49 protein-coding genes (2 of these 49 only partly in view) are annotated in these 57671 nt (G+C 41.9%); 24 read left to right on the top strand and 25 right to left on the bottom strand.

Annotated features, from left to right (window positions below; all coding sequences use genetic code 11):
• From LH29_RS16600 to LH29_RS24660, 16 genes are all read left to right on the top strand, one after another.
• A protein-coding gene (locus LH29_RS16600; RefSeq protein WP_045031807.1) for an asparagine synthetase B family protein crosses the window boundary here: on the top strand, positions 1-621 show its 3' portion. The gene continues 930 nt to the left of window position 1, outside the view; only the last 621 of its 1551 coding nucleotides appear in the window; the start codon falls outside the window, past its left edge; its stop codon occupies positions 619-621.
• A 52-nt stretch (positions 622-673) separates the two neighbouring features.
• Positions 674-1804: an AI-2E family transporter gene (locus LH29_RS16595; protein ID WP_045031806.1), complete on the top strand. Its 1131-nt coding sequence runs from the start codon at positions 674-676 to the stop codon at positions 1802-1804.
• A 189-nt stretch (positions 1805-1993) separates the two neighbouring features.
• Positions 1994-3154 carry a cytochrome c3 family protein gene (locus LH29_RS23985; RefSeq protein WP_082063789.1) on the top strand — a complete coding sequence of 387 codons (1161 nt, stop codon included), beginning with the start codon at positions 1994-1996 and terminating at the stop codon, positions 3152-3154.
• 32 nt (positions 3155-3186) lie between these two features.
• Complete coding sequence (locus LH29_RS16585) at positions 3187-6126, top strand: TAT-variant-translocated molybdopterin oxidoreductase (protein WP_052671032.1); 2940 nt, start codon at positions 3187-3189, stop codon at positions 6124-6126.
• A 6-nt stretch (positions 6127-6132) separates the two neighbouring features.
• The gene (gene nrfD, locus LH29_RS16580) at positions 6133-7518 is read left to right on the top strand and encodes an NrfD/PsrC family molybdoenzyme membrane anchor subunit (protein ID WP_045031802.1); all 1386 of its coding nucleotides are present in this window, start codon (positions 6133-6135) and stop codon (positions 7516-7518) included.
• Complete coding sequence (locus LH29_RS16575; protein ID WP_045031800.1) at positions 7511-8008, top strand: DUF3341 domain-containing protein; 498 nt, start codon at positions 7511-7513, stop codon at positions 8006-8008. Before nrfD ends, LH29_RS16575 begins: the two co-directional genes overlap by 8 nt.
• 2 nt (positions 8009-8010) lie before the next feature.
• A complete protein-coding gene (locus LH29_RS16570; RefSeq protein WP_052671031.1) occupies positions 8011-8727 on the top strand; it encodes a c-type cytochrome in 717 nt (238 codons plus the stop codon).
• Positions 8728-8929: 202 nt separating this feature from the next.
• The gene (locus LH29_RS16565) at positions 8930-10090 is read left to right on the top strand and encodes a hypothetical protein (RefSeq protein ID WP_045031798.1); all 1161 of its coding nucleotides are present in this window, start codon (positions 8930-8932) and stop codon (positions 10088-10090) included.
• 678 nt (positions 10091-10768) lie between these two features.
• On the top strand, positions 10769-11368 hold the full coding sequence (locus tag LH29_RS16560; protein ID WP_045031797.1) for a hypothetical protein: 600 nt from the start codon (positions 10769-10771) through the stop codon (positions 11366-11368).
• 21 nt (positions 11369-11389) lie between these two features.
• Positions 11390-12838, top strand: coding sequence for a flotillin family protein (locus LH29_RS16555; RefSeq protein WP_045031795.1), 1449 nt, complete (start codon positions 11390-11392; stop codon positions 12836-12838).
• Positions 12839-12968: 130 nt separating this feature from the next.
• The gene (locus LH29_RS16550) at positions 12969-13892 is read left to right on the top strand and encodes an ABC transporter ATP-binding protein (protein WP_045031793.1); all 924 of its coding nucleotides are present in this window, start codon (positions 12969-12971) and stop codon (positions 13890-13892) included.
• A gap of 10 nt (positions 13893-13902) precedes the next feature.
• Entirely contained in the window at positions 13903-15246 is a 1344-nt protein-coding gene (locus tag LH29_RS16545) for an ABC transporter permease (RefSeq protein WP_045031791.1), read from the top strand.
• Between the two features lie 276 nt (positions 15247-15522).
• Positions 15523-16434 (top strand): cysteine synthase A, encoded by a 912-nt coding sequence (gene cysK, locus LH29_RS16540; RefSeq protein WP_045031790.1) that lies wholly within the window; start codon positions 15523-15525, stop codon positions 16432-16434.
• 159 nt (positions 16435-16593) lie between these two features.
• Positions 16594-17064 (top strand): DUF302 domain-containing protein, encoded by a 471-nt coding sequence (locus LH29_RS16535; RefSeq protein WP_045031788.1) that lies wholly within the window; start codon positions 16594-16596, stop codon positions 17062-17064.
• Positions 17065-17091: 27 nt separating this feature from the next.
• Positions 17092-17400 carry a heavy-metal-associated domain-containing protein gene (locus LH29_RS16530; RefSeq protein WP_052671030.1) on the top strand — a complete coding sequence of 103 codons (309 nt, stop codon included), beginning with the start codon at positions 17092-17094 and terminating at the stop codon, positions 17398-17400.
• Between the two features lie 112 nt (positions 17401-17512).
• A complete protein-coding gene (locus LH29_RS24660) occupies positions 17513-17665 on the top strand; it encodes a hypothetical protein (RefSeq protein ID WP_157493734.1) in 153 nt (50 codons plus the stop codon).
• Between the two features lie 96 nt (positions 17666-17761).
• On the opposite strand, the gene LH29_RS16525 is transcribed toward LH29_RS24660, so the two are convergent.
• The 11 genes from LH29_RS16525 to LH29_RS16480 all read right to left on the bottom strand — a co-directional run bounded on the left by LH29_RS16525 (position 17762) and on the right by LH29_RS16480 (position 32749).
• Complete coding sequence (locus LH29_RS16525; protein ID WP_052671029.1) at positions 17762-18700, bottom strand: sugar phosphate isomerase/epimerase family protein; 939 nt, start codon at positions 18698-18700, stop codon at positions 17762-17764.
• Positions 18701-19104: 404 nt separating this feature from the next.
• A complete protein-coding gene (locus LH29_RS16520) occupies positions 19105-21390 on the bottom strand; it encodes a patatin-like phospholipase family protein (protein WP_082063781.1) in 2286 nt (761 codons plus the stop codon).
• A gap of 89 nt (positions 21391-21479) precedes the next feature.
• Positions 21480-21656, bottom strand: coding sequence for a hypothetical protein (locus LH29_RS24655; RefSeq protein ID WP_157493733.1), 177 nt, complete (start codon positions 21654-21656; stop codon positions 21480-21482).
• A 60-nt stretch (positions 21657-21716) separates the two neighbouring features.
• Positions 21717-22487: a LytR/AlgR family response regulator transcription factor gene (locus LH29_RS16515; protein WP_045031784.1), complete on the bottom strand. Its 771-nt coding sequence runs from the start codon at positions 22485-22487 to the stop codon at positions 21717-21719.
• A gap of 94 nt (positions 22488-22581) precedes the next feature.
• The gene (locus LH29_RS16510) at positions 22582-23652 is read right to left on the bottom strand and encodes a sensor histidine kinase (protein ID WP_082063776.1); all 1071 of its coding nucleotides are present in this window, start codon (positions 23650-23652) and stop codon (positions 22582-22584) included.
• An 18-nt stretch (positions 23653-23670) separates the two neighbouring features.
• Complete coding sequence (locus LH29_RS16505; RefSeq protein WP_082063768.1) at positions 23671-25065, bottom strand: TolC family protein; 1395 nt, start codon at positions 25063-25065, stop codon at positions 23671-23673.
• 156 nt (positions 25066-25221) lie between these two features.
• Positions 25222-28269: an efflux RND transporter permease subunit gene (locus LH29_RS16500; protein ID WP_045031781.1), complete on the bottom strand. Its 3048-nt coding sequence runs from the start codon at positions 28267-28269 to the stop codon at positions 25222-25224.
• Entirely contained in the window at positions 28269-29342 is a 1074-nt protein-coding gene (locus tag LH29_RS16495; RefSeq protein WP_045031780.1) for an efflux RND transporter periplasmic adaptor subunit, read from the bottom strand. Before LH29_RS16495 ends, LH29_RS16500 begins: the two co-directional genes overlap by 1 nt.
• Before the next feature lie 241 nt (positions 29343-29583).
• A complete protein-coding gene (locus tag LH29_RS23980; protein WP_198152482.1) occupies positions 29584-30354 on the bottom strand; it encodes a glycosyltransferase family 2 protein in 771 nt (256 codons plus the stop codon).
• Between the two features lie 99 nt (positions 30355-30453).
• Positions 30454-31575 (bottom strand): adenylate/guanylate cyclase domain-containing protein, encoded by a 1122-nt coding sequence (locus tag LH29_RS16485; RefSeq protein WP_045031779.1) that lies wholly within the window; start codon positions 31573-31575, stop codon positions 30454-30456.
• A gap of 10 nt (positions 31576-31585) precedes the next feature.
• The gene (locus LH29_RS16480) at positions 31586-32749 is read right to left on the bottom strand and encodes a Pycsar system effector family protein (RefSeq protein ID WP_045031777.1); all 1164 of its coding nucleotides are present in this window, start codon (positions 32747-32749) and stop codon (positions 31586-31588) included.
• 222 nt (positions 32750-32971) lie between these two features.
• On the opposite strand from LH29_RS16480, the gene LH29_RS16475 reads away from it, so the two are divergent.
• Genes LH29_RS16475 through LH29_RS16465 form a run of 3 tightly spaced genes read left to right on the top strand, consistent with a single transcriptional unit; the run spans position 32972 to position 38274 of the window.
• A complete protein-coding gene (locus LH29_RS16475; protein WP_045031775.1) occupies positions 32972-36580 on the top strand; it encodes a BamA/TamA family outer membrane protein in 3609 nt (1202 codons plus the stop codon).
• Complete coding sequence (locus tag LH29_RS23975) at positions 36577-37203, top strand: phosphoglycerate mutase family protein (RefSeq protein ID WP_052671025.1); 627 nt, start codon at positions 36577-36579, stop codon at positions 37201-37203. Before LH29_RS16475 ends, LH29_RS23975 begins: the two co-directional genes overlap by 4 nt.
• A gap of 60 nt (positions 37204-37263) precedes the next feature.
• Positions 37264-38274, top strand: a complete 1011-nt coding sequence (locus LH29_RS16465) for a DUF6268 family outer membrane beta-barrel protein (RefSeq protein WP_045031773.1) — start codon at positions 37264-37266, stop codon at positions 38272-38274.
• An 18-nt stretch (positions 38275-38292) separates the two neighbouring features.
• Here the strand turns inward: LH29_RS16465 and LH29_RS16460 are convergent, their stop codons facing one another.
• Genes LH29_RS16460 through rlmH form a run of 4 tightly spaced genes read right to left on the bottom strand, consistent with a single transcriptional unit; the run spans position 38293 to position 43350 of the window.
• Complete coding sequence (locus tag LH29_RS16460) at positions 38293-38763, bottom strand: DUF6565 domain-containing protein (protein ID WP_157493732.1); 471 nt, start codon at positions 38761-38763, stop codon at positions 38293-38295.
• Between the two features lie 23 nt (positions 38764-38786).
• Positions 38787-39185, bottom strand: a complete 399-nt coding sequence (locus tag LH29_RS16455) for a phosphoribosyltransferase (protein ID WP_045031771.1) — start codon at positions 39183-39185, stop codon at positions 38787-38789.
• A 4-nt stretch (positions 39186-39189) separates the two neighbouring features.
• Complete coding sequence (locus LH29_RS16450; RefSeq protein WP_045031770.1) at positions 39190-42873, bottom strand: ATP-binding protein; 3684 nt, start codon at positions 42871-42873, stop codon at positions 39190-39192.
• Between the two features lie 3 nt (positions 42874-42876).
• A complete protein-coding gene (rlmH, locus tag LH29_RS16445) occupies positions 42877-43350 on the bottom strand; it encodes a 23S rRNA (pseudouridine(1915)-N(3))-methyltransferase RlmH (protein WP_045031768.1) in 474 nt (157 codons plus the stop codon).
• Between the two features lie 244 nt (positions 43351-43594).
• Here rlmH and LH29_RS16440 point away from each other — a divergent pair, with 244 nt between their 5' ends.
• Positions 43595-44011, top strand: a complete 417-nt coding sequence (locus LH29_RS16440) for a DUF4783 domain-containing protein (protein WP_045031766.1) — start codon at positions 43595-43597, stop codon at positions 44009-44011.
• Positions 44012-44019: 8 nt separating this feature from the next.
• Positions 44020-44943: a YihY/virulence factor BrkB family protein gene (locus LH29_RS16435; protein ID WP_045031765.1), complete on the top strand. Its 924-nt coding sequence runs from the start codon at positions 44020-44022 to the stop codon at positions 44941-44943.
• A 104-nt stretch (positions 44944-45047) separates the two neighbouring features.
• Here the strand turns inward: LH29_RS16435 and LH29_RS16430 are convergent, their stop codons facing one another.
• The 6 genes from LH29_RS16430 to LH29_RS16405 form a co-directional block, all read right to left on the bottom strand.
• On the bottom strand, positions 45048-45929 hold the full coding sequence (locus LH29_RS16430; protein ID WP_045031763.1) for a rhomboid family protein: 882 nt from the start codon (positions 45927-45929) through the stop codon (positions 45048-45050).
• Positions 45930-45948: 19 nt separating this feature from the next.
• Positions 45949-46689: a rhomboid family intramembrane serine protease gene (locus tag LH29_RS16425; RefSeq protein WP_232302856.1), complete on the bottom strand. Its 741-nt coding sequence runs from the start codon at positions 46687-46689 to the stop codon at positions 45949-45951.
• A 133-nt stretch (positions 46690-46822) separates the two neighbouring features.
• Positions 46823-48718: a DNA mismatch repair endonuclease MutL gene (gene mutL, locus LH29_RS16420; RefSeq protein WP_045031761.1), complete on the bottom strand. Its 1896-nt coding sequence runs from the start codon at positions 48716-48718 to the stop codon at positions 46823-46825.
• Between the two features lie 39 nt (positions 48719-48757).
• A complete protein-coding gene (locus LH29_RS23970) occupies positions 48758-49066 on the bottom strand; it encodes a hypothetical protein (protein WP_052671023.1) in 309 nt (102 codons plus the stop codon).
• 67 nt (positions 49067-49133) lie between these two features.
• A complete protein-coding gene (locus LH29_RS16410; protein ID WP_045031759.1) occupies positions 49134-50282 on the bottom strand; it encodes an iron-containing alcohol dehydrogenase in 1149 nt (382 codons plus the stop codon).
• A gap of 10 nt (positions 50283-50292) precedes the next feature.
• On the bottom strand, positions 50293-50601 hold the full coding sequence (locus LH29_RS16405) for a putative quinol monooxygenase (RefSeq protein ID WP_045031757.1): 309 nt from the start codon (positions 50599-50601) through the stop codon (positions 50293-50295).
• Positions 50602-50744: 143 nt separating this feature from the next.
• Here LH29_RS16405 and LH29_RS16400 point away from each other — a divergent pair, with 143 nt between their 5' ends.
• From LH29_RS16400 to LH29_RS16390, 3 genes are read left to right on the top strand one after another with little or no spacing between them, the layout of a single operon-like run.
• Entirely contained in the window at positions 50745-51326 is a 582-nt protein-coding gene (locus tag LH29_RS16400; protein ID WP_045031756.1) for an RNA polymerase sigma factor, read from the top strand.
• On the top strand, positions 51277-51810 hold the full coding sequence (locus LH29_RS16395) for a hypothetical protein (RefSeq protein WP_045031754.1): 534 nt from the start codon (positions 51277-51279) through the stop codon (positions 51808-51810). The genes LH29_RS16400 and LH29_RS16395 overlap by 50 nt, the downstream gene beginning before the upstream one ends.
• Entirely contained in the window at positions 51788-53077 is a 1290-nt protein-coding gene (locus tag LH29_RS16390) for a hypothetical protein (RefSeq protein ID WP_045031753.1), read from the top strand. The genes LH29_RS16395 and LH29_RS16390 overlap by 23 nt, the downstream gene beginning before the upstream one ends.
• A gap of 72 nt (positions 53078-53149) precedes the next feature.
• Here LH29_RS16390 and LH29_RS16385 read toward each other — a convergent pair whose 3' ends face one another.
• The 4 genes from LH29_RS16385 to era form a co-directional block, all read right to left on the bottom strand.
• A complete protein-coding gene (locus LH29_RS16385; protein ID WP_045031751.1) occupies positions 53150-54673 on the bottom strand; it encodes a carbon-nitrogen hydrolase family protein in 1524 nt (507 codons plus the stop codon).
• 125 nt (positions 54674-54798) lie between these two features.
• Positions 54799-55863: a magnesium/cobalt transporter CorA gene (gene corA, locus LH29_RS16380; protein WP_045031750.1), complete on the bottom strand. Its 1065-nt coding sequence runs from the start codon at positions 55861-55863 to the stop codon at positions 54799-54801.
• 223 nt (positions 55864-56086) lie between these two features.
• Entirely contained in the window at positions 56087-57397 is a 1311-nt protein-coding gene (gene der, locus LH29_RS16375) for a ribosome biogenesis GTPase Der (RefSeq protein ID WP_045031748.1), read from the bottom strand.
• A 129-nt stretch (positions 57398-57526) separates the two neighbouring features.
• Positions 57527-57671, bottom strand: partial view of a GTPase Era gene (gene era, locus LH29_RS16370; protein WP_045031746.1) — the 3' portion only. The gene runs 740 nt beyond the window's last position; 145 of the gene's 885 nt are visible here — the last part of the coding sequence; the start codon falls outside the window, past its right edge; it ends in the stop codon at positions 57527-57529.

Below are 57671 nucleotides of genomic sequence, written 5' to 3'. Positions count from 1 at the left end.
CATCTTAATAATTTAATTCTTGATCTTACGGCATCAGAGTTGGGAGCAACGCTTATAAAAACACTGGGAACTTCACTGCCGGCAAATCCGGATTTTAGAGCTGCATTGCAAAAATACCTCGAAGAGAACCTTTTAATACAGAAAAGTCTGTCACCGGATGAAGCATACGAAATCTGGGATTTACGCGAAAGGCAATGTAAATTTATCAGCAACTCGAACCACGTTTATGTCTATTTCGGAGTTAATGTTTTAATGCCACTTTTCGATAAACAAAACCTTCAGTTTTTTGCCGGAATTGATGCCCGAAACAAAAACAGGGAGCAGCTATACAACAAAACGCTAGAAGATTATTTTTTCAAAAAACACGGGGTTGATTTTGATTTGAAACAAATCTCAGATCAGAAAGACTCAAAATTTCAAAACCTAAAAACCCGGCTTATAAAAGCAGCTCCTCATCACTTAAAAACCTTGTACTACCCCATGAACGACGGAATATTTTACCACGAAATAACTGGCCAACTTCGGCGAGATATAAAAATGAAACATCCGCTAAAACCCCATTCGTTTAATGCCTACATCGTTCAGTGGTATTTGCATTTTTTGACTTCTCAATCTAAGTAGTAACTATTCCGTTCATCCCAAATTTGGTTATATTTGTTAAAAACGAACAAAAATGATTCAACTTAAAGGCTGGACACGCAATACACTATTTATTGTCGGACTTCTTTTTATCATTTTTCTGTTGTGGTATTTTAGTGCCATCGTCACCTACATTCTTATTTCGGTGGTGCTGTCGTTTGTTGGCCGCCCTCTAACCCGCTGGCTAACAAAAATTAAATACCAACGTTTTAAAATTCCTAAAGGACTGGCGGCTTTTGCAACCCTGGTAAGTTTATGGATTGTTTTTATTTCCTTTTTCAGATTCATTATCCCGCTCTTGCTAAGCGAGGTTGAAACCCTGTCGCAAATTGACTTTACGCTCGTTCTCGACTCCATTGAAGAACCCTTACTGAACCTGATGCACTTCTTCAGTAAGGACACCGTGAGTATCGAATCGAAGAATTTTATGGATATTGTTACAGAAAGCCTGGGGGCTGAAATCGATTTTTCACAAGTGTCGAATTGGTTCGGGCTGGTTGCCGGAACCATTGGAGAATTGCTGATCGGTTTCTTTTCTGTTTCGTTTATCACCTTTTTCTTTTTAAAAGAAGAAACCATGTTTAGCACCTTCATTATACTCTTGGTTCCTACTCATTTAGAAGAAAAAGTTGCCCACATACTCAATTCTATTTCCTACCTGTTACGACGCTACTTTATTGGTTTACTTTTAGAAGTTTTTATGGTAATGCTGCTCGATACCATTGGCCTTACCATCGTTGGAATCGAATTCAACCATGCGGTTGTAATTGGGTTGTTTTGCGGGATGTTTAACGTTATTCCGTATCTGGGCCCTTGGATGGGGGCTGCACTTGGTTTGCTTATCGGCGCTGCTTTACATATTAATCTCGATTTTATGAATGAAGTTTTGCCAACTTTAGGCTGGATGACAGTGGTTTTCCTTTCTGTTCAGGTAATTGACAATGTTCTTTTTCAGCCACTTATTTATTCCAGCAGCGTAAAAGCACACCCACTCGAAATTTTCCTGGTAATTATAGCTGCCGGAAGTATGGCCGGAATTATCGGAATGATCCTGGCTATTCCGGTATACACCATTCTCAGGGTGATAGCTGCCGAGTTTTTCGAGAACATGAAACTGGTGAAAAAGCTTACCGAACATCTCGAAAAAGAGAAAACTGAAGGCTGAAAATCCCGCCTCTAATCGATATTAGGAATCGAAATTTCATTTCTCATAAATGTAACCAATCATATTTTTAAAACATTCTCAGCTATTTAACGTAAAAAATTTAATTCTTTCAGAACCTTAAGGTCTTTTTATTGTTAATAGGATAAGTCTGGATAAAAAGGCCTTTAATTTAATACTAAACTTAACAGAATGAGAGAACACTTCTTTTGGGGAGGTTTCATGAAAAAAACGCAAATTTTCATATCCCTGTTCGCATTTGTTACCTGTATTTTGCTTTCAACTAATCTGTATGCCGATTCATCCGAATCTGTTGTAACCGAAGGACATTCGCACGAAGATGTAAAACGTGGTGAACGTTTCTTCAAAGGATTATTACCCTTCGATCGGGAGTATTCGTCATGTGTTTCCTGTCACAATTTAAACCGGGTTGACACACTCAACTGGAATCCTTCGGCAATGGATATTGCAATTAAATATGTTGACAAGGATTTTGAATCGTTTCAAGCCTCGGTAATGAATCCGGTAGGTGTAAAAATGGAAGCTTCGCATGTTAATTTCGATATTTCGGAAGAAGATCTGAAAACAGTAAAAATTTATTTAGACAATTTCGCGCACACCGGAGTTCCTCCGGCAAAACCGACACATTACAACCTCATTCTATTCCTGTTTTTAGGTTTATTAATTACCTGGGCGGTTGTTGAATTGATTTTTATCCGAAAAATTAAACTAAAATTCATTCCATTAATAATATTGCTTGGCGCTTTTGGCTGGCAGGTAAAAATGATTGTTACCGATGCCATTAAATTAGGCCGCCAGGAAAATTATGCGCCCGATCAACCCATAAAATTCTCGCATAAAGTACACGCCGGTGAAAACGGTATTGATTGTATATATTGCCACACAACGGCAGAACAAAGTAAATCGGCAGGAATACCGGCAACCAACCTTTGTATGAATTGCCATATTCTGATTCGTGAAGGAACAAACAGCGGCAAGTTTGAAATTGCCAAAGTGGTGGATGCCGCAGAAAACGGGCACTCAATTGAGTGGAAACGAATTCATAACCTGCCCGACCATGTTTATTTCAGCCATGCCGTGCACGTTGGATCAGGCAAACTCGACTGTATGCAATGTCACGGTCCGGTTGAGGAAATGGATATAATGGAACAACACAGCGACCTGTCGATGGGCTGGTGCGTTAACTGCCACCGCGATACCGAAGTTGACTTTGGCAATAATGGCTATTACGAACATTACGTGAAGTTGCACGAAGAAATGAAATCGGGAGCGATCGACTCGGTAAAAGCAGCTGACATTGGCGCCAATGATTGTATGCGCTGCCACTATTAATCATTCAAGTTTAAAGCAGAATCAAACAAACTATGACAAAATATTGGAGAAGTTTAGACGAGTTGAATAATCCGGTTGAGTTTAAACAAAACGAAATTAAACTGGAACTGGATGCTAAGCGCGCCGTAATGAAAAAGGCCTCCGGCTCATCAAGACGCGATTTTCTTAAGACTTTTGGATTTAGCGTTGCAGCGGCGGCAGTTGTTGCCAGTTGTAAAAGGCCGGTAGATAAGGCGATTCCTTACCTGGTAAAACCGGAAGAAGTTACACCCGGGATGGCCAACTATTACGCCTCGAGCTATTTTGAAGCCAACGAATATTGCAGTGTTTTAGTGAAAGTGCGTGACGGCCGCCCCATAAAAATTGAAGGCAACGATCTTTCATCAGTTTCACAGAAAGGTACATCTGCAAGGGTTCAGGCATCGGTTCTTGATCTTTATGATGACGCCCGTTTTAAAACTCCGTTGAAAAGAGGTGAGGCAACCAACTGGGAAGAAATAGACAGCTACATCACAAAAAAGTTAGAGCAATTAAATAACGACCAGAAAAAAGTTGTTCTGCTCACCTCAAGCATAATTTCGCCAACTACAAAAAAAGTAATTGCGAGCTTTCAGGAAAAATACCCAAATGTTGAGTGGGTAAAATACGATGCTGTTTCGGCAAGTGGAATTTTGGAAGCCAACCAACAGAGTTTTGGAACAGCATTGATTCCCGACTACCGTTTCGAGCGGGCAAAAGTAATTGCCAGTTTTGGCGCCGATTTTTTGGGGACCTGGCTCTCGTCAACTGAATATACCAAAGGTTATGCAGCCGGAAGACGCGTGCTGGATAAAGGCGATGAAATGAGTCGTCATTATCAGTTTGAGTCGGGAATGACTTTAACAGGATCAAATGCCGATGTTCGCGTACCGATAAAACCTTCGGAAGAAAAGACGATTTTAACAGCGCTGTATTACCAGTTGATGCAGGCAAAAGGATTTATGACCATTGCCGCTCCCGACAGTCCGGTTGATGTAAAAGGATTGGCTGAAGACCTTCTGGCAAACGAAGGAAAATCACTGGTGGTATCAGGAAGCAACGATGTAAATACCCAACTGATCGTAAATGCTATTAATAATCTTTTGGGAAATTACGGATCAACGATTTTATTCGACAGACCATTAAATACACATCAGGCGATTGATGCCGATTTTGAAAAAGTAATCAGCGGATTAAAAAATAAAGAAATTGCCGGAGTGCTTTGCTGGGGTGTAAACCCGGTGTACAATCATCCAAATGGTGAGGAAATAAAGGCACTGATCTCTGGCGCTGAACTCTCAGTTTCGTTCTCCGACCGGAAAGACGAAACAACAGCAGCCTGCCATTGGGTGTGCCCTGCCCCACACTACCTTGAAGCGTGGAACGATGCAAAACCTAAAAAGGGAGTATTCAGTTTGTCGCAGCCAACTATTTCAAAACTGTTCGACAGTCGACAGGTTCAGGAAACGCTGCTAAAATGGGCCGGCGAAGAACAGCCCAATTATTATGAGATTTTAAAAGCAAACTGGGAAGAGAATTTTTCCGGCTTACAATCAAAATATTCCGATTCCCGCTTATTCTGGAACGATACCTTGCAAAAGGGTGTATTCGAAGCTGAACCAACAGCTGAGGTACCGGTTTACAGCGAAAACGGATTAGAAAATGCGCTGCAACTTGGCAATTCAGAATCACAGGGATGGGAAATTGTTCTCTACCAGAGTGTGGCTTTGAAAGACGGAAGTTCTGCCAACAACCCGTGGTTACAGGAATTACCCGATCCCATTGCGAAGATCAGCTGGGACAACTTTGCTGCAGTTCCTGTAAAATGGGCCGAAGAAAATGGGGTGCAGAATGAATCGGTGATTACCATTAATGGTATTGAAATGCCGGTTTTTGTGCAGCCCGGCCAAGCTCCTGACACCATTTCGGTAGCATTGGGTTACGGCCGCGAAACAGCCGGAAAAGTTGGCGACGGTATTGGTAAAAATATGTACGCGCTGGCATCCATTAAAAACAATGCCAAACAACTTTGGTTAAGTGGTGCCGATGTAAAGACTACTGACAAAACTTACGAGCTGGCACTGTCGCAAACGCATCATTCAATGGAAGGCCGGCCAATTGTTCGTGAAACCAATTTCGATAAATGGCAACTTGATCCGGCTTCGGGGAATGAAATCCGCAAGGAGCATTTGGAACACCACGTTTCCTTATATCCTGAGCAGGAATTTAAAGGTCACCATTGGGCAATGGCCGTCGACCTGGGAAGTTGTGTGGGATGTGGAAACTGCTCCATCTCGTGCCAGGCCGAAAACAATGTGCAGGTAATCGGTAAAGAGCAAGTTCGCAATCGCCGGATTATGCACTGGATTCGTGTTGACCGCTATTTCTCGAACGATGCAGAAAACCCGGATGTGTATCATCAGCCGGTAATGTGTCAGCACTGTGACAATGCTCCGTGTGAGAATGTTTGTCCGGTTTCGGCAACACCACACAGCGAGGAAGGTTTGAACCAAATGGCCTACAACCGCTGCGTGGGAACAAAATATTGTGTGAACAACTGCCCGTACAAAGTGCGCCGTTTTAACTGGTTCCAATATGTGCAAAATCCGGAATTCGATTACGCATCAAACAGCGATTTGGGACGTATGGTACTTAACCCTGACGTTACGGTTCGCTCGCGTGGGGTGGTAGAAAAATGCTCGTTCTGTGTACAACGTATTCAGGAGAAAAAAGCTGAAGCTAAAGTTGCCGGAAGAATGCTGGAAGACGGAGAAGTGCAACCTGCATGTGTTCAGTCGTGCCCGGCCAACGCGCTGGTTTTTGGCGACCTGAACGATGAGAACAGCAAAATAAACAAGCTGTTTAAAAACGAGCGCAATTACCATTTACTGGAAGAATTGCACACCCTGCCATCGGTAGGATATTTAACTAAAGTAAGAAACAAAAAAGCATAAACGCCTATGTTTAATTCAGCCGTAAGGGGAAAGCTAATTGATGGCGATAAGTCGTTCAGTCAGATATCGAAAGAGATATTAGCACCCATCCACGCCAAAACACCGCTGTGGTGGTACGCAGCCATGCTGGTAAGTTTAGGCATGTTCGGATTTGGTTTGTATTGCAAATACATTACTATTTCAACCGGAATTGGTACCTGGGGAGTAAACAACTCGGTAGCCTGGGGTTGGGCCATCATCAACTTTGTTTGGTGGATTGGTATCGGACATGCCGGAACCGCATTTTCCATTTTCCTGCTCATTTTACGGCAGAAATGGAGAACCGCCATTAACCGCGCCGCCGAGGCAATGACCGTGGTTGCCGTGTTCTGTGCCAGCCTTTTCCCGCTGTTGCACATGGGACGTCCGTGGTTGTTTTTCTTTATTTTCCCGTATCCGAATACGCGTGGCCCACTTTGGGTGAACTTTAACTCACCGCTTTTCTGGGACTTCGTAGCGATTTCTGCCTACCTGCTTATATCAGCAAGTTTCTGGTATTTCGGTATGGTGCCTGATTTTGCAACCATTCGCGACACAGCAAAATCGAAGATTAAAAAGGCTGTTTACGGATTTTTTGCCTTTGGCTGGACAGGATCAAGCCGTGAGTGGCTGCGTTTTGAAGGCCTGAGTTTTGTGCTGGGTGGAATTGCCGCAGTATTAGTAGTTTCGGTACACTCGATTGTATCGACCGACTTTGCGGTTTCGGTACAAGCCGGTTGGCACACCACCATTTTCCCGCCTTACTTTGTTATCGGAGCAATTTTCTCGGGATTTGCCATGGTACTTACTTTGGTAATTACGATGCGCGGTTTATACAATATGAATGATTTTATTACCGACCGGCACGTTGATGCGGTTTGCCGGATCCTGATATTTATTTCGCTGATAATGGGAACTGCCTATATGACCGAAATCTTTATCGCCTGGTATTCGGCTTCGGAGTACGAAACCTATATGTTCTTTAAAAACCGTTTGTTTGGAGATTATGCTTTCCAGTTCTGGGCCATGTTTACGGCCAACGCGGTTATTCCGCAGTTGTTCTGGTTTAAGGGCGTACGCAAACGCATGTGGATCGTATTCATCATTTCCATCATTATCAATATCGGTATGTGGTTCGAGCGTTTTAACATTGTGGTTACTACGCTAAGCCGCGATTACCTGCCTGCAGCCTGGGCCAATTACTCGCCCACCTATGTTGAGGTAGGATTCTTTATCGGTACACTCGGAATGTTTTTGGCCGGAGTTCTGTTGTTCTTCCGCTACATTCCAATGATTGCCATTTCTGAATTAAAAAGTGTGGCAAAATTCGACAAACCAAATAACGGACAACTAAAAGCAAAAAGTCATGAGTAAAAAATATATCCTTGGCGTTTTTGACGACGAAGCAACTTTAGTTGATGCCTTTGAAAAACTAAAAGACAAAGGAGTAATGCCGGTTGAGGTTTACACGCCCTACCCGGTACACGAAATACTGGAAGGAATGCCCATAAAAACACGCATTACACATGCAGCATTCTTTTACGGATTGTTTGCAGCGCTGGGTATCCTCGGATTCCTGACTTATGCAGCAGTAATCGACTGGCCCTTACGTTACGGAGGAAAACCGTTTAATGCTTTCCCGTCGTTTATTGTGGTAACTATTGTGGCAACTATCCTCTCAATAACCTTGCTTACGCTCTTTACCTTTTCGGCGCGGGCGAAAGTTTTTCCCGGAAAAAAAGCTGAGATCTTTCACGAACGGGCCACCGACGATAAATTCGTTATGGTTTTCGACAAAGACGGTATTGCAAACGACAGCGAGTCGTTAAAAGCAATTCTAACTGAACATGGTAAAATTGAATAATTATGAACTCGATAAAATCCATTAGAAAATATTTTGCACCGTCCTTTAGGGCGGTGAACAAGCATGGACAGCAGCTTATTGAAACTTTGAAAATTATTATTTTACAAGTTAACAATTTTCAAAGTTTCAATACCAAGAAGCCAAGCACTGTCCACACCGCCCTAAAGGACGGTGCAAAATTTGCCTTTTTACTTTTAACTTTTGCCTTGATCTCGTCCTGCGACTACAACCGCCGAACAACAGGCTGGCAGTATTTCGATGATATGGTTACCTCGCCGGCTTACGAGAGCTACACGCCTAACCCGAATTTTGCCGACGGAAAAACCATGCAACCGCCTGTTCCGGGAACAATCCCTCGTGGAACGGTTCCTTATGCTTATCAAAAAACCGATGAAGACCGGGCACTGGCAGCAGCCACACTGGTAAACAATTTGGAGCCCAGCAAAGAGAACCTGCAACGCGGCGAAAAACTGTATGGTATTTACTGTATGCAATGCCATGGCGAAAAAGGCGACGGACAAGGATCGTTGTATGTAAGCAAAAAATACACCTACCCGCCGGCCAGTTTGTTGAGCGAAAAAATGATGGCCAATCCTGAAGCCGATATTTACCATGTAATTACAGTAGGCTTTGGAATTATGGGCGAGCACGGTTCGATGATAAAACCAGACGACCGCTGGAAAATTTCGATGTACGTAAAAGAGGTATTACAGAATTGAAAAGTTTAAAATGAGAAATACTATACCATACCCTATTGGCTGTAGCCATTTCCCCTCACGAGGGGAAACATCTTTGAAGCAGGACAGAGCGTAACATGTTTCGCACCGGCTCAATTTAAAACATGCTCCCCTTTTGAGGGGAGCTCCCGACAGGGAGAGGGGTAAACTAGTAACAGATTGAAAAGAACAAAAAGAAACAGATATGGAAGACCGATTAATACTTTCCAATAAGTTTAAAATGCTCACCTACGCACTAATGGGTGTTGGTGTAGTTTCGTTTGCACTGGGTTTTGTTTTTGATGCCGAGCGCACCTGGGCAAACTACCTTTTAAACAACTACTACTTTGTGTCGCTGGCCATTGGTGCTGCCTTTTTTGCCGCCATCCAGTACATTACACAATCGGGCTGGTCGGCCATGTTTAAACGTGTGCCCGAAGCAATGGTAGCTTATCTTCCCTTTGCAGCGGTGTTCTTCCTGATCCTATATTTTGGAATGCATTCGGTTTTTGAGTGGACCCACCATGAGGTTGTTTCGCATGATCATATTTTGCAGCACAAATCTCCTTATCTGAACGTGCCGTTCTTTTTTGCACGCGTTGTTGTATTTTTTGCTGCGTGGATTATCCTGTCGAAAGTATTACGCAAATTATCGCTAAAAGAAGATGAAGTTGGCGGCATGTATTATTTCCAAAAATCGGAGCTCTATTCCAAGATTTTCATTTTTGTGCTCGCGTTTTCATTCAGCCTGTTTTCGGTTGATATGCTAATGTCTCTCGAACCGCACTGGTTCAGCACCATGTTTGCCGGAAAAAGTTTTATGGCCGGAGTTCTGCACGCCTCATCAATAATTGCACTGATTGTAATTATACTATCAAAACAAGGTAAATTCCCGCTACTCAACCACAGTCACCTGCACGATTTTACCCGCTATATTTTTATGTCGAGTATTGTTTGGGGTTACTTCAACTTTGCCGAATTCATGCTCATCTGGTACGGAAATATCCCGGAAGAAACATCGTGGTTTGTTCACCGCTGGCATGGTGCGTACAAAATTCTTTTCTTTGCCAATATCGTTATCAACTGGGCCATTCCATTCCTGGTACTAATGCCACGCAAAAGCTCAAGAAGTAAATTGTTTATGATCCCGGTTATCCTGCTTCTGATTATCGGACAATACACCGAACTTTACTATATCATTTGGCCGGCAACGGTTCACGAAGCGAAGTTTGGCTTGCTCGAGATCGGTACTTTCCTGGGTTATGCCGGATTATTTTCGTGGGTAGTTGGCACAACACTCACCAAAGCCAGTCTGGTTCCGAAAAATCACCCTTATATGGAAGAAAGTATTCAGCACCATTTCTAAAATGCCTGTATCGCGCGTAGTTTAAGGCCTCCCTCGAATTACCGCTGCCCAATCCAAGGACTTTTCCTTTGATTTAAGGAAGATTTCTGCCCTATAACTGAAGCCGGAATATAATACTGTTTCCAATTCTGACCTTACAACATCAACTTTAAGAGATAAAGAAATCGAATTTGACCTTACATATTGGTTTCCTTTTGTATTCTGTGTGTGCGAATAAGTTATGCATTGTTTTCCAAATGCCCTTGTGCACGACAAAAGCTTTTGGAATTCATTTCCTGGTTTATTTCGATACCTAAAATATATTTTGAATAATGTAAATAACCCTTTCTTACTATTGAAATAGACTTTGCTAACACAAAACAGGGTCTGTAAAACAGTAAATAAAGGAAAAGCTGTATATTATTAGAGCACTTTAACTTAGCGATCGGTTGTAAATGCGGCATAAAAGGTCAGATTGCAACATTAATACACCGCTAAAGAGAAACAACAGGGCAGTAAGATTGGAAAAACATGCAGAAACAAGATCGGCCGGCGATAATCAGCAGAATAAGCGTTCCTGGAAACGATCACATTTAGAAATCGTCGTTTTGCCTATAAAAATCCCCCAGTCCCAAAATATTAACTTGGAATAATTGAGTTTATGTTTACTTTTAGAACAGAAAACCAATAATTATTCCCATGTTACTAAATTCAATTCTCCCTAATTGGTCGGAAATCAGCGTATTCGAACAAGCTTTCTGGATCATTGCCATTCCGGCTACCGTTTTTTTTCTGCTGCTACTAGTTTTAACCGTCTTCGGCGGAGATGCCGATGCAGACGTTGATGTTGATACGGATGTTGACGGTGACATAGCTGGCGATTCAATTCCATTCCAATTTATTTCATTAAAAAACATTGTTGCTTTTTTTACCGTATTCGGCTGGTCGGGCATTGGCTTTATCAGTATGGGCTTACCCCCCGGACAAGTTATCCTTTTCTCAACCTTATGTGGCCTTACAATGATGTTCCTAATGGCCTCACTGTTCTATTTTATGTCGAAACTGGCTGAAAACGGAACACTACGTATGGGGAATGCCATCGGCAAATTAGGTGAAGTCTACCTGGTAATTCCGGCCAAACGAGGAGGAATGGGAAAAGTGCAACTGAATGTTCAGGGATCGATGCGTACACTCGATGCCATTACCGATGATGAAGAAACTATCCCTACTTCTTCAATAGTTCAGGTACTAAATGTAATTGATGATCATATTCTCCTTGTTCAAAAACAAGGCAATTAATAACCCTTTTAATTAAATTTTATGAACGATTATTTTGTTATTCTTCTAAGCATTGCTGCTCTTTTTGTATTCATCATCATCGTAGCAATGATGCGGCGTTACAAACGCTGTCCTTCCGACCGTATTTTGGTTGTTTATGGTAAAGTTGGCAAAGGAGCAAACAGCGAAAGCCGCTCTGCCAAGTGTATTCACGGTGGTGCAGCCTTTATCTGGCCAATTATTCACTCTTATGCGTTTCTGGATTTAACACCAATTTCTATTGAAATCAATCTTAAAAATGCGCTAAGTAAACAAAACATCCGTGTTGACGTGCCCTCTCGTTTTACAGTAGGTATTTCTACCGAACCAAACATTATGAACAATGCCGCTGAACGACTGCTCGGACTTACGCAGGAGTCGATCAGTAACCTTGCAAAAGACATTATTTTTGGTCAGTTGCGTTTGGTTGTTGCCACAATGGATATTGAGGAAATTAACAGCAACCGCGACAAATTTCTTGCGGCTGTGTCATCGAATGTTGAGGCAGAACTCAAGAAAATTGGTTTGAAACTGATCAACGTGAATGTTACCGACATCAACGATGAATCGGGATATATTGAAGCTCTTGGTAAAGAAGCGGCAGCAAAAGCGATCAACGACGCTAAAAAGAGCGTAGCCGAGAAAAACCGCGATGGAGAGATCGGTCAGGCAGAAGCTCTGCAAGACCAGCGTGTACAAGTTGCAAGTGCTGATGCAACGGCTGTTGAAGGAGAAAACATTGCAAAAGTTACTATTGCAAATTCAGATGCCGACAGACGAGAAAAAGAGGCTGAGGCAAACCGACGCGCCGTAGCTGCCGAAAAAGTAACTGACGCAAAGGCATTGGAAGAAGCCTATGCAGCCGAAAAACTGGCAGAACAAGTTCGTGCCGAAAGGGACAAAGCTACCCAAATTGCCAACATTGTAATTCCTGCCGAGATTGATAAGGAAAAAGTTCAGATAGAAGCAGAAGCAGTGGCTGAACAAACGCGCAGAATTGCAAAAGGTGAAGCCGATGCCATTTATATGAAGATGGCTGCGGAAGGTAAAGGTATCTTTGAAATCCTGAGTAAACAAGCTGAAGGTTTCGAACAACTGGTGAAAGCCGCCGGCAACGATGCACAAAAAGCAGTACTTATGATGATTGCTGACAAATTACCGGAATTAGTTGCAACACAGGTTGAAGCCATTAAGAACATTAAAATTGACAAAGTTACTGTTTGGGAAACCGGAAACGGCAAAGACGGAAAAACATCAACGGCTAACTTTATGCAAGGAATGCTTGGCTCTATCCCTCCTCTCGACGATATTTTTAAATCGGCAGGAATGGAACTTCCCAACTATTTAAAAGGCGAAAGTAAAACTGAGGAATCGGTTGCCGAGGAATCCGAAGTTTCAGCAAACAACGACGCTGATTTTGACGAACCGGAAGTAATCGACCCTGAAAAATAGACATTCATGTAAAGAATAGTTTGATTCACCGGTTTTCTTTGGGAAACCGGTTTTTTTATGCCTTTATTTATTATTTAAAACCAAACCCGTAATTTGCAAGGGTTAAATCTTACTATTCAATAAAAACAATATGGAATTATTCGAAGCGCGCAATGTAAACAAAGTTTTTGCCAGCACTCAGGCATTAACCGATGTTAGCATTTCGGTGAAAGAACAAAGTATTTTTGGTTTGCTTGGCCCCAATGGAGCGGGCAAAACCACTCTCATCCGAATTATTAACCAGATTACGGCCCCCGACAGCGGTGAGATATTTCTGAACGGGAGAAAGATGAACCGGACAGATATCTCCCACATTGGCTACCTGCCTGAGGAACGCGGACTGTACAAAAAAATGAAGATTGGCGAGCAGGCAATTTACCTGGCTCAGCTAAAAGGCATGTCGTATCGCGATGCGTCGAACAACCTGAAAAAGTGGTTCGAGAAGTTCGACATTATGCCATGGTGGAACAAAAAAGTGGAAGAGCTTTCGAAAGGGATGCAGCAAAAAGTACAGTTTATAACCACTGTTGTTCATCAACCTAAACTGTTGATTTTTGATGAGCCTTTTAGCGGTTTCGACCCCATTAATGCCAATCTGCTGAAAAAGGAAATTCTTAACCTGAAAGCGGAAGGTGCAACCATTATTTTCTCGACTCACAATATGGGATCGGTTGAAGAACTGTGCGACCACATTGCGCTGATCAATAAATCGAAAAAGATTGAAGACGGGCCAACCGACGAAATCCGAATGAAATACAAAACCAACATTTTCGACATAAAATACAGGGGCGAGTTCCGAGAAATCGATTTGGCTTTGGGAACGGATTACAAAATCATCAGTCACGATGAGTCGGATAAGGCAAACACCTTGAAAGTGCAATACATGAACGGAAAATCGAATAACGAATTGTTGTCGTCCATTATGCCGGCAGCCGAAATCCTGGCATTTGAAGAGCTTATTCCGAGTATGAACGATGTATTTATTAAAGCCGTTGAAGAGTCGAACAAAAACTAAACAAACCGTCATGAACAACACATTGCTAATATTAAAACAAGAGTACCTGAAACGGGTAAAAAAGAAATCGTTCATCATATTAACCATCCTGATGCCGTTTTTAATTGCCGGCGTTTACGGACTTGTCATCTATTTCTCGATAAAAGACGATACTGAAGAACGCACCATCGCGGTGTACGATGCCACCAATTTATTTCTTGGCGAATTCAGCGAGGAAGGCACAACAAGCTACCATTTTATCCCGAAAAATGAATATGAAACATTAAAAACCAATCTGAAAGGCAGTGGTTACTACGGCCTTCTGTTTATTCCATCAGATATTTATTCGAATAACCAGGCGCAACTTTTCTCTGAGAAACAGTTGCCGTTTGAATTGACCGAACAAATTGAGCGTAAACTCAGCCGTTTTATCGAAAATGACAAGCGCCAAAAAGTAATCGAAGAATCGGGAATCCCCGATCTGGAAGAGCGCCTGAGCAAAACACGAACCAGTGTAAACCTGAGTACACTTAAGGTATCGCAATCTGGCGAAACCAAAAAAAGTTCGTCGGTGGTGGCTTTTATTGCCAGTTATGCCATGGGGCTTCTCATTTATTTCTTTGTGTTTATGTACGGCGCCATGGTTATGCGCAGTGTAATGGAAGAAAAGAAAAGCCGTATTATCGAGGTGATCATCTCATCGGTAAAACCCAGTCAGCTGATGGCCGGTAAAATTATCGGAACCGCATTGGTTGGTCTCACGCAGGTTGCTATCTGGCTTGTTTTGGGAGGCATTGGTTTGGTAGTGGTGCAGAGTTTCTTTTTCACGCCCGAGTCGGCACAGCAAATGGGACAAAGTATTATGGAATCGCAGGGGCAAATGAATCCGGCAGCCATGCAGGCCGCACAACCGAACCAGGTTAAGGAGGTTATGGAAATGATTGGCAACCTGAATCTGCCACTTATTTTGTTCGCTTTTGTGTTCTATTTCCTTGCAGGTTATTTATTATACAGTGCTTTATTGGGTGCTGTTGGTGCTGCTGTCGACAACGACGAAGATTCGCAACAAATGGTATTTCCGGTAACTTTTCCGCTGATTCTTTCGATTATGCTGCTGTTTCCCATTGCAAAAAACCCGGAAGGCCCGCTGGCGTTTTGGTGTTCCATAATTCCGTTCACTTCACCTGTGGCTATGATGGCGCGTGTTCCTTACGAAATACCTGTCTGGGAACTATTACTTTCGATGGGCCTATTGGTGCTGACAACCATTGTATGCATTATGGCAGCTGCCAAAATTTACCGAATTGGGTTACTGATGTATGGAAAAAAGGTAAATATTAAAGAGCTGATTAAGTGGCTTCGGTATAAAGGCTAGCTACAGAGATAGTAGGTTTTCTTAACAAAGAAGTGAAAAACATGATTTTTTTCATATTTATTATTTAGAATAAATAAAAATTACATATATTGCACCCATTATGAAGAACACCGGTAACAATATGATGATGTGTTGTTGTTTCCTGAAAAACGGGAAAGGTGTTGTAGTGTTTTAACTTGAGCTAAATTGCAAGATTATACGAGGCCTTTCCGTGAACGGAAAGGCTTTTTTTTTTGTTAAAAGAATATTTACCGAAATAACTCAATAATTAAAAAAATGAAAGCTAAGAACATTTTAGAGACCATTGGCAACACGCCACATGTGAAAATTAACCGCCTCTATCCTGAGGACTACGAAGTTTGGGTGAAAGTTGAAAAAACAAACCCGGGAGGAAGTATAAAAGACCGTATTGCACTAGCGATGGTAGAGGATGCGGAAAAGAAAGGAATATTAAAAGAAGGTTCGGTGATTATTGAACCTACATCAGGAAATACCGGAATCGGATTGGCATTGGTGGCAGCCGTAAAAGGTTACCGACTAATTCTCACCATGCCTGAATCAATGTCGTTGGAGAGAAGAAGAGCTTTGAAAGTATTTGGTGCCGAATTGGAACTAACACCAAAAGAAAAAGGAATGAAAGGTGCCATTGCCAGAGCTGAAGAACTGGCCAGTGAACTTGAAAATGCCTGGATTCCTCAACAGTTTAACAATCCGGCAAACGTAGCAGTCCACCACAACTTTACGGCACAGGAAATTTTAAACGATTTCCCTGAAGGTTTTGATTACCTGATTACTGGTGTTGGAACCGGAGGTCACATTACCGGTGTTGCTGAAGTTTTAAAAGAGAAATTTCCGAACCTGAAAGTTTTTGCCGTTGAACCGGATTCAAGCCCGGTAATTGGCGGTAAAGATCCCGGTCCTCACGGAATTCAGGGAATTGGTGCAGGTTTTATTCCGAACAACCTGAATACCGAACTTCTTGATGGAACAGTAGAAATCAGTAAAGACGAAGCTTTCGAGTATGCACAAAAAGCAGCACGAGAAGAAGGTTTGTTTGTTGGTATTTCGTCGGGAGCGTCGTTGGCCGCCGTTGCCAAAAAGATGAAAGAACTTCCGAAAGGATCGCGAATTCTTACTTTCTCGTACGACCACGGCGAGCGCTACTTATCAATTGAAGGTTTGTATTAACCTGAATTAGAATTAAAACTAACGTCAATATACAGGAAGGGAATTATTCGAATGAGTGGTTCCCTTTTTCTTTTCCTTCATTCTAAGCACCATCAAGCAAATCTATCAAACAAAAGTTTACTGTGTGTTGTTTCTTTGTGTAAATTAGAAAAACTAATAATGAAAGGATTAACTATGTTTTTAACCGGACTTATTGCAGGCATACTTTTAACTGTAATTGTATTGATTGTTGTAATGCCAAAACAAATGTTTGTGGTGAACGAGAGTAAGCTGGGTTTTGACGAAACCGTTGCTGCCATTGAACAATCGGCAAAAGACAATAACTGGAGCATGCCGCATTTATACGATTTGCAGGCAACCATGAAAAAACACGGTTTCGAGGTTAAACCGGTGAAAGTATTTTCGTTATGTAAGCCCGATCATGCTTATCAGATATTAAGCAGCGACCAGGAACGTGTAGTTTCGGCACTTATGCCTTGCCGTGTCGCGGTTTACGAACGGAATGGGAAAACGTATGTTTCGATGCTAAACTCAGGCCTTTTCTCGAAATTTATGGGAAATAAAGTAAAAACCGTAATGGGAGCAGCCAGCGAAGAGAATAAACAAATACTTGCCCCCGTTATCAAGTAAGTAAAAACTAAAAAAATAAAAACAACCATGAAAAAACTAATGTATTTATTCATCCTGATTGGATTTGTTGCGTGCAACTCCGGAGCACAAAAAAACACTGAAGCAGCACAACCGGAGCAAATTATTGAAGCCACCATTGATATTGGCGGATTACATTGTGATGCCTGTGTGGCTTCGGTAGAAAAAGGCGTAAATTCCCTGAGCGGGATTGAATCGGTAAAAGTGACACTTGCGGATTCAACTGCCATTGTAACATACAACGCATCGACAGTGTCGATCGACGAAATTGAAAAAAGCATTGAAAAGCGCGGATACACTATAAAGGCCGTAAATTAAGTCACCGAAGTGGTTAAACAACTACTGTTCACAATGTTCTGGTGATAACTACGTAGGGTTTTCGGCATAATATTTGTAAAATTCCGTACATTGCAGAAAAGCCATATAAACAATGAAAGACAATTTTAAAAACGGAAAACCGGAATTAAAGGAAACAGGGCCCGTATGGAGCGTTAAAGTTGACATTCCATCTGCCGTTTCTGAAGATTCCATCCGACTTTACAAAAAAGCCAGGGAATTGAAACTGAAAGTAATTTTGAATTAAATAAAAAGCTTTGACCGCGATTGGATCAAAGCTTTTTTTTTGACAAAAAAAACAGGCCGCTTAAATAAACGACCTGTCACATGCTTTCAGTATCGTTTAGATTAAAATCTTTGCATTAATATTATCAATACTTGCTTTCACACCTTCAAAAGGTTTACCATTACCCTGGTTGTCGTCTTCCACAAAGAAGTATTTCATACCTGCAGTTTCGCGTGCATCTAAAATACTCTTATAATCAGCAACGCCGGCACCAACAGAAACAATATCGTCTTTGTCAACAGTGTAAAATGGTTCAACAACCTCTTCACCCATACCTTTAAAGTGAAGCAGTTGGAAACGTCCCGGATATTTGTTAAACATTTCAACAGGATCCTGGCCAGCTTTCAACGCCCAGTAACAATCCAGCTCCATAGTAATCAGGTCAGCATCCATTTCTTTCAGGAACACATCGTAGTAAGGTACCATTCCATCGGTTGGTTTAAACTCGAAGTTATGGTTGTGGTAACCAAACTGAATACCTACGTTTTTCATGATCTCGCCAACTTTATTCCACTCGGCAATCATCTTTTTGTAGCTTTCGATATTACGGTCTTTTTCTTCAATCCACGGCTGAACGCAATATTCAACACCAATTTCGGCATGTGCATCGGCCATTATCTGGGCACTTGCAGTAGTAATTCCTTCGGCTTCAACACTGGTATGGCTACTTACTACTTTCATTCCGTTGTCTTCCACCATTTTTTGGAATTCTTTTGGTGCTACACCATAAAATTTGCCATCGGCATACGAAGCCATTTCAACAAACTTATAGCCCATATCGCCAATTTTCTTCAATGTACCTGCCGCATCTGCAGCCATTGCGTCGCGGATACTATACAATTGCAAGCCAACTCCCATTCCGGTTGCTGCCTTAACGGCTTCTGCTGCCTGCTCAACAGGTTTTTTACCACCCGAGCCGCATGCATAGGTTCCCAGTGCCAAAACACCAACCGTACCTGCCGTAGAAATCCTCAGAAACTCTCTTCTATTCTTCATGATTTTTTGTTTTTAGTTAGTTATACTGATATTAATATTTATTCAAATCGAACGCTCAACATAGTGAGTTAATTTTTGAAAGGGACTAAAATTATAAAGATTTTGCAGAAAATAACAAAATCGGTTAAATATGTCGCTTTAACACAAAAGCAATTTAATACAGATCAGCGTACCTGTTTTGCGTTTATACTTTGGAAAAACAAGTTGAGCAAATAAAGAAAATTCTTGAAGTTGACTATCCCCGTAACAGAGCCAAGGGGCATTACGCCAACATCATTTCAGCTAAATGGCTAAAACCCGAATTTTCTTTATTTCACCCCTCTGTCAGCCATAAAGGCAGACATCTCCCCCATTGAGGGGAGAAAAAGCGGAACCCCAAGGCAAAGCCATGGGGAAATATTAAATTAAAACGGAAATCCGAGGCTAAAATGAAAACGCGATTCGTTATCCTGGTTATTACCCGATATTAATAACTGCATGGGGCCCATAAGTGAATCGTATTTAAATCCGAAACTATACCCCCAGATATTATCGCCAAATGGCTGCGTGGTAAGGTGATCGAACAAATCTTCGTAAGTACTGCCAGTGGCAGCTACATTAACTTTTGTTGTTACATAAAGTCCCGAAGCAATTTCCCAGCTTAACGATGACTTCGCAACCGCATAGTTGTAGGTGTAAATTTCGGCAAAATTAAAACCTGCCAAATCTTTAAACTGTAATTTGTCGGCGCCAAATTGCGATCCGCCCAACATATAGATTCCGTTTACTCCCGAATCTTCGGTACTAAAACCAGCACCCACCTCGAAATTATAAGTTAGCTTACCGGCAAATGTTTTGTACCAGTTATGATCGATGCTTAAAGTCGCATATGGTTCATTAATCTCGCCAATCAGATAATCTCTTGGTTCTGCAGTATTTAAGTCCATTTCGCTGTTGGCCGACAGAATGTGTTGAAAGCCAATATTCAGTTTTATACCTCTTTTCGGGAAGTAAAGATCGTCGGTGGTATTTACCTTGTAGTACAACTGATACCCCCAGTCGTGTGATTTCAGGTAATCAAAATCGGTTTCCGGATAAATCGATTGCAAATCGGCACGCGGCGTTAAACGGTTGTATTTATAAAATGCGTTGCCCCCCAGCTGGTGATTCAAACCAAACAAATATTCCAATCCGTACCCTCCGCCAAAATAACCTCGTTTGTAATTGCCCAAACGTTTGCCGTCATCGTAAAACGGAAGTTTGTAACTGTAGGTATTCATAAAGAAATAGTCGGACAGTCGCTGTTTCTTTCCAACGAACTTATTTAACTTGATTTCCAAACCCGGATTTTCGGCAATATTTAACGAGAGTAGCATGCGTGTTGCCGGAGCAATCATATTTCGCAAGGTAAAATTAGTAGTAATCCCAACCCCCAGATCATCGTCGTATCGGGGTGCCAGTTTAAGCATCGCTCTTGGTCTTTCTTTCACATGAAAAACAAGAATATAACCTTCCGTATCCGAATCTCTTTTTAACGAATAAGTCAGTTTCCCGAAATGCATGGAGCCATACATAAAATCGATGGCTTCCTTAATATCGTCAGCGCTAATTCTGTCACCAATTTCGATTCCCGATTTCGACAAAACAAAATTCCTGCTTAAATAATTCAGCCCCGTTACTTCCATTCCGGTAATTCTTATTTTTTCAGGTTGAGGGATTCGATTTACAGGCGTATATTCCAAATCGTATTTCCGTGCCAGTGCTTTTATTTCGCTCCATTTTTTCCTGGCTGCATTTTCGCCAATCTGCTGAATTTCCTGTCCTTTCACAAAATCGGCAGCCGAATAATCCCGAAGATCCGGGATGATCAGCACATCGCATTTTTCGAACTGCTCTTTGGCATCAACAATACCTCCGAGTGCTATTGATCGTTGCAGGATATCGGTCATCGACTGAATATCATCAGCCGTTACATCTTCCTGAAATCCCACGTAAACACCAATAATTATATCAGCCCCCATATTTATGGCTTCCTGCACCGGGAAATTGCGGGTAACGCCTCCATCAACCAAAAGCATAGAGTCCATTTGCACGGGCGAAAAAACGGTTGGGATAGACATGCTGGCACGAATCGATTTCACCAAATCGCCGGAGCTGTGTTCAATGGTTTCTCCCGATATCATATCAACCGACATACAATGAAACGGAACAGGCAGCTGATTAAAATCTTCTTCTTCGGTAAGCGGCCAAAGTAGTTCGGAAAAATACGCTTCAAGATGTTGCCCGTCAATTACACCGGCCGGCAGGTTGATCCGTTTTTCGCGTATCGGAATTTCGAAAAGGTATTTTTTGGTTTCGTCCTTTTCGTCCATGGCTACACTTAACAGCCTTTCTTTATCTGTCAGCAACAAATCCCAGTTGGCGTTTTTATTGATATCAGAAAGTTCATCGGCCGTATAACCAACGGCGTATAAACTGCCCATTATGCTTCCCATGCTGGTTCCGGTTATAATATCCGGACGTATTCCGGCTTCTTCAAGCACTTTTAGCACACCAATATGTGCCAAACCTTTTGCCCCTCCTCCGCTTAAAACCAATGCGATTTGGGGCTTTTCAGCCTTATTTTCTTCTTGTGAATAAACAGGAAATACAGCCAATAGAAAAAATACAACGGCTACTAATTGATAAGTTGTGAGGATCGAATTTTTCATGCCCGAATGGCTTAGTTAATTTCCCTGGTTCCTGTACCAAAATAATTCAGGCCCCGAAAACATTGAAGAAAATCCGGACCCGGTTTATTTTAATCGCATGAATTTAAGAAATTAACCAATTCATGCACATCTTTTTTCGATGAAAATGGATAACCTCCCTTGGTTTGGAGGGAGTAAATATTGTGATATAAAATACTCTCCTTGTGGGGTGTAGCATCTTCAATCATTGCAATCGCTTCCTGGTATAACTGGTCTCTGTACTTCATTCTCATTTGTGTTTAACTAACAAATATATTATAATCTTATAGATAGCCCCGGTATTTTGCTTATTTCCCTACCCATTCTTTAAACTCGGTAGCCTTTAAACGGCTAATTGTAATGGGCTCATCAAAAGGTGGAATGAGTCTCAAAATCAACTTTCCGCCAAAATGATTTTCGAATTTCCGGATGGCATTAATATGCACAATTGAACTTCGGTTGGTACGAAAAAACAGATCGGGGTCGAGCTGTTCTTCTAGCTTTTCAATGGTTAAATCAATAACATGTTCTTTCCCCTGATAGGTTACGGCTGTTGTTACGCGGTTTTCGGTGTAAAACCAGGCCACATCTTCCACATCGAGTTTAAAATACGATGTTGCCCCGCTAATGAGAAAACGCTTCCGGTATTTCTTTTCGCCCGAAGTTATTGCCTGAAGCAGCTCTTTATAATCAGGAGTACTTTCGGGTTTTTCCTTTGATACCAAAACCATGTGTTCCAATTTTTCGATGGATAAACGCAGCTTTTCTTCCTTTATAGGTTTTAGCAAATAGTCGATACTGTTTACCTGGAAAGCCCGCAAAGCATATTCGTCATAAGCGGTGGTAAAAATTACCATGCTGGTTACATTTACCTGGTCGAATATGGAGAAACTAATACCATCGGTTAGCTGAATATCCATAAAGATCAGATCGGGTGCCGGATTATTTTTCAGCCAGGCAACCGTGCTCTTTACACTTTCAAACCAATCAACAATTTGCCATTCGGGCCGCAGTTTTTCAACCATTCCCCGCAGCAAACGATAGTTATGAATTTCGTCTTCTACAATAATAACTTTCACAATCTACGTTTTTTAGTATTCATCTAGCTGCGCTTACACATTTGCGATGCAATATCCGAGATAAAAATCAATTTATCTGTAACTCAAATCGCATTCACAATAACGGTACTTTCACTTCAAAACGGTTTTCGTCGTACTGAACCACAATTTCTTTTTCGGTTAATATCTCATAACGTTTCACCAGGTTCCTCAGTCCTGTTTTAGTTGAATATGATGCCTCCCTGCGATTCAAGCTGTTGGATACCACCAAATATTCATCCTCAACATAAACCTTAATATCAAGGGGTGCTTCCCGGCTTGTAATATTGTGCTTAATTGCATTTTCAATTAGCAACTGTCCCGTTAAAGGGGCAATTTCACGATCCTTGTTATCGTTTTCCACATGGGTTGTCACATTTAAACCCTCACCTAACCTTTCCTGATGCAGTGCACAATAGGCTTTCATAAAATCGAGCTCCTCGCCTAACTTTACCAGCCGCTTATCTTTACTCTGCAAAACATAGCGGTATACATCGGTAAAGTTTTCGGTAAACTCCACGGCCACATCCGGATTGTAAATAATCAGCGATTTTAGCACACTGAGGTTATTAAAAAGGAAGTGCGGATTCAGCTGGTCTTGCAACGAGTTGTAGTCCATGCGCAACTTTTCGCGTTTCATTTCGGCAATCTGTTCCTGCGAATCGAACCACTTTTGTGCAAAACGGGCAATAGTAAGCGAATTGGCTACCATTTGTACGAAAACCAAACCGGTAACCATTCCCATAATCACACCTGATCGTGACTCACCGATTCCCAGTTTCGGATCTATAAAATACATGATCACACGGTGCGCAAAAACAAGAAACAAAATTCCAACGCTGATCTGTAGAAAAAGCCTCAGCTTTATCTTTTTCGGGACAGGCAGAATGCGCTCCAGAATATTATCGAGAATAATTTGTAACTCGGCCGCAATGTTAAAAGCTAAAATTACAACCACATAAATTACAATCGGAATTTTAACATCTTCTTCGGCAGGAATATGCGTAACATACGAAATAAAATGCAACACCAACACAGCAATAATGCTGACAATAATAAAGCGCCCCACTACACTAACAGGTTCGTAGCTGGGCAACCTCATTGCAAGGGTTGGTTTCTTTTTGCTATGTAGTTCTAAACACTTCATTTCTTTTTATGCGATTTTTTACTTTTCCTCTTCAGGCATATACAGGTTTCCGGTTACACTTTGCCACCTGGTTTTTAGTACCTCGAAACTGGCAATGGTTTGCGTTAACTGCGCTTTAGCCTGAACCCACTGCGCCTGTGCATTCAACATATCAGTGGTTGTATTTAAGCCCACCTCAAAACTGGCCTTGGTTTCATTCATACTTTCCTCAGCCTCGGCAACACTTTTTTGCGCCAAAAGAATCGATTCGTAAGCTTCTTCAACCTGCACCTTTACCTGCATAACCTCAAGATTAATCAAATCATTTGTATGTTGCAAATCTGTTTCGGCCTGTTGTACTTTTAACTGGGCTGCACGTTGTTTCTTTTTTCCTTGTCCCCACTGAAAAATCGGGATAGAAACCTGCGCTGCCAGCATGGGCTGAAAATCGATTTCCTCGTACAAATCTTTTACCCAGTAACTGGTATATTGCGCGCTTACACCAACAGTTGGTAAATAATCGGCACGTGTAATTTTGGCGTCCAACTCCGAAATTTCTTTCTGTTTTTCCAGAATTTTCAGCTCGTTTCGTTTGCTGCCGGCTTGTACCAACCCATCTTCGAGGTTAAACAATTTTACTTCGGGATTGGCATCGTGGCTAATTTGAATCTCAGTATCCAATGGCTGACCCAAAATCTGGTTCAAATACATTTTAGCCACTTTTAAACCGTTGCGGGCTTTTATCAGGTTCAAATCGGCTTCGTTTTTCTGAACGGTTACCCGCAATTTTTCACTTGCCGGCTGCAATCCAACTTCGTACATCGCTGTCATTTGGTCTTCCAACTCGGTAAGCATTTTTATATATTCTTCGGCAATTTTAATATTCTCCTCAACGGTTGCCACCTGCCAAAACGCCTGATCCGTTTGCTCGATCACTTCCGAATATTTCATATTCAAAGCCATATCGGCAATAGAAACACCGGCATCGGCCTGCTGGTTAGAGTAGCGAATTTTTCCGCCGGCATAAATCGCCTGGGTTACTTCAAAACCACTGTTTATAAGCGTTAAACTCCCCAAATCGATATTAATTCCCGGGTTCCAAATATCGCTGGTTCCTGAAAAGTCACCATTCAAAGCCGCTTCCTCACTGTCGGCGGTTGGTAAAAAATACCCCGGCATGTTTATCCCATCCATTCCCGGGCGGTGCATCAACGATGACGAAAAACCCACTGATGGCAAATAAGCCGTTCTGGCCACTTCCTGGTTTACCTGCGCTTCGCGGTTTTGCAGGGCCGCATTTTTCAATTCCTTATTGAAAGCAATGGCCTGCTCGCGGCAGTCTTCCAGCGTCATTACTTTTTGTGCAGAAGTGTTACCAAACACAGTTAGCAAAACGATAACTGTACCGGCTATATATTTAAGTAATTGATTCATTCCTTTTTTTTCTTTTTTTGATTGAATTCATTTTTCGTTTTTAGAAAAGTTGACCCCGATTTTTATCTAACCACAAGGATTAGAAACTGTCGTCCCCCATCGACAAATAAAAAACGGGGCAACTTTTTCTAACTCTATCTACATTCACAATCACAATTATGCTTTTGTCGTTAATTTACTTCCATCAACACGGTACAAAACGGTGTAAAGTACCGGAACAACTACAAGGGTAATTATCGATCCAACGGCCAAACCGAACATGATAACGATGGCGGTTGAGTTAAACATCGAGTCGGTGATAAGTGGTGCCATACCCAAAATTGTAGTCAGCGAGGCCATCATTACCGGACGCAAACGTGATAACGCAGCATCGATAGTTGCTTTCAAACGGTCTTTTCCTTCTTTGATATTCCGGTTAATCTCATCGAGCAGAACCACGGCATTTTTAATCATCATACCAATCAATCCCAAAGCACCGATGATTCCTGCAAAGGTGAGGTACACACCTGTAGTTGCCAGCCCCAAAACAATACCAACAAACGCAAATGGCACCACCAGAAAAATGATGATTGGCTGCTTCAGGTTATTAAATAAACCGATGATAACAATCGCCATCAATCCGATTGCCAGCGGCAGAAACATAAACAGCGCTGAGTTGGCTTCGCCTGAACGGGCAGTTGCTCCTTCCCAGTGCAGTTCGTAACCGTCGGGCAAATCAATTGCTTCAACTTCCCGTTGAAATTTAGACTGAACTTCGGTAGCTGTGTATCCGTCGGCAGCGTCGCATTGTGCTTTTATCGCCCGCTTATTATCCAAACGGTGAATGAGTTCGTAATCCCATGTAACTTTCATAGTATCTACAATTTGTGACAATGGAACACTTGTACGGCTTTGTTGTCCCCAAACCGGGATGTTCAGCAGTTGCTCGATATTATCAGCCACTTTGTTATCGGTGCGCAATACGATCGGCAGCATTTTATCGCCTTCGTAAATGGCTCCGATTGGGCGTCCGTTGGTGGCTACCAAAATAGAGTTACCCATATCAGCGCGCGACAACCCAAGCGGTTGAGCACGTTCAACCGAGTAGGCCGGAACAATTTTTTTGGTTTGATTTCTCCAGTCGTCGGTAACATTTACAGCCGATGGCTCTTCTAAGAAGATACGTTTTGCCTGGTTGGCCAAATCCTTTAATACGGCAGGATCGGGGCCAATAAACTGCGCCTCAATATCGGCATCGGCAAAAGCTGCTCCGTATTCCATCACCCGGACAAATGCATTCGGATAATTCTCATTCAGGTAGTTTTCAATCTCAGGGATTAAAGTTTCCACCCGGTCGGTATTGTTTGTTTCAACAATAAAATCGGCATAGTTTGCTCCACCTGTCTGCATATGACGCATTAACAGGTAGCGGGCAGGCGGACGGCCAACAGATCCGGTAACCGCATGCACACCATTCATGGCCAAAATATCTTCCTGAATTTGTTTTACATCAGCTTCAACAGCATCAATATCAGCCCCCTGCGGCAGGAAATACTCAATAAAAAACTGGTCGTAATCTATTTTCGACATAAAGTCCACTTTTACAAAACGGAACGACCAGAATGCAAAGATCAGGATTGCAAAAGAACTTAGAGCAAACATATATTTATTGCGTACGGCCCATTTCAGGAATTTCCCAAAAATCTTGTACAAACCTTTATCATAAGTTTCGGCATGTTCGCCTTTCGGACGTTCTTTGCGGTAGAAATATTTCGCATTGAATGGTGTCTGAATCATCGCAAATATCCAGCTTAAGGTAAGCGAGATAATCAGTACGGTAAACAGTGACGATAGAAACTCACCGGCCTCGTTTGGCGACATGCGCAATGGCAAAAATGCCAGAATTGCAACTGCTGTAGCACCCAACAATGGCAGCGCGGTTTTTTGTGCGGTATTTACAAAAGCTTTGCTTCGGTCCATGCCCGATTTCAGGTCGACCAGAATTCCATCGGCAACAACAATAGCATTGTCAACCAACATACCCATGGCCAAAATAATAGCTGCCAGCGTAACCCGGTGCAATGGTAGGCCTATGGCCAACATCACAATCAAGGTTCCCATGATGGTAAAAATCAAACCGCTTGAAATAAGCAGTCCTGATCGGTATCCCATGGCAAACATTAGTACCACAATTACAATACCTACCGACATGGCCAGGTTCAACATAAAATCTTTTACTGCATCATCAACGCGGTCGGGCTGGTAATACACCTGGTTGATTTCGAAACCAACCGGCAATTCTTTTTGTAATTCGGCCAGCTTTTCATCCAGTCGCTCACCCAGTTTCACCACGTTAATTCCACTCTCATTCGATAAACCCAGCGTTAAACCGGCTTTATCGTTGTAGAAGAGTACTGCGTTTTGTGGCTCGAGGAACGATCTTTCAATCGTCGCAATATCGCCCAAACGGAAGTTGCCCCCGCCGGGAACCTGAATCAATAGATTTTCAATTTCCCCGATCGAAGTTATTTTTTGCCCCACTCCTACACGAATCGATTCGTCACCGGTAACAATTGATCCCGGGTTGATAATCGCCGTTTCGTTTTGAATAGCTGCAGCAATGAAGAGCGGGTTTACACTTAAGCCTGCCAGCTTTTCAGGAGAAAAAACAATGTCGATGGATTCGGTTTTTTCACCAAAAATCTGCGAGCGGCGAACACCATTAACGCTTAAAAGCTCGCGTTCGATGTATTCGGTGTATTTTACCAACTCGTGATGCGAATATCCGTCGGCAGTTATGGCGTACAAAATTCCGTAAACATCGGCAAAGTCATCATTTACAATTGGATCCACAGCACCGGCCGGCAACGAACCTTTTGCATCGTTAACTTTTCGCCTCAGGTGATCCCAAAGCTGCGGCAACTGCGGCGTTTTAACCGTTGGCTGAATGTAAACTGTAATGATCGACAAACCGGGACGCGAAACAGATCGTATCTCATCGATATTTTCCAGTTTCTGAATGGCTTTTTCCAGCGGATCGGTCACCTCCAATTCAACTTCGTGCGCTGTGGCTCCCTGGTAAACGGTAATCACCGTGGCTGCCTTAATCGGAATTTCGGCATCCTCCAGTTTTCCAATATTATTGTAAGCAATTATACCTCCCAGCAATACTGCTACCAGTATAGTGGAGATCATTGCTTTTTGATTCAGTAACTTTTCCAGCATTACAACAATCCTCCAATGTTAGTTACCGATGGTGTTTTAATAGGTTGAACTTTTTGGCCTTCCACCAGATAATGCACTCCCGCTGTAACAACCTGTTCGCCCTTGTTAACGCCCGATACAATATTTACACGTCCCTGACTTCCGTCGAGCGAAATTTTAACTTCGCGCTTTTCAATTTTACTTGTTGACGGATTGAATACCCAAACGTAAGTGCTTGTTTTTTCGTGGAAAACTGCCGAAGCTGCCACCGATAACTGATTTTGCTCGGCCGTATTATAAACGGTAACTTCCGCTGTCATTCCCGGAGCTACTGCCAAATCATTTTTATTCTCGAACGAAAATTTCACTTCGTACAAACCATCTTGCATCGCTTTTTCGCTAACGCTAAACAACTTTACCGGCAAATTGCTGATGCCCGCGTTGGCTACCGTCAGGTAACTTTCTTTATCGCTTTTTACACGCTGAAGCTGACTTTCGGAAACCGATACCACTGCTTCAAGATGCGAATTGTCGATGAATGAAACTATCGGTGTTCCTGTTCCAACAGTTTGGAAATTCTCAACAAACTTTTCGTAGATATAACCTGAAAAAGGAGCTTTCAGCTCGGTGTCGCGCAATTGGTTTTGTGCGTTTTCGTAAGCTGTTTTTGTCATCAGGTACCCCGACTTGATCTTTTCAAAAGTATTTTCCGGAATTTTGTTTTGCTCAATCAGTTGTTTGTAACGCAGGTACTCACTTTCGGTCTGCTCAAACCGGGCTTTTGTAGTTTCCAGTTGTAGCTTGTAATCGCGCTTGTCGATCTCAGCAATTACCTGTCCTTGTTTTACGTAATCGCCTTGTTTTACATTTAGTTTTAACAACGGACCGCCGACTCGAAAAGAAAGCGAGGTAAGGCTTTTTTCCTTAATCTTACCGTTTAATGTAACCGTATTCTGAGTTACGCCATCGCTAACGGTTTCGATCTTTACATTTTTAATGGTTTCGGCCACGGCCTCCTCTCCGGTGCTGCTTTTGCATCCGGTAAATGCAACCAAAGCAGCCGCTAAAAAGAATAGAATGTTTTTGAATTTCATCTGTATAATTTTTATTTTTTCGATAATCTTAAAAACTAAAATTGACAGATGGAACCGCTCCGTCTGTCGTTCTCACATAAAATTTAATCATTCTCATTATGTAATTTTTGAATGAAAAATTTCATGCTCATTTCAGATTATGCCTTTTTATTTATAATCTAATCACTGCAAAATTAATTCACCTGATTTCTAACGTTTTACATTTTTGCACCGAATGATAAAATGTATTCCTGAAATGCCTTTAAACAGGTTCAACACTTGTAATGCGTTCTCTCAGGTGCTTCATATACTTGTTCAACTGCAACTGAACACTTGAAATGGTTGATTGGGTGTAATTTTGTGATTTCTGGATATTGTTCTGCACACGCTTTATCATCAGGTCGAAATTGGAAATCATTGCATTGGCAATTTCTTTATCGCCCTCGTGCCTCTCCTTAACTTTTCCGCTGTCAGATACACGCACTGCCCGCTCCAAATCGTGTAGCGACTGATAGCTAACTCTTTTTCCCAAAGCCTGATAATAAATGGTTAAAAATGCTTCAACCCCAAAAAAGATTTCTTTCACATCTTTTAAAATGGGAAGTAAATCAGCTCTTAGCATGGCTTTTTCGCCCATGGCCGTTTCATAAGGATTGGTGCCATAATTAATGGTAAAACTGGCGGGATTGCCAATAACCATGTCAGCCTCATGATTTTGAATCGGGGCTAACATGGCGGTGAAATGATCCTTGCGTAAATGAACCAAATTGGCATTGATAAACAGCACAATTTCGTTGCTGGCATACTCAACGCCACAGGCCATCGCATAACTCTTTCCATGGTTTTCAGGCAGTTTTAAATACTCGAAATGATAATGAGAAACCAGGGTTTTCAGAACATTCTCAGTTCCGTCGGTCGATCCGTCGTCAACTACAATCACCTCGGCTTCAGGGTTGTGTTTGCAACACGAAGCAACAACATTAAAAATGGTTTCCTCTTCGTTGTAGGTACAAACAATAATGCTTGTTTTCATCTGTTTTCTGTTTTCAGAAGCGAAGATAAAACGCATTACGGGGGGTATGCGAAAGGAAATTCGTGAAATGCTAAAACTAAGGACTGGAATGAAAACAACTTAGTTTTCAGTTTTATGTACTTCGTAAATCTTTATGGAATTTTTCTTACCAAAAAACTTAATCAGGTCGACGTATTCAATTTTATATTCTTTGGTGGTTTTTATCAGTTTTACAGCAAATTCGCTGGTTACCAATATCTTTTTCTTGTAGCGTTTACACTGTTTTTGAATGCGTGCGGCAGTGTTTAACACATCGCCGTGAAAAGCCAGCTCGCGTTTTATCTCGCCCACCTCGGCGGCCATTACTTTCCCAACGTTTAACGATGCGGTAAAAACGGGCATCATTCCGTAATGGGTCTCAAAATACTCTCGGCGTTTGCTCAGTGCTTTTTCGTACAGGTAATAAAAATCAACCGCACTTTTAAACGACGATTCTCGTTTGGTAGTCCATGAGATAACTACCTCGTCGCCAACAAACTGATAAACACGTCCCCGGGTTGCCAACAACGAATTCGAAACACATTTAAAACAATCCTGAATAAAATAGCTGTATTTTTTGTGCCCCAGTTTTTCGGCCACTGCAGTCGACGATTGTAAATCGAGAAACATAAAAATCAATTCCTCTTCGCGGGGTTTCTGGTAGTATCCCATCATAATTTTCCCGAGCGGCGCATAACCAACCTGCTGCAAAAGCGTGTTGATCAATTGGTAAACATAGCCGCCAACAAACAATACAATAAGAAAAAAGAGGATGGTGGAGTTAAATAAAAACCGTGGCAAATGAGATACTGACTCGATAAAACTCAAATCTTCGGATACACTGTAATGGACAATTCCTAAAAGAATGCTTATAACTAAAAAGATAAGAATGTCGAGAAAGACCACCCCAACCGCCAGCTTGCGCATTTTCAGGTTCCGAACCAGATTAGGGTAAACCATATTAAGCGTAAACCAGCTTAAAGTGGCAAAGAGCGAAATCACTACCGATGACCACACCACCTCATCAACCAAAAAGCTCATTCCTTTTGATAACATATCGCCCATATGGTCGTCGCGGGCACCCAGCATGCGCATAAAAATAGCAAAGCGGATGACCACATTCCAGTAAATCAAAGTAAAAACCAACAGTTGAAACTGATGTCGGCGTACCGAGCCTTTATATGTTCTTTCAAGTTTTGGCATTAAGCAGTTTTTACATGATTTTTGAGAGATACTGCACTAAAAATGTAAGCACTGCCACCACAAAACTCACCATAAAAACGCGGTATGAATACCTCAATAGTTTATATTTTTTAGCCAACACTTTTCCCAGGTTATATTGGTCTTTGGTTAGTGTTCCGTACAAATAATCATAATCGCTCATCATTTCTTTTACGCCCTTTTTATATTTCTCGTAAGGCATATTTACAAAGTTGCCAAAAAACAGCAGGTTAAGTTTTCGCTTTTTCAGGTCTTCATCGCTGTATTGTCCCGATCCGTACTTTGGAATTACCGAAAGAATGGCAAACACCAAGGATATTAAACAGCCCACAATGAGAATAATTCCGGGAATGAGGAAATTATGCTCGCTGGTGCGCAAAGTCAGTGCGCTTGTACTCATCAGCACCGATACCAGCACAGCGTTAATGGTAAGCATTATATTGGCTTTATTATCGGCTATCGAGCTCAAATTAATTTGGTTGCGAGCCGTAAGCCGGAACATGGTTTCGATACCGCGTGCTGTACTTTTCTGGGTGTGTGTCGGTAATTCCGGAGCTTTGTCGGCCGACAGTTTTTTGATGCGATTCTCAACTTTTTTGATATTCTTTAAGCGAACCGGCTCAAACGTATTCCTGGCATATTCGGTATGGAATTTTATGCCCAGAATAAAATCCAGCGTTTGTTTCCAGTATTCCAGTTTCGAGCATTTTCGTTCAACAAAATTGCACATCTCTTTCCGCAGCAAATTGGAGATTTCCATAAAATTGTCCATTCCTGCATGCGCATGATCGGCGTCGCCAATAATTTCTTCGAGCAATGAATTTTTGGGCGCTCCCATTTTTGTTGCCCTGATGCACTTTTCTACTTCAACAATAAAAGCTTCATCCATGCCTTTTTCGGCAAGAAATTGTCGGGCAATTTTACAGCTTTCTTCCTCGTGGTCTTTTAACGAAACCGCATGACCAATATCGTGAAACCAGGCGGCCACCACCACAATATCCTTTTCTCTTTCGCTCAAACTTTCGGCCCCGGCAATAGTTTCCGACACTTTAGCAACCAGACGGGTATGTTCAATAGAATGGTAGTTCAACAAAGCCGAAACTTTCTCCTCGTAATATCGGGTAGCAAATTCCTTAACCTCTTCAACAATTTTCATCAGCTATCAATTTTAGTAATTTCTGAATATCCGGAAACGGCCACTTCACAAAGTATAGCTCCTATTTAATTTTACTGAAGTTAAAAATAACTACTTTTGAATCAATGTAAACAATATACACGGAACTTTTATTTTTTAAACTTTTTCTTAGCCGGGATTTTTGTCGGATTTTGCAACTATCCTCTGAGCTGCTTACTGCAAAGCATTAACAACTTTGTTCTGATGAAAAAAGACCTGATAAAAATTAGCATCGTTTTTTTTGCATTTATTGCAGGCTGTTATTCTCCTGCATTTGCACAAAACAATATAAGTTACAGCGTATTTCTTGCAGGAAATACGTCTCCCGACGAAGCTGCCAAACCTGATGATTTCATTGATGAATTAACTAACGTTCCACAGCCACATGCTTTTGTTTACCTGGGAAATTACTCGGATTACAGCCTCAACGGTGATGAAATGGAATTCAGCTTTTACCCGCAAATAAAAAATAAAAACACACCATTACTTTTTGCGAACGGAATTAAGGAATGGTACAGCGGAAAAAAGCAGACTAAAAGGGTTAGCAAAGCCATACACAATCATTTCCCGGATAACGAAGTATACACCAACGACTGGGGCTGCCCCGGCCCAACCGAAGTGGAGCTAACTGATCAGCTAACCGTTATTCTTATCGATACCTACTGGTGGCTTACGGCACTCGACACGCGCTATGGGAAATGCGGGATTGAAGAGGATGAAGATGTTTTTATCTGGTTGCAGGATGTGCTGCGCAGAAACAAAAATAAAACGGTTATTGTTGCCGGATTTCACCCGATAGAATCGGTTGGGCCGCACGGAGGCAATTTTTCAACGGCTGCAAGCATTTTGGGATTTCCGTATGCCATTTACAAAAATACCTTAGGCGGCAGAAACGACCTGGTTCACCCCGATTACCGGAACCTGCGCCAGCAAATGCAAGCTGTTTTTAACGAATTCCCGAATGTAATTTATGCATCGGCGCTCGAAAACAGTCTGCAGTACATTAAAACCGATAACATCCACCAGGTAATCAGCGGGTCGATGGTTAATCAATCGTACGTTAACAGTAACAAAGCAGATTTTGCAAGCAGCAGCGCCGGCATCTCACGTATCGATATTCAAGAAAACGGAGATGTTACACTTAACTTTTTTACGGTTGAAAATGGTACACAAACACCGGTTTTTAGCCGCCTGCTATACTCCTTATCACCAGAAACAGAGGAAGACCTCACGGCAAAACGACAAGAGCTTTTTAAAGATTCAACACACACCTCATACGCCAGCCTGCAATATCAGGCTACTAAAAGTTACGAGAAATGGATGGGTACGAATTACCGCCAGGTTTGGGAAACGCCTGTTGAAGCCCGAATTTTTGATATCAGCAAAGAAAAAGGCGGACTTACTGTGTTAAAACGTGGAGGTGGGCAACAAACCAAATCGCTGCGTTTGGAAACCAACGAAGGCCATCAATACGTGCTGCGCTCGCTGGAAAAATTTGCAGAAGGTGCACTTCCCAACGAAATGAAGCCAACTTTTGCCAAAGACATTGTTCAGGATCAAATCTCTGCATCAAATCCCTACTCGGCAATGCCGGCAGCGGTTTTAGCTGAACATGCAGGCGTTTTCCACACCAATCCCGAGGTGGTTTATGTACCGCAGGATCCGCTTTTAAAACAATACAAAGAAGACATGCAAAGCGGCTTGTTTTTGTTTGAAGAACGACCGGCAAACGATAGAAGCGACCTGAAAAGTTTCGGCTATTCGGAAGACATTGTTGGCACCGACGACGTGCTTGAAAAAATTATAGAAAGTGAAGATCACCAGGTGGACCAACAGGCTGTTTTGCGGGCCCGGCTGCTCGATATTTTTATTAACGACTGGGACCGCCACGACGACCAGTGGCGCTGGGCTTCGTTTGAAGAAGGCGGTAAAACCATCTATCAACCCATTCCGCGCGATCGTGATCAAACGTTTTTTGTAAACCAGGGAATTTTACCCGGATTTGCATCGCTACCCTTTATTTTGCCAAAGCTGCAGAACTTTCAGCCACGCACAAAAAATGTGATCGGGCTGGGATTTAACGCACGCTATTTCGACCGAACTTTTCTGAACCAGATGGAATGGGAAGACTGGCAAAAAGCCAACACCGAACTGATGAACAGATTGACGCCGGAAGCAATAAACGAAGCGATGGCTACTTTCCCAAAAGAAGTACAGCCAATGGTAGCCGACTCTACTGCAAAAATTCTGCTCGAACGAAAAAAATACATGGAAGAGATGGCCCGCGAGTTGTATCTCTACCTGGCCAAAAGAATAAATATTCCCGGAACGGAACGTAAAGATCTTTTTGAGATCAAACGAAAAAACGACGACGAAACCGAAATAAGTGTTTACCACATAAAAAAAGACGACAGCAAAGGGAAACTCATTTATCAGCGCACCATTAAAACTGACGAAACACACGAGGTGGTTTGTTACGGGCTCGATGACGAGGATCGTTTTGAGATCAGTGGAGAAGTAAACAAGGGCCCCATCATAAGAATTGTTGGTGGCCAGGATAAAGATGTGGTGGTAAACGATTCGAAAGTAAGCGGCATTAAAACGAAAACGCTGGTTTACGACCTGCTAAAAAGTACCGAAATTGAAGGAAACGGCAGAACGAATGCCAAACTCACCAACAACAAAATTATTCACGAATACGATAGAAAATATTTTAAACGCGATGTGGGAATGCCATTGGCAAGTGGAGGTTACAATGCCGACGATGGTGTTTATATTGGCTATGGGCGGTCATGGTATAAGCAGCGATTCAGACGCGATACCAAAACATCGTTACTGGGTGAGTATTCCATTGCAAATACCTCTTTGAATTTGAATGCACAATACGAGTCATTGTCGACAAACAATGGTTTAGATGCTATTTTTGGAGTGGATGCAAGTACCGAAAATTATACCACTAACTTTTTTGGGTTCGGAAACAATTCATCGTACACAAACAGCGGCTACGACGATGATTATTACAAAGTAAAACAGCGCAGAATGGTTGCTCAGTTCGCTGTTCAGAAACGATTTGGCGAGTCGGTTTGGGCACGTTACAACGAAGATGACGAAAATAAAGACCACCCGGTAAATGAGCACAAAATGGGACTAACGGCGCAGTGGCAACTAAACGATACCAAAGAAGAAGACGATAAATTTATTACCGACTTTGATGAAAATGGCCTTTCTCCGGAAAACCTCAGCCAGATTCATTATGCTGTTTTAGGTGGCTATTACGGGTACCAAAACCTGAACAAAGATTTCAGGCCAACGCGGGGTTTTGTGGTGGATGCATCGGCCAACCGTTACATAAACTTACAGGGCGACGAACCCGATTTTACCAAAATTAGCGGGTCGGCTGCTACCTTGCTGAGCTTTACCAAATATCCGCGTACTGTTTTTGCATTCCGGGTTGGTGGTGAGAAAATTTTTGGCGATTACTTTTTTCACGATGCAGCAATTTTAGATGGAAAAACAAATCTTCGCGGATACCGAAAGACACGCTTTTATGGCGATGCGAGTGCCTATTTAAACTCTGAACTGCGTTTTAAAGTCATCGATTTTAAAAACTACCTGCTTACCGGGGAACTAGGCGTACTATTATTCGACGATGTTGGCCGTGTGTGGTTTGATGGTGAAGAATCATCAAAATGGCACAACGGCTATGGCGGGGGAATTTGGGTGTCGCCGTTTAAAATGGCCATCATAACTGCCACCCTAAACAAAAGCCGTGAAGAAACGTTGGTTCAATTTAACTTTAGCTTTTTATTTTGAAGGCACTTACTCAATCCATAATCGTTCTGGTAATCCTTTTATGTGTGCAACAATCGGTGGCACAGGAAGTGATTTTGATTCGGCATGCTTCAGTAAAACTGGAACGACATGGCTGGATGGGTGCAAAAAAAGCTTCGAAAATGCGCGATGCTTACGACACGGCCCCGATCAGTCAGTTCGATCCGGATACCGTATTAAACAAAGTTCCGCAACGAGTTACTGACACTGTTTATGTTAGTGGCCTGCCACGTTCAGTTGCCACCGGGCTAAAATTGTTTGGCGATTCGGCAACAATTGTCTCCTTGCAGGAACTTAACGAATTTGAAATGCACATGGTTTGGCTTCCATTATATTTGCCTTTTAAAGCATGGACTTCCATATCGAGAACAATGTGGTTAATGGGGCTTGAAAAACCGGGAACAGAATCGTTTCAGGAAGCCCGTGAACGTGTTGACGATGTTTGTTCATTTATTGAACGAAAGGCGGAACAAAACAAACAGGTAATACTAGTAACACATGGATTTATAAACCGAAACATCGCGAAAGAGTTGGAAAAACGCGGTTGGCAGGTGGTACAAAATAATGGCAAAAAAAACCTGGGAGCCACCGTTTTAAGAAAATAATTGTATCAATTGTACGTTAATAGGCTTGTGAAATATTTTTTAGCATTCATACTCAGTTTTATGTCGGTGGCAGGATTTGCGCAGGATTCACTTTCGCGCGAAGACTGGACACCCTATTTTGAAAGCAATTTGCCTACCCGTTTTCTGTATTTAAAGATGGAAGGCCCTTTTCAGTACAATATTTCATCTACATCAGAAATACCCGAAATTGGGAACGGATCGGCCGAAATTACCGGAAACAGAACGGTAACGGCACGGTTTAAATTCCCTATTCTGAATAAACAGCGGGTAAAACTAACCGGCGGATTTCGCTATGTAAACGAGCAGTTTTACTTTGAAGACATTAAACCTGGCGACTACCCTATGTATGTTGGGTTAAACGACCGCAACTTAAGGCGTTTAGGGCTTGATATGAAAGGACTGTTTCATTTGCGCGACAACCACTCGATAGTGATGCAAACCAGCTGGAGTTTGGCGGGCGATTTTCATATACACGACCATAAGTATTTTTCATTTGGCGACTTGCTAAAATCATCGCTCGCCATTGGTTATGCAACACGGAAAGACAAAAATACCTACTATGCTTTTGGCGCCTATTTTGGTTATACTTTTGGCGACCCGGCAATTTACCCGGTTATTAACTACTGCAAACGATTTCCCAATGGAATTGGGCTAGACTTGCTTCTACCGCAGGGATTTAAAGCATGGAAACAGCTCAACAAAAGTTTTTATTTGGTTTGCGATGCCGAGATTTCGGGAACCAGTTACACCGTACGTGTTGATAATACGGTACTAAATGAACTGGAAAGTATTCAGTTGCGGCAATCTACCATAGACGCAACGGTAGGCATTATCGCACGAATAAATAAATGGGTAGGAATTGAGACAAAGTTTGGCTACTCGAACAACATCAATTTTAATGTTACCGAATCGAACTTTAAAATTGGAAGTACCTTGCTAAAACCCGACACTGATTACCTTATAAAATCGAAAGTATCAGGTGCACCTTACGCCAGCATTTCGCTGTTTTTATCGGTTCCAAAAAATTTAATAGACCGCTACGTAGAATAAAACAGCAACTTCCGATTGCTAAAATGACTCATCTAGTTTTTTAACTACATCCTCCAAAACTTTAACGGCCGAATCGCCAATTTCAGTGGCACCATCAATTATCTTGTCAAGATCTTCATCGAAATCCTCATCAATGTATTTCTCAATCTTATCGCCAATTTTATTCACATCGTCTTTAAACAGGTCGCGAAGCATATCGCCTATACTCTCTTTGTTTTTTAGAGCGTGGTATTTAATAATCAGCCCTTTAATTTTTATCTGATCTTCAACCGTAAAGTCATCGCGATATTCGAGGTACCATTCAGAGTTGTACTTTTCGAATTTCTCATCGGCCCACTCCCAGTCTTTCTTACCATATTTATTATGATTATTATCCACCCGCTCAACAAAACGTTCAAACCGGTCGAGGTAATCTTCTTTTGATGAAGGAGTTGTACACGCAACCAACCACACCAAACAACACAATATCAAATATTTTGAGTACTTCATTATCAATTCTTATTTCAGATAAATTAGGGTTTCCAGGGCCACTTTACACAATCTTTAATTTCGGGGAACAGCACATAATTGGCTCTCCCTTTCATGGCACAGGTCTTTACATTTAAACCTTTAAGCTGCTCCAATGCCGCCTCCATGGTTTTACCGGATACCGATACATCATCCACCAATAAAATACGCTTGCCTTCCAAATCCCAGTTGGCTTTTTCAAGTACTTTGGGCTCGTTGTAGCGTGGATTATTTTCATCATCGCGGTAATTCAGTGTCATCACCAACAATTCAGCATCAAGATGATAAGCCACCATAGTTGCTGCCGGAACACCGCCGGTACCAATGCCAATTACCACATCGATTTTGGGGAATTCAATTATTTTAAGTCGTTCTGTTATTTCTTTAAATGATAATGAAACCATGTTTTTAGTTTTTAGTAGTTTCTGAGTACACCGGAATTTCAAGATAGAAGGTTGTGCCTTTCCCCATTTCGGTTTCGAACCAGATCTTGCCGGCGAAATTTTCAACAATATTCTTTACAATCGAAAGCCCCAATCCCATTCCACTGGTTTTGGTGGTAAAACTCGGGCTAAACAACTTATCGCGCAACTCGGCATCAATACCTGAACCGTTGTCTTGTAAAGAAATCACCGCCATGTGCTGACGTCGGTCGAGCCTCATTTTAATTTCGCCCTTCCTTCCCTCAGGAATAGCCTGGATGGCATTACGAATCAGGTTAATAATGGCCCGCGACAATTGTTCCCTATCGGCATTTACTTCAATGTTTTCGTAGCCGTTCGGGTCAAATTTAATGTCTATCTCACTGTGCGTTTCATACAGGTCGATCGACTTTTTCAACTGCTCGGCCAAACAAAATACCTGGTTGCGAGCTGTTGGAATTTTCGCAAAGTTCGAGAACTCGGTAGCAATATTCGAGAGGTTGTCGATTTGCTCGATAAGTGTTGAGGTCACCCGGTCAACAAACTCATTGTACTCTTCGTTTTTCCCTTTGGCACGCTGCAAGTATTGGATGTTCAGCTTCATCGGGGTTAGCGGATTTTTAATCTCGTGCGCAATTTGTTTGGCCATTTCGCGCCATGCCGATTCCCTTTCCGAACGTGCCAGCAAATCGGCACTCACCGCCAGTTCATCAACTTTCTTATTGTATTCACGAACCAGGCTTCCAATTTCATCTTTCCGGTTGTACTGAATGGGCTCGTTTCGTTTACCCAACTGCATTTTTTGCAGGTTCTCCTGAATAACAACCAGTGGCCGTGTTATCTGATTGGCAATAAAAACGGCCGCAATAATACTGGCTAAAAACAGCAGTACATACAAGTTAATGAACGCCACAATAAAGGTGGAGATCTCCTGGCTGTAGTTATCCTGCCGGATAAAATAAGGCAGATTAATTACGCCCAGGTAATCGCCAAAATTATTGATAATTGGCCGGTATGCCGACAGGTATGATAGTCGGCCAATATTCTCGGGCTGGAAGTAACTGATGGAATAATTCTGATACACCTCGTAATTGGCGCGGGCATTTATGCGCGACGATACCAGTCCCCGTTCAAAAATCTCGAAACGCGAAGAAGCGATAAGCCGTCCGTCGATGCCGTAAATATTAATATCGGTTCGGAAAATATTGGAGAGTTTGGCCAGCTCTTCGCGCAGCCATTCTTCCTGTTCCTGTGTAATCTCGTGTTTGTCAGTTAGGCGCATATCAATTTCTTCCGAAATCGACTTCATCTTCTCATTCAAATCGTCCTGGTGTTTCTGCCGGTATTCTTTTACATTGTAGAAAAGCGTAACCCCGGCAACAACCATTAGCGAAACAAAAACGATGGAGATGATCGCCGCCTGTATCTTAAATTTCAGATCGAAAAACACTTTTCTTCCCCGAATCGACCGATTTACGATCATTAAAACAACAAGCAGGGTAAGAAAATAGAATACAAATAAATACGGAAATGAAATCAAGTAATCGATAGGTGTTAGCAGCTCGCGCGAAACAACCACATAATTTTGCTGGGTGGTACGATAAACCAGGTGCTCGTATTTTCCCTGACGCAGAAATGAAAACTCGTCATCCGATTTCAGGTAAACATGTCCGTTGTAGTTGTAGTTGTAATCGCCATACTTATCGGCGAGTTCTCCGGCGTAATATTTCGCATAATTGAATTTTCGGTATTTCTCCGGACGAGTCATCGATTTATCGATCAGCAACTCAGGAAAACCAATGCCTTCGAACAATAAATCAGAATCCAAATCTATGTAGATTGTTATTCCTCTTCCTCCATCTGCAAGTGGATAATTAAAACGACCGGTATAAGAAATCCTTCCGTTCATATTATCCATAAAATAAAAGTTCGTACCAGGGATTTGAATTCCTTCCGAATCTATTTTATCATTTAAGTATGGCCGGCACGACACCTCATAATCATCAGGAGGAATGATCAAATTACTTTCCTCGCGACATACCAGAATATTTAACAGGTACTTCCTGAAATAGGTGTTGAAATACGATTGCCGGATGTATTCAATGGCATCATCGTCTTTGTTCTGAAACAATAAACTTTGGATGGCCGGATCTTTTATAATCTGCTCTTGTATCTCGGTCATAAAAACTTCGGCAGCCGGATCGCGTTCAGCAACCAATGTTACAGCCAGTAGTTTCTGCTGTCCTTTATCCATTTTGCTAATGGTGCGGTTAATAACCACCAGGGAATAAACCGAAACCACCGCCACATAAATAATCAGATAACTTAAGGTAAAGGTTTGCAGGTAGTGTCGGGTTATCAGCGAAGAGAGGATTACACAAATAATAAACAGCAACAGCGCGTAAATAGAAACATTTTGTACGGCAATGTACTGTACTCCGGCAAAGAATAAACTGATTGCCAGCGTTAACAGAACCAGTTGGTAGAGTTTAAAATTTTTGAGTGTTTTTTCGTTTAGCCTGATGGTAAAAAACACAACTCCCAAAAGCAACAAACTGATCGAAAAAATGCCCAAAACACTTTGAGGCGAAATATCGATGATTTTGTTCAGCGCAAAGGAAACCGTTGAATTATAGATGAGTTCCTTTATCAAATTATCTACCAATAAATACAGGCTGGCATTAAAAATTAAAAGCAGGATTATGATTATTTTCCGGGGTAAAACTGAGTTCCTCTGTAAATCACGAATATTCAGGTCGACCGCGAAATTGTAAATCCAAAACAGGAAAAATAAGGCCAGCAGAAAATAATCGCCCAGCGATGGCAACCACTCGTTTATGGCAAAATAATCAGGGCTAAAAAATCTTAGATGGAAGAATACCTTCGGTACCTGAAAAATGAGGTGAATCCAATACACCACAAACAACGCCACTCCCAACGAAACCAGTTTCAGGAAAAATGGTGCCTCGTTGTCTACAAATTCTTTTCGGAAATAAAACAGCAGTAAAATAAGCCCGATAAAATAAATGGCTCCGGGGAAATACAGCTGATTGGTGGTACACAAATAATTTCCGTAGGGCAAAAGCGTAAAAAGGTAATCGCCTTTCATGTCTACAATATCGTAACCATGATTGAATTTTTCTGTTCGTATTATATAATCGCTGGGAAGCTTGTAATTTTTAAAGAAATTATTTTGCAGGTACTTGTTTTCGTAGGTGTAGTTTCGTTTTATTAAATGAAAAACGGCTGCCGTATACTCACCAACACTCATGGTATCAACCAGGTAATAGCCATTTGGCAATTTTACCAGACCACTGGTTTTTGGCAGATCTTCCAGACGGTCGTAAAAAGTAATTCCTCGGTCGGACCAAAAAAACAGTTCATTATTTTTAAAAACCATCGCAGCAAATCCGGTTTCGCGGATAAGTGTTTCATCCTGGCTAAAAAATTCACTGATATCCTCATCCAGTTCGTCTTCAATCAGCACTTGTTTAATTTCCTGCAGCTTATGCTGAAGCTCTGCTTCGCTTGCCAACAGCTGAGTCTGAAAATCGTCGATAAGTTTGGTTTCAGGATTTCGCCGCAGCAAACCATTTTCAAGAATGGCTGCCACAACCAAAATACCGATGGCTAAAATGAGGAAAGTATATTTATTAAGTTTAACCAACATTAGCTATTCATGATGATATGGTTCGCCTTTCAAAATTGTCATTGCTCTGTATATCTGCTCTACGCACAACAATCGCACCATTTGATGCGAAAATGTTAAGCGCGAAAGCGATATTTTTGAACTGGCTTGTTTATACACTTCTTCTGAGAAACCATATGGGCCGCCCACTACAAGTATCAGTTCTTTTGGTCCGCTAACCATTTTCTTCTCTAAAAACTGCGAAAACTCCACCGACGAGAACATTTTTCCTTTCTCATCAAATAAATGCAACTCTTTACCCGGAGCCAGTTTTGAAAGAATAATTTCGCCTTCCTTGTTTTTCTGCATCTCCGGGTTGGTATTTTTTCCCTTTTTAATATCGGGAATAACTTCCATCTCGAAACTGATGTAGTGTTTCAGGCGTTTTAAATATTCATTTATTCCATCGCGTATATAGGCCGCATCAGTTTTACCAACAACCAGTAATGTAATCTTCATTTTACTAAAATCGTTTATTCACAGAACTTATGCCTCGGCAGTCGGTTGTTTACAATCCTTAATCATTCGGATTGACAAAATGACACCAGCACATAATCCTCTGAAGGCGAATTAAATATAATTATGTTTCTACAACAATCGCCCAATTGATTTTTAATTTTATAAATTTACAGTAAAAATAAGCGTATAAAAGTGTTTTTGCATAGTTTTTGCTTATTATGCAACACATATGATGAATTAAAATATGATGAAGAATTTTAAACATATATTTTCCGTTATCCTGATATTTTGCAGTTTGCTGGCAGGCGCTGCTCATTTCCCTCAGGATAAAAAGATTCCGAATGAAATTAATGTTGGTTTGGCAACCGGAGATGCAAAAGTACTTTCCTCTTATTTTAACCAAAACGTAGAACTGGTAGTACTTGATAACGACAATGTATACAGTAAAGCCCAGGCCCAGCAAATTGTAACCAACTTTTTTAATAAATTTCCCCCGCTTGAAAAAAATGCTTTTAGCATTATTCACGACAGTGGAAAAGAGAATGCGCAATACGTAATCGGGAAATTAAAAACAGAAAAGGGCGATTTCAGGGTTTACTTTTTGCTGAAACAAAACGATGGCAAACAATACATTCACCAACTACGAATTGAACAACAATAATAGCCGATATGGCATCGGAAAAAATCACTTTTAAGCGAATTAAAAAGCTGAGCGAAAGAGCTGTTGATCACGCCAAAAGTATTTCGCTCCCCCTTTTTGATGGAGTTCCTTTGTACGATGTTTTGTTGTTTTTCTGGAGAAGTATCGTCGACGGATCGATAACAACCCGTGCATCAGGCATCGCTTTTTCCTTTTTTATTGCCCTGTTTCCAGGTATAATTTTTCTTTTCACCTTAATTCCACTCAGTGGATTCCAGGATGAACTTTTTGTAATTATCCAGGAGATAGTGCCGGGAAGCGTTTGGCCCACAATAGAAGAAACCATTACCGAAATTGTGATGCGTCCCCGAGGTGATTTATTGTCGCTGAACTTTGTTATGGCACTAATTTTTGCCACCAATGGTTTTGTATCGATGATGAGTGCTTTTGATGCCACCGTGCACAATATCAACCGTAGAAAATGGTGGAGCCAGTACATAGCAGCCGCACTTATGCTGGTTGTTTTTACCCTGGCGCTAACTGTTGCTATTGCCTTGTTAACAGGTGGTCAGATGTTGATTAATTACCTCGACCGGATTGACATTATTCAAGAAAAGTTTCTGGTGTATCTGTTAATTGCGGGAAAATGGATCATAACCATTACAATCTTCTTCTTTGCCTTCTCATTTCTCTATTATATGGCGCCTGCGAAAAAAACAAAATGGCGGTTTATCTCTGCAGGAGGAACACTGGCAACCGTACTAAGCATTGTTGGTTTTGCAGGCATGTCGTATTACCTCAATAATTTTAGCCAGTACAACAAGCTTTATGGCTCTATCGGAACGTTGCTGGCCATTCTTTTTTTGATGTATGTGATGTCGTTGATTTTGCTGATAGGATTTGAGCTAAATGCCAGTATTTACCAGGCACACACTTACCAGGAAGATGACTAAGAAAGGATGAAGGATTATTGATTAAGGATGAGTTCGAAAGTGATACTTTATCTTAAATCACAATCTTTCTTTTCAATCTGAAAACTGAAAACTGTGACTGCAAACTACTTCTTCCCCTGTTTAAATAGCAGCTCCTTTTCTTTTTTGCTTAAACTCTCGTAACCCGATTTGGCAATCTTATCAAGAATACGATTGATCTCGTCTTGCTGCTTATGTTTCTGACGGTTGTATTCATGATCGTCGCGCGGAGGTTTTCGGTAAGTAACTTTCATTTTACTTTTATGTTTGAAAAGTCCGCCTAAAAATTCGCCAATTTTATTCACCAAGTTCACCAGTCCGGCTCCCATATCTTTTCCTTTTCGTAATTGATAAATATAAAACCAGCCCCAAAAGGCACCTCCCAAATGTGCAATATTACCACCGGCATTTGTTGATGAAATACCAATTACCGATAATAAAACGTAAAAAGCAGCTACATATTTTAATGGAATACCACCGATAAAAAACAGGTGTATCTCGCGGTTTGGATCGTAAAAAGCTACGGCTACCAAAATGGCAAATATTGAAGCGGAAGCTCCCAGCATAGGAACTCGAATACTTTCAAATGCAGGAAAAACATTATATGCCAAAATAAATAAAAAGGCCCCCCAAAGACCTCCCATCAGGTAAACACCCAACATTTTGTCTCCCTCAAAATGATAAAGAAACAGTTGCCCAAACCAATAGAGACCAAGCATATTAAACAGCAGATGAATAAACCCCTGATGCAAAAACATGTAGGTTATCGGAGTCCAAGGACGTTGCGCCAAAACTTCGGTTACCGAAGGCACTGACAACCAATCATACACCCGCATATTGTGTCCGCTCAGCAAAAAGAAAACACCAATTATTTTCAGCAAAAGGAATACCCCAATATTTATGTAGATCAACCGGGTTAATACCGATCCTTCTTTAAATGTTCGTTTTATGTCGCCTGCAATATCCACAACTGTTCCAGCTTGTTTTTTAGTAAAAACGATTCGAGTTCTTGTTCCAGTATTTAATCATAAAATAACCAAATAACATTCCGCCAAGGTGCGCAAAGTGAGCTACACTTCCCTGAATTCCGGAAACGCCAAAGAACAATTCCAATGCACCGTAACCAATTACAAAATACTTGGCTTTAATGGGTATTGGCGGAAACAGCAACATCAACTCGGTATTCGGGAACAACATACCAAAACCTAATAATATTCCGAAAACCGCCCCCGAGGCACCAACTGTTGGTGTATTCAAAATAGCATTTAGCTTCCCTGCCAGCGGATCGCTGAAGTTTTTTCCTTCGATCCAAATCTGGTAGCCTACTTCTTTTACGTAAGCAATCTGGTCGGGAGACATTTTCCCGATCAGCGACTGGTATTCGAAATAAGTTACCACCATATGCAACACCGCAGCGCCAATTCCGGTAACCAGGTAAAAGGTAAGAAATCGCTTTGGCCCCCATACACCTTCGAGCACGCGCCCAAACATATACAGGGCAAACATATTGAAAAAAATATGCCCGATACCTTGCGAGCTGTGCATAAACATATAGGTAAAAAACTGGTGAAGTTTAAATTTTTCCGACAGCGGAAAGTGCAAACCCAAAATCGGATACAAATCGGTTCCGGTTTGTTTTAACACTATTGTTATCAGGAAAAACACAACGTTGGCAAGAATCAGGTTCTTTACCACCGGCGGCATATTTAACATCGGACGGTATCTCATAATTATAAAGTTGGAAGACCGAAACAAACTTTCTTTCCCAAATCAACGATCTTCAGTTGCTTATTGTTTTAATGATCAGGCAAGATACAATGACCACGCCAAAAATTAAAGTGCTCAAATTAACGACAATCTGTCATTTTGAGAAACTTTTTTCGATATCATCTGTCGAAATAATGGTCAACACTTTTTTCCCGTCGGGCGAAAAATTGGGTGTTGCACAGGCAAATAAATTATCAATCAGGTGGTCCACCTCTTCCTGTTTCAGGTCGGTGCCATAATCCATTGCCGAAGCTTTTGCCAGCGACGCAGCAATTTGTTCTTTCGCTTTTGCACGCGCATCAACCGGCGAGGTTTTGTATTCTTCAAGCAATTTTTCAAGGATCAACTCCGGTGATGAAATATCTAAAACACCCGGCGTTCCGTTTATAATAAATGTGTCTTTTCCAAACTCCCGAATATCAAATCCCAACGACAACAGGTCTTCCAAAATCGATTTCAGCAAAGCCGAATCGGCCGGATTGAGTTCGATGGTTTGCGGAAACAACAGTTGCTGGCTGGCCACCGAATCCGTTTTTAGCACCTCCATAAATTTTTCGTACAGGATGCGTTCGTGTGCGCGTTTCTGGTCGATAACCATTAATCCTGATTTTACCGGCGTTAACACATAACGTTGCTTGAGCTGCAAAACTTTTTTACCGCTGAATTGCCCCGGAGCGGTGGCATACAGGTCATCTGCCTGAATGGCACTTTCCCGGTATTCAGGTTCGGGTTTTAATTTCAGTTGTGCCCCCTGGTAAAGATCTTCCCAGTTATCCAGCTTTTTCTTTTCTCTTCCCGAACCCGGCGAAGAGCTTCGTCCCTGCCCTGCAGAATCCTTTTCGAACGGCGAGTAGCCACGTTCGGCAAACTGCTTTTCGTTGTCAAAAGGATTGTAATCGGGATTTATCTGAATCTCCGGGAAACGCACTCCCTCACCATCCTTCTTCGGAACAGGAATATCAATGCTTCCGCTTTGGTCGAAATCGATTGACGGCACTACATTGTGTTTGCCCAACGACTCGCGTATCGACGCATGGATGATCGGCCATATATCGCGTTCGTTTTCAAATTTTATCTCGGTTTTTGTTGGATGCACATTGATGTCGATCGCTTCCGGATCGAGCTCCAGAAACAGAAAATATGACGGATACGTGTCGGGCGGCAACAACTTTTCATAGGCCTGCGTTATGGCCTTATGAAAATACGGATGACGCATAAAACGTCCGTTCACAAAAAAGAATTGCTCGCCCAGTGTTTTACGGGCATATTTTGGCTGCCCTATGTAACCGAACACTTTTACAATGCTGGTATCTTCATCTACATTTATCAGGCTTTGGTTCAGAGACCTCCCAAACACATCCACCAAACGTTTCCGGTAGTTGGCCGGTGGCAGATCATAAACCGGTGAGCCATTGTGGATCAGCGACAATTTGATGTCGGGATTGGGCAGTGCTACCCGTTGAATTTCCCAGATAATATGTTTTAATTCGGTTGAATTTGCTTTCAGAAATTTGCGACGCGCAGGCACATTAAAAAACAGGTTTTTAATCATAAAATTGGTGCCGTTATTGCATCCTGCGGGTTCCTGTGTTTTTACTTCGGAACCGATAATATGAATAAAAGTACCTACCTCATCGTCGGCTTTTTTGGTACGCAGTTCCACATCGGCAATAGCGGCAATCGATGCCAGCGCCTCACCACGGAAACCCATAGTGCGAATGGCAAACAAATCGTTGGCCGAACGAATTTTTGAAGTAGCATGACGCTCGAAAGCCATCCTTGCATCGGTTGGCGACATTCCGCTTCCGTTGTCTGAAATCTGAACAAGGGTCTTTCCTGCGTCTTTTATATTAATGGTAATTTCAGTTGCGCCCGCATCAAGAGCATTTTCCACAAGCTCTTTTACAACCGATGCAGGTCGCTGAATAACTTCTCCGGCAGCAATCTGATTGGCTACTGCATCGGGTAATAACTGAATAATATCGCTCAAGATTAAATCTTTAGAAATTTGTACTACGAGGTTCGTTTTCTAGGCAAAAAAGTCGGAAAAGAAGAAAAGATAAAGTACCAGGGCAAGCACGATAACAATCCACACCAGACGGCGGTTTTGTGCTCTCCGGGCCGATTCGGATGACCGGGCCCAGCCATCTCCCGTTCGAAACTGACCTTTAATGTTCGGACGATACGGACGATTGCTGTCCTTTTTTTCATCAACAATCCCCAACTCTTCCTTAATCCGGCGTTCCCGCTCGTCTCTCTCGTCCTTGTCGGGATCCCAAAAACGTGGGGTTATACTAAACTTTTTTGTTCCCGGTGTATGAAAAAAATTGCCAATCATTGCGTTCTGTTTATTGTACAAAGATAACTTTTATTCTACAAAAATTGTTCCGCTAGCGGATTGTCATTTACAACGACCGCTCTAAAATGCGAAACAACTGCTCATCTGTCAGTTCTACGGGATTACCTTTCATACTGCTTGCAACTTTTGCTTTTTCAACCAGTACCGGAAAATCTTCTTTTGTCAATCCGAATTCCGATAACGACGGAATTTGCAATTCGGCTACCAATTCCGCTGCCCAAATAGCTGCATCGTTCGACATGGCCTTTTCGTTTCCGGTAAGGATTTTTGCCAGCTCATCAAATTTCGAACTATCGAGTTTATTTTCTCTCAACGCCTGAATATTCTCTTCAATTACTGCCGACATCAGGCAGGCACAAACGGCTCCGTGCGGAATAGGAAACATCCCTCCCATTGGCCCGGCAAAACCATGCACCGCACCCAGTTTTACATTGGCCAGTGCCATTCCTCCCAAAAGGCTGGCCATGGCCATATCTTCGCGAGCCTCTTTATCGCTGCCGTCTTTATATGCTTTTCGCAAGGATCGTGAGATTCGTGTCAATCCCTCGCGGCAAAGCATATCAATGAAAGGATTGGCCTGGTTCGACACAAAGGTTTCGAGCAAATGCGTTAAGGCATCAACGCCCGTGCTGGCGGTTAATGCCGGTGGCATCGACCATGTTAATACCGGATCAACCACCGCAATATCAGGGTACATGTAATTGCTTCGCAAACTTACCTTCACATTATTTTCGGGCGATTTTATTACCGAGTTTTTGGTTACCTCAGCACCGGTCCCGGCCGTTGTTGGGATGGCAATACATGGCAAAGGCTTTTCTGTCAGTGGTTTTCCCTGCCCAATTACTTCAAGGTAATCAAACAATTCGCCTTTGTTGGTTGCCATTGCAGCAATTGCTTTTGCACTGTCGATAACACTTCCTCCGCCAAAACCCACAATTACATCACTTGCATGTTGGCGCGCCAGCTGAACACCGCCCTCAATTAAACCAGTGGTTGGTTCGCCAGGCACATTAAAAATTACTGTGTCGGTTCCCGGGCTGAATTTCGCCATTAATTCTTTGGCTCGCGACGAATTTTTCCCCGTTACCAAAACAACTTTCTTCCCAAAACCGGCAACAAGGTTGGAGACTTTCTCCAGCGAATGATTTCCAAAAATGATTTGCCCCGCTGTTGCAAATGAAAAATTAACTGCCATATTTTTTGTCTTAATCCCAGCCTTCTTCGTCGGGATGTACATTATAAAATTTTAGTGCCGATCGTGGCTCAGCCATCATATCGGCAACGGTGTCGCGCCACTTTTGGTAGTGCGCTGTATCTTTGTGTTTTGCCGGATCATCGGCCGTGCGATACACCTCCACTAATACAAAACGCGTAGGGTCGTCTTGTTGTTCTACAAAATCAAAACGGGCAATTCCCGGTTCATTAATACTGTTTTTTGCATTCTCGATGGTGGCCGCTTTAAACGCGTCGATACAATCTTCTTTTACATGAACAAATACGTGAACGATAAACATTTTGTAAGATTTTTATTGGTTCTCCTACAAATGTGAAAAATATTTTTGTACCATTCCAACCTTTTCAGAATATCTTCGTCTTAAAGGCAGAGATCGGGATTTAAATCTGATGAAAACGGTCTGGCAGCATTAAGAAAAACAATTTGGAAATACACCACAACGATAACGAGCTTAGCTTGATCAGGCTTTGTAAAAAGGGCGATGCGAAAGCCCAGTACAGACTCTACAAACTTTATTGCAAGGGAATGTTCAATGTTGCCATTCGTTTGACAAATGATAAAAGTCTGGCGGAAGATGTGCTCCAGGATGCCTTTGTAAAAGCTTTCACGGAGATTGACAAGTTACAGAACGAAAAGGCATTTGGAGGCTGGCTAAAACGAATTGTAATTAACCGAAGTATTGATGTTACGCGAAAAGAAAAAACGTTTTATGCTGAAGTTGAAAGTCTGGGTAACAATGAGCTGGAAATAGCAGTTGAAATTGACAGCGAATTTAGCCCGGAAAGGATTCACCATTATATAAAACAACTGCCGGATGGTGCCCGCGAAATACTGGTACTTCGTGCTTTGGAAGGCTACAAACATGCTGAAATAGGAGAAAAACTTGGTATTTCGGAGTCGACAGCAAAAACACAGTTTTTCAGGGCGAAACAATTACTCGAAAAAATGATTCAAGATGAAACAAGAACTGGAAAAATATTTGAAAGAGCAACGGCTAAAGCTTGATGTGGAAGAATCCGAACCCGACATTGTTTGGGAAGGGATACGCAACCAGCTTCACCAAAACAAAAAGCAAAACCTGCCCCAATGGTTTTGGAAAGTTGCGGCTATATTTCTGTTTGTTGTTTCGGCCACTTATTTTGTGGTGAACGAAACTTCTGATAAACAGATGGTAATTGTTCAGCTGTCGGATATTTCAGAAGAATTAGGCAACAAGGAAGCCTCTCTTCAAAAGGTGGTAAATGCCAAATGGGAAATGGTGGAGCAAGAATTACCGGAAAATAATTCCGAGATTCAGTTCTTACTCAACGAGTTGAAAAGCCTCGACCAAATTTATGCCACCTACCAAAAAGATCTCAACAATACCATCGATAACGAGCCGGTGATACACGTTCTGCTCGATTATTACGAGAAAAAAATCAAAGTATTAAACCGAATTCTACTGGAAATAGAAAAACAAGAAAATCATGAAAAAACAATTACACTTTAAATTAATTACAGTTGCTATCCTTTTAATGAGCAGCCATTTTGTTTGGGCTCAAAGCTACGAGGCCTCAAAAAAGTTAAATAAGTCGGCTGGAGTGCCGGCCGATGTAAGCATCAATTTATCGAACCACGCAGCCGACATAAAAATTAATACGACCAACGATAAAACGGTGAGTATCAGCACCGAAATAAAAGTGGATGCCCGTAGCCGGGAAGATGCTGTAAAGCTGATGGCCGCCATTGAAGCATTCGAATTCGACCTGAAAGGAAACCGGATGAACATTGATACGCGTTTTTACAAAAGCATGAACTCGATTAACGGCCGCAGTACCATCACCCTTTTGAATGGCGATAAGGTTAAAATTAAAGATTTTGAGATCAGGCATGAAATGAGCATCCCGAAATCGGCCAGTCTGAATCTTGAAAACAAGTACAGTTCGGTTTCTATTGGTGAAATTGAAGGAGAAAATAAACTGAACCTTTACAACAGCGAACTTCGTGCTGAAGGTTTTCAATCAACTGTTGAGCTGGAAGCAAAATACTCGAAATTGCACGTGGAGAAATTCAACGACGAAGCCACCTTTAACCTGTACGATACGGATATTGAGTTTAAAACGGCTGGCAATATTACCATCGAGAGTAAATACTCGAAAATTGAAGGAATCAAAGCCGGAAATTTGAAGATTAATTCGTACGACGACAAAGTGCTTATCGATGGCTTTAACAACCTGAAAATGGAGGCCAAATATACCGACCTTGTTTCAGCAGCTGAGATCGACAAGCTCTCACTCGACTTATACGACTGCAACCTGAAAATACAATCGGCAAAATCAGCAGAGTTTACAGGGAAATATTCCGACCTGGAATTGGGTAAAGTAAAAACACTAACCATTCCGGAATCGTACGACAACAATATTTATCTCGACAAAACCATCTCAATCGACATTGCCCAAAGCAAATACAGCAAATACGAAATTGAGTCGACGACGAAACTCTCGATTATAAGCTATGATGATGACATTGATATCGACCAGCTAAATGCCGATTTTGAAGGCATTTCGTTTGACGGAAAATACGGCAAACTGATCATAAATGCAGGTGCGGTACCATTTAAAATTGATGCACAGATGAAATACGGGAAAGTTGATTTTCCCCAATCGCTGTCGCCAACCCGCCACATTGAAAAAAGCGGCGAACTTGAATTACTTGCAGGCGATAAAGGAAACACAATTATGATAAGAGGTTACGACAACACAGTTGCTATAGACTAGTCTCACCAATAAAAAAAGATTCGATAAAGCCAGGACAAAACCTTCCTTATCGAATCTTTTTTTGGCTAAAAACTAAACCTTCTTTTTCAGCTGGAACAAATCCAGCCTACGGTCTTTCAGGTTTCTAACGCTACCAAACTGATTTAGTTCGCGCAACAGACCGATATCCACATCGGCAATCAAAATCATTTCGGTATTTGGCGTAGCTTCTGCTTTTATTCCATTTACGGGGAAGGCAAAATCGCAGGGCGTAAATACCATCGATTGCGCATACTGAATATCCATATTATGCACTTTCGGCAAGTTGCCAACACTTCCGGCAATAGCCACGTAACATTCGTTTTCGATGGCACGTGCCTGCGAGCAGTTTCGCACGCGCGAAAAACCATTTTGCGTGTCGGTTAAAAAGGGAACAAACAAAATATCCACTCCTTCATCTGCCAGTAAACGGCTCAATTCCGGGAACTCCGAATCGTAGCAAATCAACACCCCGATCTTCCCACAATCGGTATCCAGCGCTTTTAAGGCATGCCCTCCCTGCATGCCCCAAATTTTTACCTCATCGGGTGTTACGTGTAGTTTTTCGTAGCGCTCGGTACTTCCGTCGCGGCGACACAGGTAACCCGCATTATACAACTTGTCGTCCACCAGCTCGGGCATACTGCCGGTAATTATATTGATGTTGTAACTAATGGCCAGCTCCGAAAACTTTGCGGTAATAGCATCGGTGTGTTTAGCCAGGTCGCGAATGGCTTCCGGCTCGGTTAAATGGTTATTTTCGGCCATTAACGGTGCATTAAAAAACTCGGGGAACAGGGCAAAATCGCAACGGTAACCCGAAACGGCATCGATAAAAAACTCTGCCTGAAGCATCAGGTCTTCCAGCGTTTTATAAGGCCGCATTTGCCATTGCACCAAACCTAAACGAACCACTGTTTTTGTAATCTCCGGCTTTTTACGTGGTTTCTCGTAATAAATATTATCCCACTCCAGCAACACGGCATATTCATTCGAGTCGGTGTCGCCTTCCAAATAACCTTTTATAATTTTTGCCGGGTGAAAATCGTTCGATATCTGAAAGTTCAGCACCGGATCGTGAATCTCTTTTGTACGCACTTTTTGGATGTACTCTTTTGGCGACAGCTCATCCTGGTACAGGTGATAATTCGGAATCCGTCCGCCAAATGCAATTCCTTTTAAATTAAGCCGTTCGCACAACTCTTTACGGTAATCGTACAAGCGGCGCCCCAGGCGCAATCCGCGAAATTCAGGTTTAATAAAAATATCAATCCCGTATAACATATCGCCATCCGGCGAGTGCGTATCAAACTTATAATTCCCGGTAATTTCTTTGTAGGTGTGGTTATCTTCAAACTTGTCGTAGTCAACCACAATGGCAAGCGCGCAACCGGCAATCTGACCGTTCACTTTCAGTACTACCTGCCCCTCGGGGAAACGATCGATAAGCGATTTTATATGGTGTTCTTTCCAGTAGGCATCGGGCATGCTGGTGTACACCTCAATCATTGCCTCTTTGAGTTCCTGGTAATCATCGAATTTTAAATACTCCAGTTCTATATTGTCAATGTCCTGCATATTTGTTTTCTATTGGTTAAACTTTATCTGTCTTCCTCTTAAAATACAATTTCTTGCAGATTTCGAAGAATAACACTGATTAAAAATTTAATTTTGGCTATACGTGCAAATGGCGTGAAACTTATTTACAACCACTTTTTTCGTTTGAAATAAATCAGTAATCCACCTCCCAGAATTAAAATAATTATCCAGAAAACCAGATAACCATACTTAAATTTGAGCTCGGGGATATATTCGAAGTTCATTCCGTAAATGCCGGCAATAAAGGTTAGCGGAATAAATATCGAAGCAAAGATGGTAAGGGTTTTCATCACCTCGTTCATCCGGTTGCTCATGTTCGAATTGTAGATATTCAGCTGATCAGAGGTCATGTTATTGTACATTTCTACAGCTTCTGTACATTGAACAAGCAAATCACTCAGGTCTTTCAGATAAGCAATATTCTTTTTCTGAAAAAAAGTATCTTCAGTTCTTAACAACGAAGTCATAAACTCGCGCATGGGACGAACTGCTTTCCGAATGTAATTTAGTTCGGTTTTAAACTGGTAAATCTCCTCCACTAATTTGGAGTCCATTTGCTTAAAAAGCCGTTCTTCAATATCTTCCACCTGTCGACCAATATTTTCAATCAGAATCGAATAATTATCCACCAACGCGTCCGTTAACGCATAGGCCAGGTAATCGTTTCCCCTTGCCCTGATTCTTCCCTTACTTTTACGAATACGTTCGCGAACCACTTCAAAAACATCAGCCTTTCTTTCCTGCAGGGTTAACACATAATTCTCGCCAAGAACAAGTGTAATCTGCTCGGCATGTATTCGTTTTGAACCTTCCTCCGTATGAAGAATTTTCATGATGAAAGCATCGTAACTTTCACCATTTTCATACTTCGGCGACTGGTCGGTATTCAACATATCTTCGAGTAAAAGCGATGGAAGTTTAAATTCCACACCAAGCTGTTTGATCGTTTCCAGATCGTGCAAACCATAAATATTGATCCAGTTCACCTGTTCGGCCTGTAATTTTTCTCTTACTTCATCAAATGAACCTACAGTTTCTTCCAGTAAATCAGCCTCATTGTACCGTATCAATTGAACGATCGGTTTATCCATTTTCTGCCGGCCGATAAGTACCAAAGAGCCTGGAACCATGCCTTTTGCCTTCGAGCGATCTTTTAAAAAACGTGCCATATTTTAAGTTTATGCTTTGGGATCTAAAAATTCTGAGCTAACCAATCCCAAAGAATTTTAGCCAATTTAATAAATTAATTGCTCTTTATCGCAAGCAGTTTCTCATCTGCGCACTAAAATTTTTCGGCACTAAAACACAAAAAAAAATTCCATCTGCAAATCATGCAAATGGAATTTTTCAACTTCTAACTTCGGCCTTCCGACTTCGAACTTCAAGCTCCTTCTATTTCTGTCTGAAATAAATTTGTACAGGAACGCCGGTAAAATTGAAGTTATCGCGCAACTGGTTTTCCAGATAACGTTTATATGGCTCTTTTATATACTGTGGCAAGTTGGCAAAAAAAGCAAAGGTAGGCGTTGGCGATGGCAACTGCGTACAATACTTAATTTTTATGTACTTGCCTTTTATCGATGGTGGTCCGTAGTTTTCAATCGCTTCAAGCATCACTTCGTTCAGTTCCGAGGTTTTAATGCGTTGCTTGCGATTTTCGTGCACCTCCATTGCCAATTCCAGGGCTTTATGTACCCGTTGTTTTGTAAGGGCCGAAATAAAAACAATGGGCACATCGGTGAAAGGAGCCATTCGGTTATGAATTTCCTCGGTTATCTTTTTGGTTGTCATGGTATCTTTATCAATCAAATCCCATTTATTCACCAAGATAACCACACCTTTTTTGTTTTTTAATATCAGGTTCAGGATGTTCATGTCTTGTGCTTCCACACCGCGTGTTGCATCAATAAGCAACAAACAAACATCTGAATTTTCGATGGTACGCACCGAGCGTAAAACGGAGTAAAACTCCAGGTCTTCGCTAACTTTTCCCTTTTTGCGCAGTCCGGCTGTGTCAACGATCATAAAATCGTGGCCAAACTTATTGTACCGGGTATGTATTGAATCGCGGGTTGTGCCAGCTACGTCGGTTACAATGTTACGGTCTTCGCCAATCAAAGCATTTATAAACGACGATTTACCCACATTAGGGCGCCCAACCACAGAAATATGTGGCAATTCGTGTTCTTCTTCCAACGATTCTCTATTCGGGAATTTGGCAACCAGGGCATCCAGCATATCGCCGGTTCCACTTCCGGTCATCGACGAAATACAATGAATTTCGCCTAATCCCAATCCGTAGAATTCCTGTGCATCTAAAATCCGGTTGTTGTTGTCGACCTTGTTTACTACCAGGATAACCTCCTTTTTACTGCGTCGTAAAATATTGGCGATGGCATCATCCAGGTCGGTAATTCCCAGTTCCACATCAACTACAAACATTATCACATCGGCCTCATCAATGGCCAAATGCACTTGTTTGTTGATCTCTGCTTCAAAAATATCTTCCGAATTTACCACGTAACCACCGGTGTCGATCACCGAATATTCAACACCAATCCACTCGCCTTTTCCGTAATTACGGTCGCGGGTAACGCCGGCTGTTTCGTCAACAATGGCTTTACGCTGTTCAATCAAACGATTAAACAACGTTGATTTTCCTACATTCGGGCGTCCTACTATAGCTACTATTCTGCTGCTCATTTTTTGTTCCTTTTTGTTAAGGGCTAAAGCCCATGTTTACCGGAGGTTTTTATCGCCTCCGACTTGAAAGTCGGGACAAAGGATAGCTCTTTTAACACTTCCTACTCCGGTCTACCGTCTTCTGACTTTTTAAAATTTATCGTATCCAAATTGTTTCAACTGACCGTCTTTCTCGCGCCAGTCTTTGGCTACTTTCACATACAACTCCAGAAAAATTTTCTTATCGAAAAACTCTTCTGCATCAGTTCGTGCTTCTGTTCCCACACGTTTTATA

The sequence above is a fragment of the Draconibacterium sediminis genome, from assembly GCF_000949475.1.
In the GTDB taxonomy this organism is placed as follows: domain Bacteria; phylum Bacteroidota; class Bacteroidia; order Bacteroidales; family Prolixibacteraceae; genus Draconibacterium; species Draconibacterium sediminis.
The sequence above is the reverse complement of the archived record's forward strand: the minus strand, read 5'-3'. Positions and strand labels throughout refer to the sequence as shown.

Coding starts and splice junctions, on each gene's coding strand:
- LH29_RS16595 (WP_045031806.1), top strand. CDS start 674: ATGATTCAACTTAAAGGCTGGACACGCAATACACTATTTATTGTCGGA.
- LH29_RS23985 (WP_082063789.1), top strand. CDS start 1,994: ATGAGAGAACACTTCTTTTGGGGAGGTTTCATGAAAAAAACGCAAATT.
- LH29_RS16585 (WP_052671032.1), top strand. CDS start 3,187: ATGACAAAATATTGGAGAAGTTTAGACGAGTTGAATAATCCGGTTGAG.
- nrfD (WP_045031802.1), top strand. CDS start 6,133: ATGTTTAATTCAGCCGTAAGGGGAAAGCTAATTGATGGCGATAAGTCG.
- LH29_RS16575 (WP_045031800.1), top strand. CDS start 7,511: ATGAGTAAAAAATATATCCTTGGCGTTTTTGACGACGAAGCAACTTTA.
- LH29_RS16570 (WP_052671031.1), top strand. CDS start 8,011: ATGAACTCGATAAAATCCATTAGAAAATATTTTGCACCGTCCTTTAGG.
- LH29_RS16565 (WP_045031798.1), top strand. CDS start 8,930: ATGGAAGACCGATTAATACTTTCCAATAAGTTTAAAATGCTCACCTAC.
- LH29_RS16560 (WP_045031797.1), top strand. CDS start 10,769: ATGTTACTAAATTCAATTCTCCCTAATTGGTCGGAAATCAGCGTATTC.
- LH29_RS16555 (WP_045031795.1), top strand. CDS start 11,390: ATGAACGATTATTTTGTTATTCTTCTAAGCATTGCTGCTCTTTTTGTA.
- LH29_RS16550 (WP_045031793.1), top strand. CDS start 12,969: ATGGAATTATTCGAAGCGCGCAATGTAAACAAAGTTTTTGCCAGCACT.
- LH29_RS16545 (WP_045031791.1), top strand. CDS start 13,903: ATGAACAACACATTGCTAATATTAAAACAAGAGTACCTGAAACGGGTA.
- cysK (WP_045031790.1), top strand. CDS start 15,523: ATGAAAGCTAAGAACATTTTAGAGACCATTGGCAACACGCCACATGTG.
- LH29_RS16535 (WP_045031788.1), top strand. CDS start 16,594: ATGAAAGGATTAACTATGTTTTTAACCGGACTTATTGCAGGCATACTT.
- LH29_RS16530 (WP_052671030.1), top strand. CDS start 17,092: ATGAAAAAACTAATGTATTTATTCATCCTGATTGGATTTGTTGCGTGC.
- LH29_RS24660 (WP_157493734.1), top strand. CDS start 17,513: ATGAAAGACAATTTTAAAAACGGAAAACCGGAATTAAAGGAAACAGGG.
- LH29_RS16525 (WP_052671029.1), bottom strand. CDS start 18,700: ATGAAGAATAGAAGAGAGTTTCTGAGGATTTCTACGGCAGGTACGGTT.
- LH29_RS16520 (WP_082063781.1), bottom strand. CDS start 21,390: ATGAAAAATTCGATCCTCACAACTTATCAATTAGTAGCCGTTGTATTT.
- LH29_RS24655 (WP_157493733.1), bottom strand. CDS start 21,656: ATGAAGTACAGAGACCAGTTATACCAGGAAGCGATTGCAATGATTGAA.
- LH29_RS16510 (WP_082063776.1), bottom strand. CDS start 23,652: ATGAAGTGTTTAGAACTACATAGCAAAAAGAAACCAACCCTTGCAATG.
- LH29_RS16505 (WP_082063768.1), bottom strand. CDS start 25,065: ATGAATCAATTACTTAAATATATAGCCGGTACAGTTATCGTTTTGCTA.
- LH29_RS16500 (WP_045031781.1), bottom strand. CDS start 28,269: ATGCTGGAAAAGTTACTGAATCAAAAAGCAATGATCTCCACTATACTG.
- LH29_RS16495 (WP_045031780.1), bottom strand. CDS start 29,342: ATGAAATTCAAAAACATTCTATTCTTTTTAGCGGCTGCTTTGGTTGCA.
- LH29_RS23980 (WP_198152482.1), bottom strand. CDS start 30,354: ATGAAAACAAGCATTATTGTTTGTACCTACAACGAAGAGGAAACCATT.
- LH29_RS16485 (WP_045031779.1), bottom strand. CDS start 31,575: ATGCCAAAACTTGAAAGAACATATAAAGGCTCGGTACGCCGACATCAG.
- LH29_RS16480 (WP_045031777.1), bottom strand. CDS start 32,749: ATGAAAATTGTTGAAGAGGTTAAGGAATTTGCTACCCGATATTACGAG.
- LH29_RS16475 (WP_045031775.1), top strand. CDS start 32,972: ATGAAAAAAGACCTGATAAAAATTAGCATCGTTTTTTTTGCATTTATT.
- LH29_RS16465 (WP_045031773.1), top strand. CDS start 37,264: ATGTCGGTGGCAGGATTTGCGCAGGATTCACTTTCGCGCGAAGACTGG.
- LH29_RS16460 (WP_157493732.1), bottom strand. CDS start 38,763: ATGAAGTACTCAAAATATTTGATATTGTGTTGTTTGGTGTGGTTGGTT.
- LH29_RS16455 (WP_045031771.1), bottom strand. CDS start 39,185: ATGGTTTCATTATCATTTAAAGAAATAACAGAACGACTTAAAATAATT.
- LH29_RS16450 (WP_045031770.1), bottom strand. CDS start 42,873: ATGTTGGTTAAACTTAATAAATATACTTTCCTCATTTTAGCCATCGGT.
- rlmH (WP_045031768.1), bottom strand. CDS start 43,350: ATGAAGATTACATTACTGGTTGTTGGTAAAACTGATGCGGCCTATATA.
- LH29_RS16440 (WP_045031766.1), top strand. CDS start 43,595: ATGATGAAGAATTTTAAACATATATTTTCCGTTATCCTGATATTTTGC.
- LH29_RS16435 (WP_045031765.1), top strand. CDS start 44,020: ATGGCATCGGAAAAAATCACTTTTAAGCGAATTAAAAAGCTGAGCGAA.
- LH29_RS16425 (WP_232302856.1), bottom strand. CDS start 46,689: ATGAGATACCGTCCGATGTTAAATATGCCGCCGGTGGTAAAGAACCTG.
- LH29_RS23970 (WP_052671023.1), bottom strand. CDS start 49,066: ATGATTGGCAATTTTTTTCATACACCGGGAACAAAAAAGTTTAGTATA.
- LH29_RS16410 (WP_045031759.1), bottom strand. CDS start 50,282: ATGGCAGTTAATTTTTCATTTGCAACAGCGGGGCAAATCATTTTTGGA.
- LH29_RS16405 (WP_045031757.1), bottom strand. CDS start 50,601: ATGTTTATCGTTCACGTATTTGTTCATGTAAAAGAAGATTGTATCGAC.
- LH29_RS16395 (WP_045031754.1), top strand. CDS start 51,277: ATGAAACAAGAACTGGAAAAATATTTGAAAGAGCAACGGCTAAAGCTT.
- LH29_RS16390 (WP_045031753.1), top strand. CDS start 51,788: ATGAAAAAACAATTACACTTTAAATTAATTACAGTTGCTATCCTTTTA.
- LH29_RS16385 (WP_045031751.1), bottom strand. CDS start 54,673: ATGCAGGACATTGACAATATAGAACTGGAGTATTTAAAATTCGATGAT.
- corA (WP_045031750.1), bottom strand. CDS start 55,863: ATGGCACGTTTTTTAAAAGATCGCTCGAAGGCAAAAGGCATGGTTCCA.
- der (WP_045031748.1), bottom strand. CDS start 57,397: ATGAGCAGCAGAATAGTAGCTATAGTAGGACGCCCGAATGTAGGAAAA.